This window comes from Pseudomonas sp. R9.37 (assembly GCF_963878885.1).
Classification (GTDB): Bacteria; Pseudomonadota; Gammaproteobacteria; order Pseudomonadales; family Pseudomonadaceae; genus Aquipseudomonas.
In genome coordinates this window covers 228482-283889 of record NZ_CAWNZA010000011.1, presented here as the reverse complement: position 1 = coordinate 283889, position 55408 = coordinate 228482, and the positions used below count along the sequence as shown (strand labels likewise).

General features: G+C 61.7%; 57 protein-coding genes (2 of these 57 cut by a window edge). 24 read left to right on the top strand and 33 right to left on the bottom strand.

The window, feature by feature from the left end; all coding sequences use genetic code 11:
* From AACU78_RS07970 to AACU78_RS07960, 3 genes are all read left to right on the top strand, one after another.
* Positions 1 to 332: the final stretch of a putative 2-aminoethylphosphonate ABC transporter substrate-binding protein gene (locus AACU78_RS07970; protein ID WP_106575713.1), read on the top strand. 691 nt of this gene lie to the left of the window's left edge; the window shows 332 of its 1023 coding nt (coding positions 692–1023); the start codon falls outside the window, past its left edge; its stop codon occupies positions 330 to 332.
* Between the two features lie 126 nt (positions 333 to 458).
* Positions 459 to 1592: a TIGR03364 family FAD-dependent oxidoreductase gene (locus AACU78_RS07965; protein ID WP_106575712.1), complete on the top strand. Its 1134-nt coding sequence runs from the start codon at positions 459 to 461 to the stop codon at positions 1590 to 1592.
* On the top strand, positions 1592 to 2146 hold the full coding sequence (locus AACU78_RS07960) for a phosphonate degradation HD-domain oxygenase (protein WP_106575711.1): 555 nt from the start codon (positions 1592 to 1594) through the stop codon (positions 2144 to 2146). Before AACU78_RS07965 ends, AACU78_RS07960 begins: the two co-directional genes overlap by 1 nt.
* Here the strand turns inward: AACU78_RS07960 and AACU78_RS07955 are convergent.
* Both AACU78_RS07955 and AACU78_RS07950 read right to left on the bottom strand, forming a co-directional pair.
* Positions 2143 to 3510, bottom strand: coding sequence for a DUF3482 domain-containing protein (locus AACU78_RS07955; RefSeq protein ID WP_106575710.1), 1368 nt, complete (start codon positions 3508 to 3510; stop codon positions 2143 to 2145). The genes AACU78_RS07960 and AACU78_RS07955 overlap by 4 nt on opposite strands.
* A complete protein-coding gene (locus tag AACU78_RS07950) occupies positions 3503 to 4882 on the bottom strand; it encodes a DUF2868 domain-containing protein (RefSeq protein WP_106575709.1) in 1380 nt (459 codons plus the stop codon). Before AACU78_RS07950 ends, AACU78_RS07955 begins: the two co-directional genes overlap by 8 nt.
* A gap of 69 nt (positions 4883 to 4951) precedes the next feature.
* On the opposite strand from AACU78_RS07950, the gene AACU78_RS07945 reads away from it, so the two are divergent.
* A complete protein-coding gene (locus AACU78_RS07945) occupies positions 4952 to 5464 on the top strand; it encodes a dihydrofolate reductase (RefSeq protein ID WP_106575708.1) in 513 nt (170 codons plus the stop codon).
* Positions 5465 to 5549: 85 nt separating this feature from the next.
* Here the strand turns inward: AACU78_RS07945 and AACU78_RS07940 are convergent, their stop codons facing one another.
* The gene (locus tag AACU78_RS07940) at positions 5550 to 6941 is read right to left on the bottom strand and encodes an L-cystine transporter (protein ID WP_106575707.1); all 1392 of its coding nucleotides are present in this window, start codon (positions 6939 to 6941) and stop codon (positions 5550 to 5552) included.
* 241 nt (positions 6942 to 7182) lie between these two features.
* Here AACU78_RS07940 and AACU78_RS07935 point away from each other — a divergent pair, with 241 nt between their 5' ends.
* On the top strand, positions 7183 to 8241 hold the full coding sequence (locus AACU78_RS07935; RefSeq protein ID WP_106575706.1) for a phosphorylcholine phosphatase: 1059 nt from the start codon (positions 7183 to 7185) through the stop codon (positions 8239 to 8241).
* Between the two features lie 926 nt (positions 8242 to 9167).
* Here AACU78_RS07935 and ilvD read toward each other — a convergent pair.
* The 3 genes from ilvD to AACU78_RS07920 form a co-directional block, all read right to left on the bottom strand.
* Positions 9168 to 11009 (bottom strand): dihydroxy-acid dehydratase, encoded by a 1842-nt coding sequence (gene ilvD, locus AACU78_RS07930; RefSeq protein WP_106575705.1) that lies wholly within the window; start codon positions 11007 to 11009, stop codon positions 9168 to 9170.
* Positions 11010 to 11268: 259 nt separating this feature from the next.
* Positions 11269 to 12429 carry an MFS transporter gene (locus tag AACU78_RS07925; RefSeq protein ID WP_106575704.1) on the bottom strand — a complete coding sequence of 387 codons (1161 nt, stop codon included), beginning with the start codon at positions 12427 to 12429 and terminating at the stop codon, positions 11269 to 11271.
* A gap of 248 nt (positions 12430 to 12677) precedes the next feature.
* Positions 12678 to 13874 carry a class I SAM-dependent rRNA methyltransferase gene (locus tag AACU78_RS07920; RefSeq protein ID WP_003213799.1) on the bottom strand — a complete coding sequence of 399 codons (1197 nt, stop codon included), beginning with the start codon at positions 13872 to 13874 and terminating at the stop codon, positions 12678 to 12680.
* A gap of 296 nt (positions 13875 to 14170) precedes the next feature.
* Between AACU78_RS07920 and AACU78_RS07915 the strand changes: the two genes are divergently transcribed.
* Positions 14171 to 14983 (top strand): HDOD domain-containing protein, encoded by an 813-nt coding sequence (locus tag AACU78_RS07915; RefSeq protein ID WP_177410058.1) that lies wholly within the window; start codon positions 14171 to 14173, stop codon positions 14981 to 14983.
* Between the two features lie 21 nt (positions 14984 to 15004).
* Positions 15005 to 15817 (top strand): bifunctional DNA-formamidopyrimidine glycosylase/DNA-(apurinic or apyrimidinic site) lyase, encoded by an 813-nt coding sequence (gene mutM / locus AACU78_RS07910; RefSeq protein WP_106575702.1) that lies wholly within the window; start codon positions 15005 to 15007, stop codon positions 15815 to 15817.
* A 133-nt stretch (positions 15818 to 15950) separates the two neighbouring features.
* Here mutM and AACU78_RS07905 read toward each other — a convergent pair whose 3' ends face one another.
* The 5 genes from AACU78_RS07905 to AACU78_RS07885 form a co-directional block, all read right to left on the bottom strand.
* On the bottom strand, positions 15951 to 16202 hold the full coding sequence (locus AACU78_RS07905) for a YfhL family 4Fe-4S dicluster ferredoxin (RefSeq protein ID WP_106575701.1): 252 nt from the start codon (positions 16200 to 16202) through the stop codon (positions 15951 to 15953).
* A 421-nt stretch (positions 16203 to 16623) separates the two neighbouring features.
* Positions 16624 to 17103, bottom strand: coding sequence for a pantetheine-phosphate adenylyltransferase (gene coaD, locus AACU78_RS07900; RefSeq protein WP_003176711.1), 480 nt, complete (start codon positions 17101 to 17103; stop codon positions 16624 to 16626).
* 114 nt (positions 17104 to 17217) lie between these two features.
* Positions 17218 to 18813: a GMC family oxidoreductase gene (locus tag AACU78_RS07895; RefSeq protein WP_106575700.1), complete on the bottom strand. Its 1596-nt coding sequence runs from the start codon at positions 18811 to 18813 to the stop codon at positions 17218 to 17220.
* Between the two features lie 151 nt (positions 18814 to 18964).
* Complete coding sequence (locus tag AACU78_RS07890; RefSeq protein WP_106575699.1) at positions 18965 to 19510, bottom strand: twin-arginine translocation pathway signal protein; 546 nt, start codon at positions 19508 to 19510, stop codon at positions 18965 to 18967.
* A gap of 28 nt (positions 19511 to 19538) precedes the next feature.
* On the bottom strand, positions 19539 to 20966 hold the full coding sequence (locus AACU78_RS07885) for a coniferyl aldehyde dehydrogenase (RefSeq protein ID WP_106575698.1): 1428 nt from the start codon (positions 20964 to 20966) through the stop codon (positions 19539 to 19541).
* A 146-nt stretch (positions 20967 to 21112) separates the two neighbouring features.
* On the opposite strand from AACU78_RS07885, the gene AACU78_RS07880 reads away from it, so the two are divergent.
* Together AACU78_RS07880 and AACU78_RS07875 are read left to right on the top strand one after the other, a co-directional pair.
* Positions 21113 to 21784: a TetR/AcrR family transcriptional regulator gene (locus AACU78_RS07880; RefSeq protein ID WP_106575697.1), complete on the top strand. Its 672-nt coding sequence runs from the start codon at positions 21113 to 21115 to the stop codon at positions 21782 to 21784.
* Between the two features lie 33 nt (positions 21785 to 21817).
* Positions 21818 to 22672: a sulfurtransferase gene (locus tag AACU78_RS07875; RefSeq protein WP_106575696.1), complete on the top strand. Its 855-nt coding sequence runs from the start codon at positions 21818 to 21820 to the stop codon at positions 22670 to 22672.
* A 121-nt stretch (positions 22673 to 22793) separates the two neighbouring features.
* Here AACU78_RS07875 and AACU78_RS07870 read toward each other — a convergent pair whose 3' ends face one another.
* The 4 genes from AACU78_RS07870 to AACU78_RS07855 all read right to left on the bottom strand — a co-directional run bounded on the left by AACU78_RS07870 (position 22794) and on the right by AACU78_RS07855 (position 27430).
* Positions 22794 to 23789 (bottom strand): hydrolase, encoded by a 996-nt coding sequence (locus AACU78_RS07870; RefSeq protein ID WP_106575695.1) that lies wholly within the window; start codon positions 23787 to 23789, stop codon positions 22794 to 22796.
* Between the two features lie 185 nt (positions 23790 to 23974).
* Positions 23975 to 24592 (bottom strand): 16S rRNA (guanine(966)-N(2))-methyltransferase RsmD, encoded by a 618-nt coding sequence (rsmD, locus tag AACU78_RS07865; protein ID WP_106575694.1) that lies wholly within the window; start codon positions 24590 to 24592, stop codon positions 23975 to 23977.
* Positions 24592 to 26082 (bottom strand): M16 family metallopeptidase, encoded by a 1491-nt coding sequence (locus tag AACU78_RS07860; RefSeq protein ID WP_106575693.1) that lies wholly within the window; start codon positions 26080 to 26082, stop codon positions 24592 to 24594. Before AACU78_RS07860 ends, rsmD begins: the two co-directional genes overlap by 1 nt.
* A complete protein-coding gene (locus tag AACU78_RS07855; protein ID WP_106575692.1) occupies positions 26075 to 27430 on the bottom strand; it encodes a M16 family metallopeptidase in 1356 nt (451 codons plus the stop codon). Before AACU78_RS07855 ends, AACU78_RS07860 begins: the two co-directional genes overlap by 8 nt.
* A 338-nt stretch (positions 27431 to 27768) precedes the next feature.
* On the opposite strand from AACU78_RS07855, the gene ftsY reads away from it, so the two are divergent.
* The 4 genes from ftsY (at position 27769) to rpoH (ending at position 31870) form a co-directional block, all read left to right on the top strand.
* Entirely contained in the window at positions 27769 to 29199 is a 1431-nt protein-coding gene (ftsY, locus tag AACU78_RS07850) for a signal recognition particle-docking protein FtsY (RefSeq protein ID WP_106575691.1), read from the top strand.
* Positions 29196 to 29867 (top strand): cell division ATP-binding protein FtsE, encoded by a 672-nt coding sequence (gene ftsE / locus AACU78_RS07845; protein ID WP_003213784.1) that lies wholly within the window; start codon positions 29196 to 29198, stop codon positions 29865 to 29867. The genes ftsY and ftsE overlap by 4 nt, the downstream gene beginning before the upstream one ends.
* Positions 29864 to 30886 carry a permease-like cell division protein FtsX gene (gene ftsX, locus AACU78_RS07840; protein WP_106575690.1) on the top strand — a complete coding sequence of 341 codons (1023 nt, stop codon included), beginning with the start codon at positions 29864 to 29866 and terminating at the stop codon, positions 30884 to 30886. Before ftsE ends, ftsX begins: the two co-directional genes overlap by 4 nt.
* Before the next feature lie 129 nt (positions 30887 to 31015).
* Positions 31016 to 31870: an RNA polymerase sigma factor RpoH gene (gene rpoH, locus AACU78_RS07835; RefSeq protein ID WP_003176698.1), complete on the top strand. Its 855-nt coding sequence runs from the start codon at positions 31016 to 31018 to the stop codon at positions 31868 to 31870.
* 146 nt (positions 31871 to 32016) lie between these two features.
* On the opposite strand, the gene mtgA is transcribed toward rpoH, so the two are convergent.
* Positions 32017 to 32739: a monofunctional biosynthetic peptidoglycan transglycosylase gene (mtgA, locus tag AACU78_RS07830; RefSeq protein WP_106575689.1), complete on the bottom strand. Its 723-nt coding sequence runs from the start codon at positions 32737 to 32739 to the stop codon at positions 32017 to 32019.
* Between the two features lie 74 nt (positions 32740 to 32813).
* On the opposite strand from mtgA, the gene AACU78_RS07825 reads away from it, so the two are divergent.
* The 4 genes from AACU78_RS07825 (at position 32814) to trmB (ending at position 35058) form a co-directional block, all read left to right on the top strand.
* Positions 32814 to 33191, top strand: coding sequence for a DUF423 domain-containing protein (locus tag AACU78_RS07825; RefSeq protein WP_106575688.1), 378 nt, complete (start codon positions 32814 to 32816; stop codon positions 33189 to 33191).
* Positions 33192 to 33262: 71 nt separating this feature from the next.
* Positions 33263 to 33463 carry a sulfur carrier protein ThiS gene (gene thiS, locus AACU78_RS07820; protein WP_015886354.1) on the top strand — a complete coding sequence of 67 codons (201 nt, stop codon included), beginning with the start codon at positions 33263 to 33265 and terminating at the stop codon, positions 33461 to 33463.
* A 65-nt stretch (positions 33464 to 33528) separates the two neighbouring features.
* Positions 33529 to 34323: a thiazole synthase gene (locus AACU78_RS07815; protein ID WP_015886353.1), complete on the top strand. Its 795-nt coding sequence runs from the start codon at positions 33529 to 33531 to the stop codon at positions 34321 to 34323.
* A gap of 9 nt (positions 34324 to 34332) precedes the next feature.
* Positions 34333 to 35058, top strand: coding sequence for a tRNA (guanosine(46)-N7)-methyltransferase TrmB (trmB, locus tag AACU78_RS07810; RefSeq protein WP_106575687.1), 726 nt, complete (start codon positions 34333 to 34335; stop codon positions 35056 to 35058).
* Between the two features lie 144 nt (positions 35059 to 35202).
* Here the strand turns inward: trmB and AACU78_RS07805 are convergent, their stop codons facing one another.
* The 9 genes from AACU78_RS07805 to AACU78_RS07765 form a co-directional block, all read right to left on the bottom strand.
* Entirely contained in the window at positions 35203 to 35526 is a 324-nt protein-coding gene (locus tag AACU78_RS07805; RefSeq protein ID WP_016972961.1) for a DUF3392 domain-containing protein, read from the bottom strand.
* A 17-nt stretch (positions 35527 to 35543) separates the two neighbouring features.
* On the bottom strand, positions 35544 to 36746 hold the full coding sequence (gene hemW / locus AACU78_RS07800; protein ID WP_106575686.1) for a radical SAM family heme chaperone HemW: 1203 nt from the start codon (positions 36744 to 36746) through the stop codon (positions 35544 to 35546).
* Positions 36743 to 37339, bottom strand: coding sequence for an RdgB/HAM1 family non-canonical purine NTP pyrophosphatase (gene rdgB, locus AACU78_RS07795; protein WP_049711104.1), 597 nt, complete (start codon positions 37337 to 37339; stop codon positions 36743 to 36745). Before rdgB ends, hemW begins: the two co-directional genes overlap by 4 nt.
* Complete coding sequence (locus AACU78_RS07790) at positions 37336 to 37770, bottom strand: DUF4426 domain-containing protein (RefSeq protein WP_106575685.1); 435 nt, start codon at positions 37768 to 37770, stop codon at positions 37336 to 37338. The genes rdgB and AACU78_RS07790 overlap by 4 nt, the downstream gene beginning before the upstream one ends.
* A gap of 21 nt (positions 37771 to 37791) precedes the next feature.
* Positions 37792 to 38412 (bottom strand): methionine biosynthesis protein MetW, encoded by a 621-nt coding sequence (metW, locus tag AACU78_RS07785; RefSeq protein ID WP_106575684.1) that lies wholly within the window; start codon positions 38410 to 38412, stop codon positions 37792 to 37794.
* Positions 38413 to 38419: 7 nt separating this feature from the next.
* The gene (metX, locus tag AACU78_RS07780) at positions 38420 to 39559 is read right to left on the bottom strand and encodes a homoserine O-succinyltransferase MetX (RefSeq protein ID WP_106575683.1); all 1140 of its coding nucleotides are present in this window, start codon (positions 39557 to 39559) and stop codon (positions 38420 to 38422) included.
* A 193-nt stretch (positions 39560 to 39752) separates the two neighbouring features.
* Positions 39753 to 40340, bottom strand: a complete 588-nt coding sequence (locus tag AACU78_RS07775; protein ID WP_106575682.1) for a YggT family protein — start codon at positions 40338 to 40340, stop codon at positions 39753 to 39755.
* 35 nt (positions 40341 to 40375) lie between these two features.
* Positions 40376 to 41194, bottom strand: coding sequence for a pyrroline-5-carboxylate reductase (gene proC / locus AACU78_RS07770; protein WP_106575681.1), 819 nt, complete (start codon positions 41192 to 41194; stop codon positions 40376 to 40378).
* 33 nt (positions 41195 to 41227) lie between these two features.
* Entirely contained in the window at positions 41228 to 41914 is a 687-nt protein-coding gene (locus AACU78_RS07765; RefSeq protein ID WP_106575680.1) for a YggS family pyridoxal phosphate-dependent enzyme, read from the bottom strand.
* 57 nt (positions 41915 to 41971) lie between these two features.
* On the opposite strand from AACU78_RS07765, the gene AACU78_RS07760 reads away from it, so the two are divergent.
* A complete protein-coding gene (locus tag AACU78_RS07760; RefSeq protein ID WP_106575679.1) occupies positions 41972 to 43006 on the top strand; it encodes a type IV pilus twitching motility protein PilT in 1035 nt (344 codons plus the stop codon).
* Between the two features lie 140 nt (positions 43007 to 43146).
* Here the strand turns inward: AACU78_RS07760 and AACU78_RS07755 are convergent, their stop codons facing one another.
* On the bottom strand, positions 43147 to 43785 hold the full coding sequence (locus AACU78_RS07755) for a C40 family peptidase (RefSeq protein WP_106575678.1): 639 nt from the start codon (positions 43783 to 43785) through the stop codon (positions 43147 to 43149).
* A gap of 249 nt (positions 43786 to 44034) precedes the next feature.
* On the opposite strand from AACU78_RS07755, the gene AACU78_RS07750 reads away from it, so the two are divergent.
* Positions 44035 to 44463 (top strand): TM2 domain-containing protein, encoded by a 429-nt coding sequence (locus AACU78_RS07750; RefSeq protein ID WP_106575677.1) that lies wholly within the window; start codon positions 44035 to 44037, stop codon positions 44461 to 44463.
* Between the two features lie 145 nt (positions 44464 to 44608).
* Here the strand turns inward: AACU78_RS07750 and AACU78_RS07745 are convergent, their stop codons facing one another.
* The 7 genes from AACU78_RS07745 to gshB form a co-directional block, all read right to left on the bottom strand.
* Complete coding sequence (locus tag AACU78_RS07745) at positions 44609 to 45880, bottom strand: dihydroorotase (protein ID WP_106575676.1); 1272 nt, start codon at positions 45878 to 45880, stop codon at positions 44609 to 44611.
* Positions 45877 to 46881 carry an aspartate carbamoyltransferase catalytic subunit gene (locus AACU78_RS07740; RefSeq protein WP_106575675.1) on the bottom strand — a complete coding sequence of 335 codons (1005 nt, stop codon included), beginning with the start codon at positions 46879 to 46881 and terminating at the stop codon, positions 45877 to 45879. The genes AACU78_RS07745 and AACU78_RS07740 overlap by 4 nt, the downstream gene beginning before the upstream one ends.
* Before the next feature lie 24 nt (positions 46882 to 46905).
* Complete coding sequence (gene pyrR, locus AACU78_RS07735; RefSeq protein WP_106575674.1) at positions 46906 to 47412, bottom strand: bifunctional pyr operon transcriptional regulator/uracil phosphoribosyltransferase PyrR; 507 nt, start codon at positions 47410 to 47412, stop codon at positions 46906 to 46908.
* A 72-nt stretch (positions 47413 to 47484) separates the two neighbouring features.
* Positions 47485 to 47922: a Holliday junction resolvase RuvX gene (gene ruvX / locus AACU78_RS07730; protein ID WP_106575673.1), complete on the bottom strand. Its 438-nt coding sequence runs from the start codon at positions 47920 to 47922 to the stop codon at positions 47485 to 47487.
* Positions 47922 to 48491: a YqgE/AlgH family protein gene (locus AACU78_RS07725; protein WP_106575672.1), complete on the bottom strand. Its 570-nt coding sequence runs from the start codon at positions 48489 to 48491 to the stop codon at positions 47922 to 47924. Before AACU78_RS07725 ends, ruvX begins: the two co-directional genes overlap by 1 nt.
* Positions 48492 to 48785: 294 nt before the next feature.
* Positions 48786 to 49691 (bottom strand): energy transducer TonB, encoded by a 906-nt coding sequence (locus AACU78_RS07720; RefSeq protein ID WP_106575671.1) that lies wholly within the window; start codon positions 49689 to 49691, stop codon positions 48786 to 48788.
* Between the two features lie 77 nt (positions 49692 to 49768).
* Complete coding sequence (gene gshB / locus AACU78_RS07715; protein ID WP_106575670.1) at positions 49769 to 50722, bottom strand: glutathione synthase; 954 nt, start codon at positions 50720 to 50722, stop codon at positions 49769 to 49771.
* 239 nt (positions 50723 to 50961) lie between these two features.
* Between gshB and pilG the strand changes: the two genes are divergently transcribed.
* The 5 genes from pilG to AACU78_RS07690 form a co-directional block, all read left to right on the top strand.
* Positions 50962 to 51369: a twitching motility response regulator PilG gene (gene pilG, locus AACU78_RS07710; RefSeq protein ID WP_106575669.1), complete on the top strand. Its 408-nt coding sequence runs from the start codon at positions 50962 to 50964 to the stop codon at positions 51367 to 51369.
* 46 nt (positions 51370 to 51415) lie between these two features.
* Positions 51416 to 51781, top strand: coding sequence for a twitching motility response regulator PilH (pilH, locus tag AACU78_RS07705; protein ID WP_003234583.1), 366 nt, complete (start codon positions 51416 to 51418; stop codon positions 51779 to 51781).
* 12 nt (positions 51782 to 51793) lie between these two features.
* On the top strand, positions 51794 to 52318 hold the full coding sequence (locus AACU78_RS07700; RefSeq protein ID WP_106575668.1) for a chemotaxis protein CheW: 525 nt from the start codon (positions 51794 to 51796) through the stop codon (positions 52316 to 52318).
* A complete protein-coding gene (locus AACU78_RS07695; protein ID WP_106575667.1) occupies positions 52315 to 54366 on the top strand; it encodes a methyl-accepting chemotaxis protein in 2052 nt (683 codons plus the stop codon). The genes AACU78_RS07700 and AACU78_RS07695 overlap by 4 nt, the downstream gene beginning before the upstream one ends.
* A 169-nt stretch (positions 54367 to 54535) precedes the next feature.
* A protein-coding gene (locus AACU78_RS07690) for a hybrid sensor histidine kinase/response regulator (protein WP_106575666.1) crosses the window boundary here: on the top strand, positions 54536 to 55408 show its start. 4944 nt of this gene lie beyond the right edge of the window; 873 of the gene's 5817 nt are visible here — the first part of the coding sequence; its start codon is at positions 54536 to 54538; its stop codon lies beyond the right edge, outside the window.

Here is a 55408-nt window from a genome sequence, read left to right as displayed (position 1 = left end):
GCCAGGGCGCGCCGCTGGACATCATCCTGCCCAAGGAAGGCCTGGGCTGGGACATTGAAGCGACTGCTGTGATCAAGGGCACTGCCCACGCCGATGCGGCTAAAAAGCTCGCGGACTTCTCCGCCAGCGCGGCGGCGATGGACCTGTACAAAGACAATTTTGCCGTACTTGCCCAGCCCGGTATCGCCAAGCCGCAGACCGAATTGCCCGCCGACTATGAGCAACGCCTGATCAAGAACGACTTCGCCTGGGCTTCGAAAAACCGCGACAGCATCCTGACTGAATGGCGCAAGCGCTATGACGGCAAGTCCGAGAAGGTGGCCGGTCAGTAAGATTTTCGTTAGGGCTGATGGCCTCTTCGCCGGCAAGCCAGCTCCCACATTTGACGGTGTTCATAAATCAAAAATGTGGGAGCTGGCTTGCCGGCGATAGCGGCTTCGAATTCAGGACACCCTTTAATGACACAACACAGCGACTTATTGATCATCGGCGCCGGCATCCTCGGCCTGTCCCACGCCTACGCCGCCGCCAAGCGCGGCCTCAAGGTCAAGGTCTTCGAACGCAGCGCCACGCCGCTCGGCGCCTCAGTGCGCAACTTTGGCCAGGCGCTGGTCACCGGCCAACCGCCGGGGCCGATGCTCGACCTGGCCCGGCAAAGCCGTGATATCTGGGGGCATTGGGCGCAGGTGGCCGGCCTGCAGCTCAAGCGCAACGGTTCATACCTGTTTGCGCGTACAGAGGCGGAAGAACATCTGTTGGAAGCTTTTTGCGCCGGTCGTGCGCAGGCTTACGGCTACAACGTCGAACTGCTGCAAGGCGCCGCGATGAAGGATTTATATGGCGGCCAGTTCCGCCATCACCGCGCTGCGCTGCATGGCAAAGACGATCAGCAGTTGTATTCGCGCGAAGCAATTCCGGCGCTGATCAACTACCTTCGCAGCGAATTGAAGGTGGAGTTTCATTTCTCCACGCTGGTGCGCGACGTTGAGCCCGGCCACGTGCACACCACGGCGGGGAGCTTTCGTGGCGAGCAGGTCATCGTGTGCTCCGGCCATGACTACCAAACCCTGCTGGCGGAATCGATCGCCGAACTCAACCCGAGTGTCTGTCGCCTGCAAATGCTGCGCGCCCGCCCCGTCGTTAACCTGAACCTGCAACACGCGTTGCTCACAGGCCTCAGTTGTGTGCACTACGGCGCCTTCGCCGATCTGCCGGAAGCTTCGCCCGTGCAGGCGCACATCCTGCGCGATTCACCGCATTTGCATGAACACGGCATTCACTTGCTGATCAGCCCGACGCCTTATGGCGAACTGATCATCGGTGACTCCCATGACTACGGCCGCGATGCCTCGCCGTTCAATACCGAGCAGGTCGATGACTGGATGATCGAACTGGCGCAGCAGACCCTGGGTTGCAAGGTTCAGGTGGTGGAGCGCTGGCAGGGCGTGTACGGCGCGCGTGGACCGGGGCCGTTTTCGTTCCTGCGCGTAGCACCGGGCGTGAGCGCGGCGTTGATGCACACCGGCGTGGGCATGAGCGTCGGGCCGGCGATGGCCGAACGAAACATCAGCACAGTGTGGGGTGAGGCGTGATGAACCCGGAACAGGCGATTGCCGAACTCTTCGGCCTGTACGAGCAACATGGCACGGCCGACTACATCGGCGAGCCGGTGTCGCAGATCGAACACATGTCCCAGGCCGCGCAGCTGGCGATGGCTGAGGGCTTTGACGATGAAGTGGTGCTGGCGGCATTTTTCCACGACATCGGGCACCTCTGTGGCCAGGGCGGCGAGAACATGGGCGGCTACGGCGTGGCCAGTCATGAGCGGCTGGGCGCGGATTATTTGCGCCGCGCAGGGTTCAGCGAACGCATGGCCAGGCTGGTGGAGTATCACGTGCAGGCCAAGCGTTACCTGACCTTCAGCCAGCCGGACTATCATGCCCGCTTGAGCGAAGCCAGCCGCCGCACCCTGGGTTACCAGGGCGGCGTGATGAGCGCCGAAGAAGCCCAGGCGTTCGAACAGGACCCGCTTTGTTCGGTGAGCCTGCGCATGCGCCACTGGGATGAGCAGGCCAAGGACATGCACGTGCCGGTGCTGGACCTTGAAGTATTGAAGGCCAAGGCCCGGCGATTGCTTGCGGCTTAGCGTTCATCCAGGCGCAGGGCCAGCGCCTCGACCTGTTCCTGGCGCTCGGCCTGGCTGAGTTTGGCGTGAGGGTTGAGGGACGACCATTGCGGATGCGCGCGGGCTTTATGCAGCGCGTCCGGCAGCTTGCCCTCGCGCCAGGTTTTGTCCTGGGGCGTGTCGACCTTGATGCTGTGCATCGCCGCATGGCCACGCAGGTTCAAGGCCTTGAGCAACTGGCGTTGGCGCAAGGCGAGCAGGCGCAGCACGCTGTCGTCGACGGTCAGCTCGCGATGGCCTTTGATCTTGCCCAGCAGACGGCTGCCGTAGCTGCGCGCGGTTTGCAGCGCACCGCCGGCAATCGCACCGGCAATCGCGGCGACGCCCAGGGTCAGGCCGCCAACCAGCAAGTCCACGCCGGCCCCGGCGGCCGCGCCTGCGGCGATCCCACCGCCGACGCGCACGCCAAGTTGCTTGAGGGTTTCGGGGTTGAACAGGTCATCGCCCCAACGGCCGTCGAGCAGCGGCAAATCGCTGGCGGTGGCGTCCTGCGGGCGAAAGCCGAAGAGTTTGAGCAGGGCTTCCACGCATTTTTGTTCGCGCTGGCGCACGGCCTTGCGTAAATCGCTGATGGCTTGCTGTTCATCCTCAGTGACCACGCTGCGCCGGCACGCCGCGCAGTCGATCAACAATTCGGCGATCAACCGCGCGGCGCTCAGCTGGCGGGCCTGGCGCTGGGCTTGCTGATCGAGGATCAGCCGTTCCAGCTGCGGCCGCGCATTCTCCAGCAGCAGGGCCAGGCTTTCATACAGGCGACGCTCCCCGTCTTCCGGCGGCGCGACGCTGTCGAACCGCACCAGCGCGTGCAGACCCAGGCGGGCCAGGGCTTCGCGCCAGTCGGGTTCGCGGTGGTCGCTGCTGCTGACGAAGTTGAGCACCGGCAGCAGCGGCTTGCCGCAACTGGCCAGCACTTGCAGCTCGTCGCGGTACTTGGCCAGCACCGGCTCGCGAGCGTCGATCACATACAGGCCGGCGTCGCAGGCCAGCAGTTGGCGCAACACCTTGGCCTCTTGTTCGAAACGCTGGCGCGCTTCGCTGCCTTTCAGGAAACGCGCCAGGCGTGCCGGGCCGTCCAAGCGCTCGCCGGGGCGATCCAGGCGCTCCAGGTAATCGAGCAAGGCAATCGCGTCTTCCAGCCCGGGCGTGTCGTACAGCTCCAGCAAGGCTTCGCCGTCGACCGACAACCGCGCGCCTTCCACATGCCGAGTGGTGCTGGGGCGATGGGAGACTTCGCCGAAGCCGACGTCACGGGTCAGCGTGCGCAAAAGCGACGTCTTGCCGACATTGGTGTGGCCGACCACGGCCAGTTTCAGCGGTTTAGTCATGACCGGTCTCCAGCCATGTGAGCGGCGCGCAGTCGGCGAAGGGCAGTTCGAGTTGGTGCAACGCGGCGTGCCAATCGCCAAGGCGCTCGGCGTCCAGCGCCTGGCCGGGCGGTGCCTGCAGCAGCCACACGCGGGTGGCCGTGGCGCTGCGTGCCAGTTCGGCGATCAGCGCCAGGCTGCCACGGTCAGGCGAGCGACGAGGGTCGCAGGCGATGGCCAGGCGTGCGGGTGGAAAGCGCGTGAGCTGTTCCAGCAGTTTGTTGCGCGATTCGCGGCTGTCCAGAATGCCGGCGTTTTTGATGCTGGCCGGTAGTTTGGGCGGCCACGGGTGCTGATCATCGAGTTCGATGGCCACCAGCAAGGCGCCGTCGCTCTCCAGTTCGCTGACGCCGCCGCTGACGTGGTGCAGCTGTTCAGGCGCTGCATCGTTGACACCGAGCCGTTCGCTGCTTGGCATCAGGCGTTCGCGCAACGCGCTGTAGCCGGGCAGGTTGAGGTCCAGGCGCAGGGCGGCGCGCCCACGTTTCCAGCGCCACAGGCACAGCAGCGCGAGGATCAAACGCGGCAGCAGGCCGTACACCAGCAGCACGCCCACCAGCCAGGCGGCCCAGGCCTGCCGTGCGCTTTCGATATTCAGGGCGGAGTCGCCGCTGGCGCGGATCATGTCGACGGTCGGCACGTTAAAGCCCAGCAGCGCGGGCAGGCTGCCGAGGGCTTGGGTGACGGCGACAAACGTGTCGGCGCCCAGGATGGTGGTTTCCCACACAAAACCGTAGCGTCGGGTGGCCAGCAGTGTCAGCAAAATCACCATGGCACTGAGCAATGCCAGCAGCCACAGGCTGTTGACCAGCACACCCACTGCCCAGCGATTGAGTTTGTGGCGTTGCAGCAACAGCAGTAGCGCCGGCGCCAACTGAGCCGCCTTGGCATCACGCGCGAATTTTTCGCTGAGCCACAGCCACAGGCGGCCGAGGCTGGCGCTGTGCTCGCCGGCAAACGCCAGGCCCAAGGCCCAGCTCAGCAGCAGAATCAGGTTCAAACCGAGCAGACTGCCCAGCGCCCAGAACACATTCACCGGAGTCAGGCCGTTACCCAGCGCAGCAAACGCCAGGCCGGCGCCGCTGATCACCGCGACCACGGCCAGCAGCACCAACGCCAAACGGGCGCCTTGCAGCCAGCGGGTGAGGGCGCCGGTCAGTCCGTCGCGCTCGGCCAAGTGCAGGGCGCGCGCCTGAATGCGCGTCGGCAAGTCGCCACCGGCCGTGCGGGCCAGGCGGTTGGCTTCCAGGTCTTCGAGTGGGCCGGCGTGTTCTTCACGCAGGCGCACGGTTTCTGTCAGCCACAGTGTGTGCAGGGGAGTCAGAGCAGTCACGCGCCGTCCTGTTGAGCAAGTGAGGTTGGAGCATAACCGCAGACTCGCAGCTCTGGTATTCTCGTCGCCATGAAAAAAACTCTCCCTTTAAGCCTGATCGCAGCCCTCGGTGAAAACCGCGTGATCGGCGTCGACAACAGCATGCCCTGGCATTTGCCGGGGGATTTCAAATATTTCAAGGCCACCACGCTCGGCAAGCCGATCATCATGGGGCGCAAGACCTGGGATTCACTGGGCCGACCGTTGCCGGGGCGCTTGAACATTGTGGTCAGCCGTCAGACCGATCTTAAGCTTGAAGGTGCGCAAGTTTTTCCGTCGTTGGCTGCGGCGGTGGAACGGGCTGAGGCCTGGGCACTGGAGCAGGGCGTGGATGAGCTGATGCTGATCGGCGGTGCGCAGTTGTATGCGCAAGGGTTGGAGCAGGCGGATCGCCTGTATCTGACGCGGGTTGCGTTGAGCCCGGAAGGGGATGCGTGGTTTCCCGAGTTTGATCTGAACCAGTGGAAGCTGGTGTCGAATGTCGAGAACCCGGCTGAGGGCGGTAAGCCCGCGTACAACTTCGAAGTCTGGGAAAAAGCCTAAAAGCATCGGGGGCAAGCCCCCTCCCACACTTGATCGCGTTCACTCGGTCAACTGTGGGAGGGGGCTTGCCCCCGATAGCGGTCTATCAGGCTTGCGCTAACTCTGCATGCTCATCGGCATTCAGCAACGCTTTATCCGTCTGCCCCATGATCTGGCTGGTAATCGCACCGGCCGTCATCGAACCGTTCACGTTCAGCGCCGTACGGCCCATGTCGATCAGCGGCTCCACGGAAATCAGCAGCGCCACCAGTGACACCGGCAAGCCCATCGCCGGCAGTACGATCAGCGCGGCAAAGGTCGCGCCGCCGCCAACACCGGCCACACCGGCCGAGCTCAAGGTCACAATCGCCACCAGGGTCGCGATCCACAGCGGGTCCAGTGGGTTGATGCCCACGGTCGGTGCAACCATCACCGCAAGCATGGCCGGGTAGAGACCGGCGCAACCGTTCTGGCCGATGGTGGCGCCAAACGAGGCGGCGAAACCGGCAATTGATTGCGGGATACCCAGGCGGCGGGTCTGCGCTTCAATGCTCAGCGGGATGGCGGCTGCGCTGGAGCGGCTGGTGAAGGCAAAGGTCAGCACCGGCCACACCTTGCGAAAGAAGCGCAGCGGGTTGACCCCGGCCAGCGACAGCAGCAGGCCGTGCACCACAAACATCAAGCCCAGCGCCAGGTACGACACCACTACAAAACTGCCGAGCTTGATGATGTCTTGCAGGTTGGAGCCGGCGACCACTTTGGTCATCAGCGCCAGCACGCCGTAGGGCGTCAGCTTCATTACCAGGCGCACCAGGCGCATCACCCAGGCTTGCAGGGTGTCGATGGCGTTGAGCACTTTCTGGCCTTTTTCCACGTCGTCCTTGAGCAGTTGCAGTGCGGCAACTCCGAGGAACGCAGCAAAAATCACCACGCTGATGATCGACGTCGGCTTGGCCCGGGCCAGGTCGGCAAACGGATTGGCTGGCACGAACGACAGCAGCAGCTGCGGGATATTCAGGTCGGCGACCTTGCCTGCGTAATCGCTCTGGATCACTTGCAGGCGCGCCATTTCCTGGGTGCCGGCCACCAGGCCTTCGGCGGTAAGGCCGAACAGGTTGGTCAGGCCGATACCGATCAGCGCCGCAATTGCCGTGGTAAACAGCAGCGTGCCGATGGTCAGGAAGCTGATCTTGCCCAGGGACGAGGCGTTGTGCAGACGCGCCACGGCGCTGAGGATCGAGGCGAACACCAGCGGGATCACGATCATTTGCAGCAACTGCACGTAACCATTGCCGACCAGGTCAAACCAGCTGATCGAGGCTTTGAGCACCGGGTTGCCGTCGCCATAAATCGTGTGCAACGCGGCGCCGAACAGCACGCCGAGCACCAGCGCAAACAGGACCTTTTTAGCGAGGCTCCAGTGGGTGTGACGCGTTTGTGCCAGGCCCAAAAGCAGGGCCACGAACACCAGTACGTTGAGAATCAGGGGCAGATTCATTGAAGCTCCGTTGAGAAGGCAGCCAATCGCGTGAGCCTGCGATTGCGAACCGGAAATCCTAACAGCTTGAAATATATTGATTTAATACCGATATGGAATGGTGACTGTCGTTTTTGGAATAAGCGTTTGACGCTCAGGCACACGCTCTTGGCGCAATCACGACGCAAGCGGTCGTGCTCGGGCGATAACTGTCACACAGATTTGTTAGCGTCGATGTCTTTCACTCAGGGAGAAAACGCTTATGAAGCTCGCGCCAACACTACTGGCCGCCGCCTTCTGCTTGGGCCTCGCCAGCCAGGCATTTGCCGCCACCGAGTTAAAGCACTGGCCGGCGCCTGCCGCCGAGCAACTGAACAAGATGATCGCCGCCAACGCCAACAAAGGTAACTTCGCGGTGTTCGACATGGACAACACCAGTTACCGCTACGACCTCGAAGAGTCCCTGCTGCCGTACCTTGAGAACAAAGGCCTGATCACCCGCGACACCATGGACCCGTCCCTCAAGCTGATCCCGTTCAAAGACACCGCCGACCACAAGGAAAGCCTGTTCAGCTACTACTACCGACTCTGCGAAGTGGACGACATGGTCTGCTACCCGTGGGTTGCGCAGATTTTCTCCGGCTTCACCCTCAAGGAACTCAAGGGCTACGTCGACGAGATGATGGCGTCGGGCAAGCCGGTGCCGGTCACCTATTACGACGGTGACGTGGTCAAGACCATGGACGTGCAGCCGCCGAAGGTCTTCACCGGCCAGGCTGAGCTGTTCAACAAACTGATGGAAAACGGCATCGAGGTGTATGTGATGACCGCCGCATCCGAGGAGTTGGTGCGCATGGTCGCCGCCGATCCCAAGTACGGCTACAACGTCAAACCCGAGAACGTCATCGGCGTGAGCACCTTGCTCAAGGATCGCAAGACCGGCGAGCTGACCACCGCGCGCAAACAGATCGCCGCCGGCAAATACGACGAAAAAGCCAACCTCGGCCTGGAGCTGACCCCGTACCTGTGGACCCCGGCGACCTGGATGGCCGGCAAGCACGCAGCGATCCTCACCTACATTGATGAGTGGAAAAAACCGGTGATCGTGGGCGGCGACACCCCCACCAGCGACGGCTACATGTTGTTTCACGATGTGGACGTGGCCAAGGGTGGCGTCCACCTGTGGGTCAACCGCAAGGATAAATACATGACCCAACTCAACGGCATGATGGCCAAGCACGCAGCGGCCCAGGCCAAGGAGGGGCTGCCGGTGACGGCGGACAAGAACTGGGTGATCGTCAAGCCGGACGAGATTCAGTAAGACCGAGCCGCCTGCTTCGCGAGCAAGCCCGCTCCCACATTCGACCGCATACCTAAGTTCGAACCCGGTCACCTGTGGGAGCGGGCTTGCCCGCGAAGGCGGTGTGTCAGGCAGTACATGAGTCAGCTGACCCACCGCGATCGCAGGCAAGCCAGCTCCCACATTCAACCGCATGCTCAAGCCGGAACCCGATCAACTGTGGGAGCGGGCTTGCCCGCGAAGGCGGTGTGTCAGGCCCTGCATGAGTCAGCTGACCCACCGCGATCGCAGGCAAGCCAGCTCCCACCTTCGACCGCATACGCATGTTGGAACCCGGTCAACTGTGGGAGCGGGCTTGCCCGCGAAGGCGGCGTGTCAGGCCCTACATGAGGCGACTGACCCACCGCGAAGGCGGTGTGTCAGGCAGTACATGAGTCAGCTGACCCACCGCTATCGCAGGCAAGCCAGCTCCCACATTCAACCGCATGCTCAAGCCGGAACCCGATCAACTGTGAGAGCGGGCTTGCCCGCGAAGGCGGTGTGTCAGGCAGTACATGAGTCAGCTGACCCACCGCGATCGCAGGTAAGCCAGCTCCCACATTCAACCGCATGCTCAAGCCGGAACCCGATCAACTGTGAGAGCGGGCTTGCCCGCGAAGGCGGTGTGTCAGGCAGTACATGAGTCAGCTGACCCACCGCTATCGCAGGCAAGCCCGCTCCCACATTCGACCGCATGCTCAAGCTGGAACCCGGTCACCTGTGGGAGCGGGCTTGCCCGCGAAGGCTTTGTGTCAGGCCCTACATGAGGCGACTGGCCCACCGCTATCGCAGGCAAGCCAGCTCCCACATTCGATCACACACGCATGTTGGAACTCGGTCTACTGCTGAAGGGTTTATCCAGACAAAAAAATGCCCCGCACGTGGCGGGGCATTTTCGTGCGCGAGGCTTACAGGCCGTCGAGCATCGCTTTGTTACGCACAGCGCCTTTGTCGGCGCTGGTGGCCAGCAGGGCGTAAGCCTTCAGCGCGGTGGTGACTTTGCGCGGACGCTTCTCGACCGGTTTCCAGCCTTTCTTGTCCTGCTCGACCCGGCGCGCGGCCAGTTCTTCGTCGCTGATCAACAGGTTGATCGAGCGGTTCGGAATGTCGATCAGTACTTTGTCACCGTCCTGCACCAGGCCAATCGCGCCGCCGGCAGCGGCTTCTGGCGAAGCGTGGCCGATGGACAGGCCCGAGGTGCCGCCGGAGAAACGGCCGTCAGTGAGCAACGCACAGGCTTTGCCCAGGCCCTTGGATTTCAGGTACGACGTCGGGTAGAGCATCTCTTGCATGCCCGGGCCGCCTTTCGGGCCTTCGTAGCGGATGATCACGATGTCGCCGGCTTTGACTTCGTCGGCGAGGATGCCGCGCACGGCGCTGTCCTGGCTTTCGAAGATCTTGGCGTTGCCTTCGAACACATGGATGGATTCATCCACACCGGCGGTTTTCACCACGCAGCCATCCAGCGCGATGTTGCCGTACAGCACGGCCAGGCCGCCTTCTTGCGAGTAGGCGTGCTCGACACTGCGGATGCAGCCGTTTTCACGGTCGTCATCGAGGGTGTCCCAGCGGGTGGACTGGCTGAACGCCGTTTGCGTCGGGACGCCGGCCGGGCCTGCCTTGAAGAAGTGATGCACGGCTTCGTCGGTGGTCTGGGTGATGTCCCACTTGGCGATACCTTCGGCCATGCTCGTGCTGTGCACGGTCGGCAGGTCGGTGTGCAACAGGCCGCCACGGGCCAGCGAACCGAGGATCGAGAAGATCCCGCCGGCGCGGTGCACGTCTTCCATGTGGTACTTCTGGATGTTCGGCGCGACTTTGCACAGCTGCGGCACGTGGCGGGACAGACGGTCGATGTCGCGCAGGTCGAAATCGATCTCGGCTTCCTGGGCGGCGGCCAGCAAGTGCAGGATGGTGTTGGTGGAACCGCCCATGGCGATGTCCAGGGTCATGGCGTTTTCGAACGCCTTGAAGTTGGCGATGTTGCGCGGCAGCACCGACTCATCGTTGTCGGTGTAGTAACGCTTGCACAGCTCGACGATGGTACGGCCAGCCTGCAGGAACAGCTGCTCGCGGTCGCTGTGGGTGGCCAGCGTGGAACCGTTGCCCGGCAACGCCAGGCCCAGGGCTTCCACCAGGCAGTTCATCGAGTTGGCGGTGAACATGCCGGAGCACGAACCGCAGGTAGGGCAGGCGCTGCGCTCGTATTCCGCGACTTTCTCGTCAGACGCGCTGGAATCGGCGGCGATGACCATGGCGTCAACCAGGTCGAGGCCGTGGGAGGCGAGTTTGGTCTTGCCGGCCTCCATCGGCCCGCCGGAGACGAAGATCACCGGGATGTTCAGGCGCAGGGAGGCCATCAGCATGCCGGGGGTGATCTTGTCGCAGTTGGAGATGCACACGATGGCGTCGGCGCAGTGGGCGTTGACCATGTATTCCACGGAGTCGGCGATGATCTCGCGGCTCGGCAGCGAATACAGCATGCCGTCATGGCCCATGGCGATGCCGTCATCCACGGCGATGGTGTTGAATTCTTTCGCCACGCCGCCGGCGCGTTCGATCTCGCGGGCGACCAGTTGGCCCAGGTCCTTGAGGTGGACGTGGCCGGGTACGAACTGGGTGAACGAGTTGGCAATCGCGATGATCGGCTTTTTGAAGTCGTCATCTTTCATCCCCGTGGCACGCCACAGTGCGCGCGCGCCGGCCATGTTGCGGCCGTGGGTGGATGTTTTCGAGCGGTAATCAGGCATGAAGCACTCCGGGCGGCTAATCAAGTACTAAAGGGAAGTGAGCCTCTATTGGCGTCTGGAACACTCAGAAAATGGCTGTGTGTCCAAACGTTGCCACTCGCGTCGCGGGATCGCCGCGTGCTTGGGCCTCGAGCTCATAAACCCGCCGGGGGATGACTGGCGATGAATAGGGTCGATTCTACACCGCTGGCGGCCGGAGGGAATGGCCGCCAGCGTGTAGATAGCGCTTACGAGACGTGTGGGTGTGCAAGTTTCATGGTCAGCGGCCGACTCGCGCGTTCGTCACCACGCCCCAAACGCTGAACACGATGAAGCTGATGGCGATGGTCATCAGCAGGTTGGCCCCGGCTTGGGCGAGGGCTGCGCTGCTGACGGCAGCGGTGATGAACATGATGCTGTTGCCGGCCGAGGCGGCGGTGCCGGCGCTGCTGGAGAACAGCAACATGGCGGCGGAAATCGCGGCGGGGCGAACCAGAGTTACGGCCAGGGCGCTGATCAGCATCGGGATCAGCAGGGTGATGGTGGTGATAGCTCCAAGACCGACGATCAGCATCAGAAGCACGCCTGCGATAAGCAGCAATCCAAGACCGATGTTGATTTGCCGGGACAGCGAGATGCGTTTTTGAAGATACGACGCCGCCAAGCCACCGAGCAGATAGGCCACGCCATACACCATGAGTACCAGTGCGTACTGGTATTCGGAGAGTTTCAACGAGTCCATGAAAATCAACGGTGTCACGCTGATCAAGGCGAAGTAGCAGGCGAATACCAACGCGGCGATCCACCAGTAACGCAGGAAGTCGCGATTGGTCGCGACATCTTTCAGCGTGCCGATGATCGACACCGGCGTGCGGTGCGGGCTGGCGGACTTGGAGGGCAGTATGCAGAACGCATGGATCAACATGCCCAATGCCATCAGTGCGAATCCATAGAAACTACCTTGCCAGTCGAAGGTGGTTTGCAACCAGGAGCCGATCAGCGGTGACAAAGCGACGAACGAGCCGCTCAGGGTCATGTAGTAGAGGCGCACACGGGCTCTATCCTGTTCTTCGAACAGGTCTTCCACTAACGCGTGGCCCAGTACGAAGAAGCCGCAACCCATGGCCTGGACCGAGCGAAACAGCAGGAAGCTCAGGTAGTCCGTCGATAATGCGCAACCTATCGCACCCAGGATCGACAGCGTGATGCAACCGAGCAAGACTTCCTTGCGGCCCCATTTATCCGACAGCGGGCCGGCAATCAATTGGGACACTGAAAACACCAGCGTGAACAGACTGATCGACAGTGCGATTTCTGCGGTAGGTGTGTCGAACCTGGCAGCCAGTGCGGGAAACGAGGGCAGCAGAATGTTGATAGGGAAAAAGCTGATCAGGGAAATGCAGGTGATGAGGATGAAGCGGGAGAGGTAGGGCCCAGACATTGTTTTTGTTTTCCGGAGTAATTCCAGAAACCGATACTAGTCTGCGAAATGTGGAATTCAATCAAAACCGTTGAAGGGCGGTTCCCGAATTGTTGTGGTTTGCGGTGATAGGAAAGTTGCCCTGACACACCACAAACCAAAATGTGGGAGCGGGCTTGCTCGCGAGTACGTAGTGTCAGTCAACTCATTCATCGACTGACTTGCCGCTTTCGCGAGCAAGCCCGCTCCCACATTTAGCCCGCGTTCAATCAGCTATTAGGCAACAACCGGCACGTAATGCTCTTGATGTAGCGCGTTTCGGCAATCGCTGGGTGCACTGGGTGATCCGGACCCTGGCCGCCGCGTTCCAGCATCTGGATATTGCGGTCCAGGTGACGGGCGCTGGTCAGCAGGATGTTTTGCAGGTCGTCTTCCGGCAGGTGCATTGAGCACGACGCGCTGACCAGGATGCCGTCCTTGCTGAGCAGGCGCATGGCTTGCTCGTTCAGGCGGCGGTAGGCGCCTTCGCCGTTCTTCATGTCTTTTTTGCGCTTGATGAAGGCAGGCGGGTCGGCCACGATCACGTCGAAACGCTCTTCGCTGGCTTTCAGCTCTTTGAGGGCTTCGAACACGTCGCCTTCGATGCAGGTCATCTTCTCGGCAACGCCGTTCAGTGCCGCGTTGCGCTCAACACCGTCGAGGGCGAAGGCAGATGCGTCGACGCAGAACACTTCACTGGCGCCGAAGGCTGCAGCTTGCACGCCCCAGCCGCCGATGTAGCTGTACAGGTCCAGCACGCGTTTGCCTTTGGCATACGGGGCCAGGCGGGCGCGGTTCATGCGGTGGTCGTAGAACCAGCCGGTCTTCTGGCCCTGGATTACCGGGGCTTCGAATTTCACGCCGTTCTCTTCCAGCGCGACCCATTCCGGCACCAGGCCGAACACGGTTTCAACGTAGCGGTTGAGGCCTTCGGCGTCGCGCGCGGCGGAGTCGTTCTTGAACAGGATGCCGCTTGGCTTGAGCACTTGGGTCAGGGCGGCGATCACGTCTTCTTTGTGGGCTTCCATGGTCGCCGAAGCGATCTGGACGACCAGGATGTCGCCGAAACGGTCGACCACCAGGCCTGGCAACAAGTCGGAGTCGCCATACACCAGGCGGTAGAACGGCTTGTCGAACAGGCGGTCACGCAGCGACAGCGCGACGTTGATGCGGTGCACCAGCAGCGACTTGTCCAATGGCAACTTGATGTCGCGCGACAGCAGGCGTGCGCAGATCAGGTTGTTCGGGCTCATGGCCACGATGCCCAGGGTCTTGCCGCCGGCCGCTTCCAGGATAGCCTGGTCGCCTGCCTGGAAGCCGTGAAGTGGGGTGGCGGCCACGTCGATTTCGTTGCTGTAGACCCACAGGTGGCCGTTGCGCAAACGACGATCGGCGTTGGCTTTGAGACGCAGGCTTGGCAGGGACATGACGTCGCTCCGGAAAAAAGAGCGGGAGTATACCGTGTTGTGCATGAATTCGCGGCGCCGCCGGACATGTGGGAGCGGGCTTGCTCGCGAAAGCGGTGGATCAGCCACTGTATCGGGTGACTGACACCGGGCTTTCGCGAGCAGACCCGCTCCCACATTTGATCCGGTTTCAGTTCGGCATTTGGGTGTCGGTCAAGTCTTCATAAGGGTTAGAATCCCCGCCTAGCCCAGAGTGTGTACTTATGTCCCAAGAGCTTTCCGCCGAGCAGATCCAACAGGCCCTGCAAGGCATCAGCGTGCCGCCTCAACCGCAAATCATGGTGGATTTGCAGATGGAGCAGTACATGCCCGACCCGGACCTGGAAGTGATCGCGCGGTTGATCTCCCAGGACCCTGGCCTGTCCGGCGCATTGCTGAAGATCGTCAACTCGCCGTATTACGGCCTGAGCAACAAGATTGCCTCGATCCAGCGCGCGGTGAATCTGCTGGGCAGCCGTTCGATCATCAACTTGATCAACGCGCAGTCGATCAAAGGCGAGATGAGCGACGACACCATTGTCACCCTCAACCGCTTCTGGGACACCGCCCAGGATGTGGCCATGACCTGCCTGACCCTGGCCAAGCGCACCGGCTCGCAGGCGGTGGACGAGGCTTATGCCCTGGGGCTGTTCCACGATTGCGGCGTGCCGTTGATGCTCAAGCGGTTCCCCAATTACATGACGGTGCTGGAGCAGGCCTACGCCAATGCCGGGCCCGATTGCCGCGTGGTCGACACCGAGAACAACGCGTTCAACACCAACCATGCCGTGGTCGGTTACTACACCGCCAAATCCTGGCGTCTGCCGGAGCATGTGACCGACGCGATTGCCAACCACCACAACGCGTTGGCGATTTTCAGCGATGAGTCCTCGCGCACGCCGCAACTTAAAAACCTGCTGGCCATCCTGAAAATGGCTGAGCACATCTGTTCGTCCTATCGCGTACTGGGTAACCAGGCCGTGGACCATGAATGGAATGCCATCGGCCATCTGGTGCTGGATTACGTGGGCCTGTCGGACTACGACTTCGAAAGCATGAAGTTGTCGATCCGCGAACTGGGCGCGCACTGACCCTTTTTTCACGAGGTACACATGCCCGAGTTACCAGAAGTCGAAACCACCCGGCGCGGGATTGCGCCGCACCTGGAAGGCCAACGCGTCAGCCGTGTGGTGGTGCGTGAGCGGCGCTTGCGCTGGCCGATCCCGGAAGACCTGGATGTGCGCCTGTCCGGGCAGCGCATCGTGCTGGTGGAGCGGCGGGCCAAGTACCTGTTGATCAATGCCGAAGTGGGCACCTTGATCAGCCACTTGGGCATGTCGGGCAACCTGCGGCTGGTGGAAGCCGGTTCACCCGCGCTCAAGCATGAGCATGTGGACATCGAGCTGGAGTCGGGAATGGCGCTGCGCTACACCGACCCGCGGCGCTTCGGCGCAATGCTCTGGAGCCAGGACCCGCACAACCACGAATTGCTGATTCGCCTGGGGCCGGAGCCGTTGACTGACCTGTTTGACGGCGAGCGGCTGTTCCAGCTGTCCCGCGGCAAGTCGATGGCGGTGAAGCCGTTCATCATGGACAACGCGGTGGTGGTGGGCGTGGGCAATATCTATGCGACCGAAGCGCTGTTTGCCGCCGGGATTGACCCGCGCAGGGCTGCCGGTGGCATTTCTCGCGGGCGTTATTTGAAGCTGGCGATTGAGATCAAGCGTGTGCTGGCCGCCGCCATCGAGCGTGGCGGCACCACATTGCGGGACTTCATCGGCGGTGACGGGCAGCCGGGGTATTTTCAGCAGGAACTGTTCGTCTACGGCCGGGGCGGCGAGGCGTGCAAGGTCTGCGGCAGCGAATTGCGCAATGTGGTGTTGGGGCAGCGGGCGAGTGTGTTTTGCCCTAAGTGCCAGAGCTGAGTGTTGTGTGAGGGCTGATGTCGCCATCGCAGGCAAGCCCGCTCCCACATTCGACCGCATTTTGATGTGGGTACTCGGTCAACGGTGGGAGCGGGCGTGCTCGCAAAGAGGCCCTTGATGGCACTGAAGAACCTCAGGCCTTACCGGTAATCAACCGATATTTCTTCATCAACTGCTCTTCAGTCTCAGGGTGTGCCTCGTCCAGCGGAATGCAATCCACCGGGCACACTTGCTGGCACTGAGGCTCGTCGTAGTGGCCGACGCATTGGGTGCACAGGTTGGGGTCGATCACGTAGATCTCTTCACCCTGGGAAATCGCAGCGTTCGGGCACTCAGGTTCGCAGACGTCGCAGTTGATGCAATCGTCGGTGATGATCAGGGACATGGAAACTCCTGCCAGGGCTGTCAGCCAGGGCATCTGAAAACGAATGCGCGCAATTGTGCCGCATTGGCGCCCGCAGTGCGAGCTGTGGCGATCGCTGGGCTTGTTGTGGGCAGCGCCGCGCCTATTGTGGCGAGCTCCGTGCTTGTTGTGGCGAGCGGGCTTGCCCCGCGTTGGGCTGCGAAGCGGCCCTGAAAACAGGCGGCCGTGTTTTGGCTGAAACTACGCGGTGGCTTTATTGGGGCTGCTTCGCAGCCCAACGCGGGGCAAGCCCGCTCGCCACAATAAGCCCGCTCAGCACAGACAAACCGGGCTCAGCACAGACAAACCAGGCTCAGCACAGATAAGCCAGGCTCAGCACAGATAAGCCAGGCTCAGCATGGACAAGTCAGGCTTGGCACAGGCAAGCCCGCTCATCAGAAAATTACTTCTTGAAGCGCAGTGTCAGCGCATCCGCCACAGCCGGGTGCACGAACTTGGTGATATCTCCGCCCAAAGCGGCGATTTCACGGACCAACGTCGAGGAAATGAACGAATAACGCTCCGACGGCGTGAGGAACAGGCTTTCGACGTCCGGCGCCAGTTGGCGGTTCATGTTGGCCAGCTGGAATTCGTACTCGAAGTCGGACACCGCGCGCAGGCCACGCAGGAACACATTGGCGTTCTGCTCCTTGGCGAAGTGTGCCAGCAGCGTCGAAAAACCCACCACTTCCACGTTAGGCAGGTGTTTGGTGACCTCACGCGCCAGTTCCACGCGCTGTTCCAGGGGAAACAGCGGGTTTTTCTTGGGGCTGGCAGCGACCGCGATGATCACATGGTCGAACAGGCGAGAGGCGCGTTCGACCAGATCGCCATGGCCTTTGGTAATCGGGTCGAAGGTACCTGGGTACAACACTCGGTTCATCGCGTCGTCCTGGCGGAGTCCGTTGGGGAACCGGATGGTATCGCAGCCATCCCGGTCGGCCAAGTCAACTTATGCAGAAGAAAGCACTATAGACACCGCGAATAACCTGTTTTTTCACGCTGTTTTCAGACGTTCGGCCAACGCTGTCGCCAGTTGCGCGGTTAATCCATACACCGACAATTGCGGGTTAGCCCCAATGCTGGTGGGGAATAACGAGCCATCGTGGATCGACAGGTTGCGCAACTGGTGATGGCGACCGAGGCTGTCAGCCACTGCGTTTTTCGGGTCTTCGCCCATGGCGCAACCGCCCATCACGTGGGCGCTGCCCAGGGTGGTCCGATGCGGTTCAAGGCTCAGGCCGTCGATCAGGCTGCGTGCTTCGGCCAGGGTGCTGACGTAACGCGCGTCGTGGTGCAACGGCTTGACCGACTTGGCGCCCGCCGCGAACTGGATCTCGGCCATGCTGTGGAAGGCTCGGCGCAGGCCGTCCCAGGCGTAGGGCGATACTGGGTAATCGAGAACCGGCGTACCGTCGCCGCGTAATTCCACCGTGCCGCCAGGGCTGTCGGGATGAAAACCATCACGTAAAAGGGCAAGCATGGCGTGGGTATGTGGCAACTGGCTCATATCCAGCGCGTTGCCGGTGCCGTAACCGCCGAATAGCGTGCTGGCCAACCCTGGGTGCAAGGGCGGTGCCTCCAGCTTGTAGGACATTTTGCCGGTGGTGCCGTCCACCCACTGAAAATGATCGGAATAAATTGACTGCGGCGCGCCGTAGAACGGGTTGATCACCTCGTCGAACTGCGCGGCAGAGAAATTCACCAGGTGCAGAAACGTGCGCTTGCCCACGCGCGAGTGCGGGTCGGGCGCGTCCGAGCGCATCAGCAGCGCCGGGCTGTTGATGCCGCCGCCCGACAGCACGTAATGCCTGGCCTTGACCGTTATCTTGCGACCCGTGGGCGCGACGCAGCGCGCGTCCATGGCCACGCATTCCAGGCTGCTGATGGTGTCGCCGCTGTAGTTCAAGCGTTCGGCGCGGGCCAGGTACAGCAGCTCGCCGCCATTCTCCAGCGTGGACGGGATGGTGGTGACCAGCATCGATTGCTTGGCGTTGACCGGGCAGCCCATGCCGCAATAGCCCAGGTTGAAGCAGCCGCGCACGTTGCGCGGGATCACGTGCCAGCTGTAACCGAGCTTTTCGCAGCCTTTGCGGATCACATCGTTATTGGCATTCGGTGGAATCGCCCATGGCGCGATACCCAGGCGCTGTTCCATTTTTTCGAACCACGGCGCCATCTCGGCGCTGCTGTGGCCTTTCACCGCGTACTCACTGGCCCAGTGGGAAAGCGTGGCGTCGGGCGTGCGAAAACTCGACGTCCAGTTGATCAATGTGGTGCCGCCCACGGCTCGACCTTGCAGGATGGTGATCGCGCCGTCCTTGCTCATGCGGCCAATGCCTTCCTGGTACAGGCTGGCGTAGGCCTCGTCTTCGAGCAGCTTGAAGTCGCTGCTGGTCTTGAGCGGGCCCTCTTCGATCAGCAGCACCTTGTAGCCCGCGGCGCTGAGGATTTCGGCGGTGGTGCCACCGCCGGCACCACTGCCGATGATCACCACATCGGCTTCCAGCGTCAGGTCGCTGTCGAGTGCGGCGCCATTGTGGGTTTTCCAGCCGCGGGCCAGGCCGTCGCGGAACAGATCGGGTACGGGCATAGGTGTGCACTCTTATTTTTCTGTACGAAGTTGCGACCAGTGTGGGAGCTGGCTTGCCTGCGCTAGCGGTTTGCCTGCCGATCAATTCATCGCTGATACACCGCCATCGCAGGCCAGCCAGCTCCCACATTTTCTAATCGGGTTGTCAGGTCTAGATCTTCGGCGGGCCGGGGTAGCCGCAATGGGCCCAGGATTGCGGGCGGAAGTACCACGCCATGATCACCAGCTTGAGCAGCGAGCCCTGGCCCATGCGCAGCAGGTTCAGGTAGCTGTTTTCCCAACGATGCAGGAAGTTGCGGATCTGCTCACCGCTGGCATTTTCCCAACTGCCCCAGATCCCCGTCAGCGGGCCGCGGGTGATGCCCATGCCCAGCACGTCGAACAGTTGCTGGGTAAGCTTGAACATCTCCGGCGACAGGTGCTGCAGGCTGTAGTCGAGTTTTTTCAGCGTGTCTTCAATCCCGGCGACCACGTCCTGGGCGCTGGCCGCGCCTTCGAGCAGCACCGGGATCACCGCGCGCAAGAACGGCAAGTCGCTGCTGCGCAGCATGGCAAAGCCGCTAGCCGGGGTGCTGCTGGAACACCCGCTGAGGCTGGCGCCCAGCCCGGCAGTGGCCAGGAACGCGCTGGCACACAGGCCAATTTTCAAGACGCCGCGCCGCGACAGCGCAGGTGTTTCAGTCAGGCTAGGGTTCATTGTTATTGTTGTCCCGAGAGTGGCGGAATCAGCGAATAAACAACTTCTGAATCAACTTCTGAATCGACTTGCCATAGGGCGGGTAGATCAATTTCGCCGCGTTGAGGCGCTGCTTCACCAGCACGCCCTTGGCCTTGCTGAACGTAAGGAACCCTTCGTGGCCGTGGTAGTGGCCCATGCCGGAAGGTCCGATGCCGCCGAAGGGCATGTCGTCCTGGGCCACATGCAGCAGGGTGTCGTTCAGGCACACGCCGCCGGAGTGGGTTTCATGCAGTACGCGGTTCTGCTCGCCCTTGTTGTAGCCGAAGTAATACAGGGCCAACGGGCGAGGGCGTTGGTTGATGTAGGCAAACGCCTGGTCGATGCCGCGATACGGCACGATCGGCAGCACCGGGCCGAAGATTTCGTCCTGCATCACGGTCATTTCATCGCTGACATTCAGCAACAGGCTGTGGGACATGCGCCGTGCCTGGCCTTGGTCGTACAAGGCGATCAGGGTGGCGCCTTTGTCGGTGGCGTCTTTGACGTAGGCATTCAGCCTGGCCTGTTGCCGATCATTGATGATGGCGGTGTAGTCCGGGTTGTCGGTCAGGGTTGGGTAAAACCCGCGAACTGCCTTGCTGTATGCCTCGACGAACCCCTCGACGCGATCTTCGGGCACCAGCACGTAGTCCGGCGCCACGCAGGTTTGCCCGGCATTCAGGCATTTGCCGAAGGCGATGCGCTCGGCGGCGTCCTTGAGCGGCACATCGGCGGAGACTATTGCTGGCGACTTGCCGCCCAGCTCCAGCGTCACCGGGGTCAGGTGTTCAGCCGCAGCACGCATCACGTGCTTGCCGATGCTAGTGGCGCCGGTGAACAGCAGGTGATCGAAGCGCAATTTGGAAAACGCCATGCCCACTTCGGCTTCGCCCAGCACCACGCACACCAGGTCTTCGGGGAAAATTTTCGCCAGCAGCGCCTTGAGCAGTTCACCCGTAGCGGGCGTGGATTCGCTGAGCTTGAGCATCACCCGGTTACCGGCCGCCAACGCGCCGACCAATGGGCCGATGGCCAAATACAACGGGTAGTTCCACGGCACGATCACGCCGACCACGCCCAGTGGTTGATAGATGACCTTGGCAGATGCCGGTTGGAAGGCGATGCCTACAGCGCGGCGGGAAGGTTTCATCCAGCCTTTGAGGTGTTTGCTGGCGTAGTGAATGCCATGCAGGCTCGGCATCAATTCGGCGAACAGGGTTTCGTCTGCGCTGCGGTGGCTGAAGTCCTGGCTGATCGCGTCGATCAGGGCCTGGCGTTCGTCGCTGAGTACATCGCGCAATGCCTTGAGCCATTGTTGGCGCTGCGCCGCCGGTGGCATCGGGTTGGCGGCATAGGCACGGCGCTGGGCGTCGAACAGGTCCTGGAGCTGATCCAGCGCCTGGGAATCTTGCAGGTAGGCAACGTTGGCAGACATGGCGCAGTTCCCGATTGTTATAGGTCTGCCTGGATTTTTAGAGTCATTGCTCTAAATTGTCAAATGTCATTGCAGCAACATGCGGATTTATCCAGACAAGGATAGGCCGTAAGATGCCCCATCACGTGTTCAGAAGCTGATCCCCTATGGCACCACGAGTAAAGACCAGCGAGCGCATCGTGCAAACCAGCCTGGAGCTTTTTAACCAGCAGGGCGAGCGCAGCGTCAGCACCAATCACATTGCCGCCCACATGGAAATTTCCCCGGGCAACCTGTACTACCACTTCCCCAACAAGCAGGCGATCATCGCTGTGCTGTTTCGCGAATACGAAGTCCTAGTGGACAGTTTCCTGCGCCCGCCCCAGGGCCGCGCCGTCACCGTCGAAGACAAGCGTTTTTACCTGCAGGCCGTGCTGGCTGGCATGTGGCGCTACCGCTTCCTGCACCGCGACCTGGAACACCTGCTGGAAAGCGATCCGGAACTGGCCACCGGCTACCGGCGCTTTTCCCAGCGTTGCCTGATCCAGGGCGGCGCCATCTATCAAGGGTTTGTCGATGCAGGCATCCTCAATATGGACCCGGTGCAAACCGAGGCGCTGACCCTCAATGCCTGGATCATCCTCACCTCGTGGGTACGATTTCTGTGCACCACCAATGAAAATTCCGCCCACTTGAGCGCCGAGGCGATCAAGCGTGGGGTGTACCAGGTACTGGTGCTGGAGGCGGGGTTTGTCACGCCTCAAGCCAAAGAGGCGGTAGACGCCTTGTTTAAAGAGTTTTACGTGCCGTTGAACCAGGCACTGGAAGAAGTGAAGTAGGACCTTTCCCGAATCTGTTCACAGGAGTCCGTCATGCCGCTTGCCCAACTGATCAGCCCCCAGCAACTCGCCGAGCGCCAGAAGGCGGCCGGGCTGGTGATCCTGGATTGCCGCTTCGCCCTGGAAGACCCGGACTACGGGCTTTGCAGCTACGCCGAAGGGCATATCGAAGGTGCGCAATATGCCGACCTGGAGCGCCACCTCAGCGGTGCGGTGACAAAGGGCGTGACCGGGCGTCATCCGTTGCCGGCGGCGGACACCTTGGCCGCGCAACTGCGGGCCTGGGGCATCAATGCCGACACGGACATCGTGCTGTATGACGACGGCCCCGGCGCTTATGCCGCCCGCGCGTGGTGGCTGCTGGCTTGGCTGGGCAAACGCGACGGTGTGTTTATTCTGGACGCAGGCCTCAAGGCCTGGCACTCGGCCGGCTTCCCGCTGAGCCTGGACGCGCCCGTGGTTGAGCCGGGGACGTTCGCCGGCACCCCGGACAATCACCTCGTGCTGGACGCCGAGCACCTGCAAAAACGCTTGGGCGAACCGGGCATGACCTTGATCGATGCCCGCGCCCAAGCGCGTTTTCGCGGCGACGTGGAGCCTATCGACCCGATTGCCGGGCACATTCCCGGCGCCCAATGTGCGGCGTTCAACGAAAACCTGGGCAGTGACGGTCGCTTCCTGCCAGCTGAGCAGCTCAAGCAGCGTTTCGCTGCGCAGTTGAAGGGCCGTTCGCCGGAAGAGTTGGTGGCGTATTGCGGTTCTGGCGTGACGGCGTGTCACAACCTGTTTGCGCTGAGTTTGGCGGGTTACCCGTTGGGCAAACTGTATGCGGGGTCGTGGAGCGAGTGGATTACCGACCCGGCACGGCAAATCGCAACCGGCGACTAAGCCGCCAGCCCTGCAAACCCAATCAAAATGTGGGAGCGGGCTTGCTCGCGAATGCAGAGTGTCAGTCGATAGATTTGTGACTGATACACCGCCTTCGCGAGCAAGCCCGCTCCCACATTTTTTAACCGCGTTGTGTCAGTAGCCATTGCGGGATTCGGCGTTCGAGGTAGTAGCTCGGGCGCCTGAGAGAACCATCGACAAACCCCACATGCCCACCCTTGGCCAGCAGCTCAAACTCGGTGCAGTCCGACAGTTCGCTGGCCTCGGGCAAGCTGTGGGCGAACACAAACGGGTCATCGGCGGCGTGGATGATCAGAGTGGGTGTGCGAATGTCACCCAAGTAATACCGGCTCGACGCGCGGCGGTAATAGTCCTCGGCGCTGAGAAAGCCATGCAGCGGCGCGGTCACCCGCCCGTCGAAGTCCCAGAACGTACGCATCTTCTCCAGCGAGCCGAGTGCCTCGAGGGTTTTTAGCCCGTCAGCTTGGCCATCCTGTAAAAAACGACGTTGCTTGACGCGGATATACGCCAGCATCTCGCGCATAAAGTGCTTCTGATACACCCGCGAAAACCCCAGCCCGATGCGATCCGCACACTGATCCAGGCGAAACGGCACCGACACCGCGGCCGCGCCATGCAGCCCCGAGGCTTGGCCGGTTTCACCCAAGTGCTTGAGCAGCACATTGCCGCCCAGCGAATAACCCACGGCATACAGCGGCGCCAACGGTCGCTTGGCGCGCAGATGCGCAATCGCTGCTGCCAGGTCTTCGCTGGCGCCCGAATGGTAACTGCGCGCCAGCAGGTTGGGCTCACCCGAACACCCGCGCCAGTTCAACGCGGCGCTCGCCCAGCCTTGGGCGGCGAGGACTTTTTGCAAGCCGGCCACGTAGGGCGAATTGGACGAGCCGGTCAGCCCATGCAGCACCAGCACCAATGGCGCTTGCGCGTCATGGGGGCCGTGCCAGTCAAGGTCGAGGAAGTCGCCGTCGTCCAGCCACAAGCGTTCGCGTTGGCGTTCAATATGCGTGGTAGGACGCCACAACGGCCCCCACAGCGTTTGCAGGTGCGGGTTGCCGAGGCCGAAAGCGGGTTTGAACAGGTCGACGGAAGGGGTCATGGACATCTCTGTAGCGAGCGGACTTGTTGTGGCGAGCGAGGCTTCATGTGGCGAGCAGGCCTGCCCTGCGTTGGGCTGCGCAGCGGCCCTGGCTCAGTCACAGCGGTCGGGCAGAGTGAACGCGGTGATTCTTATGGGGCTGCCTCGCGGCCCAACGCGGGGCAACAAGCCCCGCTTGCCACACATCAGGCGGCGCTTTCTACCAGGCGATGCCAAAGCGCGTAGTACACCCGGCCGGACTTCTGCTCGCGGTGCAGGCGCCAGGCGCCCGGCAGGCCGAGGGTAGACGGCGCGGTTTCACTTTCCGTGTAGATCCACGCATCTGCCGCCAGCCACTGACGCTCTTCCAGCAGCGCACACACGGTCGGCAACAGGTTCTGATTGAACGGCGGGTCGAGAAACACCACGTCGTATTCAGTCGCCGCCTGGGTTTCCAGGTAGCGCAGCGCGTCGGCGGTCTGGACCTGGCCGGTGGTGCAGCGCAAAGTGCCCAGGTGCTCCTTGAGGCTGGACACCGCCACATTGCTGGCATCCAGCGCCTGGGCCTGGGCCGCGCCACGGGACAGCGCCTCCAGGAACAGCGCGCCGCTGCCGGCGAACGGGTCCAGCACTTTGGCCCCGCCGATGTACGGCGCAAGCCAGTTGAACAGGGTTTCACGCACGCGATCCGGCGTCGGGCGCAGGCCTACGACGTCGGGGAAGCTCAGCTTGCGGCTGCCCCATTCACCGCCAATGATGCGCAGTTGGCCCACACCGTTATGTACGTTGTGGACGGGTTTTTTCGGGCGAGATGAACTGGCCATTAATGCTCCGGAACCCCGAGCGGCTGCTCGGCAGGTTTATCAGTGGGGGGCGGTAGTGGCTTTTGCGCAATCGTCGGGCCGGCGGTCACGATGACCATCTTGTCGGCGCTCAAGTGTTTATTCATTGCAGCCTTGACCTGCTCTACGGTCAGGGCCTGGGATTGTTTCATGAAATCCTCAAGATAGCTCAGCGGCAGGTTGTAGAAACCCATGGCGCCCAGCTGTCCGACGATATCGGCGTTGCTCGCGGTGGACAGCGGGAAGCTGCCGGCCAGCTCACGCTTGGCGTCGTCCAGTTCCTTTTGCGTCGGGCCGGTCTTGAGGTAGTCGGCCAGCACGTCTTCGACCAGGCGCAGGGTGCCGCCGCTCATTTCGGCGCGGGTCTGCAGGTTGATCATGAGCGGGCCACGTGCCTGCATCGGCGAGAAGCCGGAGTACACGCCGTAGGTCAGGCCGCGTTTTTCACGCACTTCACTCATCAAGCGGGTGCCGAAACCACCGCCGCCCAGGATCTGGTTGCCCAGCGACAAGGCCGCGTAGTCCGGGTCGGCGCGGTCGATGCCCAATTGCGCGAACAGCAGGTGCGTCTGCTTGGACGGGAATTCGATATGGCTCAAGCCGGGTTGCGGTTCGGTCGGTTGGGCGATCTTCGCCAGGGCCGGGCCTTTAGGCAGCGACGCGGAGACCTTGGCCGTCATGGCTTCGGCTTCGGCACGGGTCAGGTCGCCGACCACTGCAATCACCGCATTGCCCGCGGCATACGCCTTGGCGTGGAACGCCTGCAATTGCGCGAGGTTAATCTTCGCAATGCTGTCGGGCGTGCCTTCGCTCGGGTGGGCGTAAGGGTGGTCACCGTACAGGCGCTTGAACAGCTCAAGGCTGGCCAACTTGGCCGGGTTCTGCTTCTGGTATTCAAAGCCTGCAAGGATCTGGTTTTTGATCCGCGCCAGGGAATCGGCAGGGAAGGTCGGTTTGCCGATCACGTCGTCGAACAGCGCCAGGGCCGCGTCGCGCTTGTCGCTGTCGCTCAGGCTGCGCAGCGAAACCAGCGCCATGTCGCGGTAAGCACCATTGCCGAAATCGGCGCCCAAGCCTTCAAAACCGCTGGCGATCTGGCTGACATCCTTGCCCGGTACGCCTTCGTTGAGCATTGCATTGGTCAACAGTGCCAGGCCGGGCGTGTCGCCGTCCTGGCTGCTGCCGGCGGCGAACAGGATGCGCATGTCGAACATCGGCAATTCGTGGGCTTCGACGAACAGCACCTTGGCGCCGTCAGCGGTGGTCCAGGTTTGCACGTCGAGCTTGCGGTTGGTCGGCGCCTTGCCGTCCAGTTCCGCCAGCGATTGCAATTTGTTGGCCGATTCAGCTTTATCCAGGGCCTGGCTGGCGACGGATTCGCTTGGGCGCAGGAAGTACACGGCACTGGCGGCGATCAGGGTAACGACGACCAGGCCAGGAAAGATCAGGCGGCTGCTTTTACGATCACTCATGAGCGGTCTCCTCAGGCAAAACATGGGCGACGCTCAAACGCTCGCGGGTGAAATAAGTCCGTGCGGCTTTCTGGATATCTTCCGGCGTCACGCTTTGCAGGTCGGCCAGTTCGGTGTCCATCAGTTTCCAGGACAGGCCGACGGTTTCCAGGGAGCCGATAGCCGTTGCCTGGCTGGTGATGGAGTCACGTTGATAGACCACGCCGGCAATCACTTGAGCGCGGATACGCTCCAGTTCTTCGGTGGTCGGCGGCTTGGCTTTCAGCTCATCCAGCAGGCGCCACAGGCCGGCTTCGGCTTGGGCAATGGTCTTTTTCTTCTGCTGGTTCGGCGTGGCCGTCAGGGTGAACAGGCTGTCACCCCGGGTGTATGCGTCGTAGCTGGTGGAGGCGGCAGATACCAGCTCTTCACCGCGCTCCAGTTGCTCCGAAATACGCGCGCTATAGCCGCCGTCGAGCAGCGCCGAGAGCAGGCGCAGGGCTTGTACCGAGCGCTTGTCTTCGGCGGTGGCGAGGCCCGGCACGTTGAAGCCCAGGATCACGCTCGGCAGTTGGGTCTGCACGTGCATCGTCAGCAGGCGTTCGCCGGGTTCGGCGAGTTCCAGCGGGATTTTCGCGGGTGGCACGTCACGCTTGGGGATAGGGCCGAAATAACGCTGGGCAAGGTTCTTGACCTCATCCGGAGTGACATCACCGACCACCACCAGCGTGGCGTTGTTCGGCACATACCAGGACTGATACCAGTGGCGCAGCTCATCGACTTTCATGCGCTCAAGGTCCGCCATCCAGCCGATGGTCGGCGTGTGGTAGCCGCTGGCCGGGTAGGCCATGGCCTTGAAGCGCTCGTAGGCCTTGGACATCGGGTTATCGTCGGTGCGCAGGCGGCGCTCTTCCTTGATCACCTCGATCTCGCGGCTGAACTCGTCGGCCGGCAGGCGCAGGCTGGCCATGCGGTCGGCTTCCAGCTCGAACGCGACGCCCAGGCGGTCACGGGCCAGCACTTGGTAGTAGGCGGTGTAGTCGTCGCTGGTGAAGGCGTTTTCTTCGGCGCCCAGGTCGCGCAGGATCAGCGAGGCTTCGCCGGGGCCGACCTTGGCGCTGCCCTTGAACATCATGTGTTCCAGGGCGTGGGACAACCCGGTCTGGCCGGGTGTTTCATAGCTCGAACCAACCTTGTACCAAACCTGTGAAACCACTACCGGTGCGCGATGATCTTCGCGCACGACCACTTTGAGGCCGTTATCCAGGGTGAATTCGTGGGTGGGTTGTGGGTCGGCAGCCAAGGCTGAAAGGGGCAGACAAACTGTGCTGAGCAGCAGGCCTGCAGCGCGGCGGGCTAGAGCATTCATTCGTTTTTAAACCTGTTGGGCTGCCCGCTTGGTCTTAGCGTCGGCGGGCGAGGAGGTGCTAGGATACTGATCCGATTTAGGGACGGCCACTGCGGCGGCCATCTTGTCCCGGATCCAGTCGTAGAAATGTTGGAGTAGAGGGTGGTTTTCCCCGATGATCTTCCACTTTTCGCCGATTTTGTCGCTTCAGTCCTTTATTGAAACGATTTGTTGAGGCCTTTATTTACGCCTTGCAGAATGTTGCGCATGAACAAGCGAGCGTTAAAGCAGTCTGTTCTGCATCGAATTTATTTACCGAGGCGCCCTGGCGCATCGCTACTTTGAGATAGCCGTCCTCCATGTTTGGTTCCAACGACGACAAGAAGAGCCCAGCTGCGGCTGGCGAGAAAAAAGGCCTGTTCGGATGGCTGCGCAAAAAGCCGCAGGAAACCGTCGTCGAACAGCCACAGGTTCAGCCTGAGCCGATTCCCGAACCTATAGTTGACGCCGAACCGGTTGCTGAAATCCCGGCACCGGTGGTGTTGCCGATGGCCGAGCCGGTGTTGCAGCCGGTGGTTGAGGAGGTGCCGGAACCTGAGCCTGAACACAAGCCGTGGCTTGAGCTACCGGTTGCCGATGAACCTGTGGCACTGGTCGAGGATGTGCAGGCTGAGCACGTGACGCCGCCGATTCCGCTCGCGGTCGAGCCTGTTGCCGTTGTGGTCGAGTCGTCACCTGTCATCGAAACGCCTGCGCCAGCAGTTGTTGAGCCCGCGCCAACGCCTGTCGTCGTTGCCGCGCCTGCCGTGATCGAGCCGCCCGCTGCCCCGGAGCCGGTCGCCGCTGCCGCTGAAACCAGCAAAACCGGCTTCTTTGCCCGCCTCAAGCAAGGTCTGAGCAAGACCAGCGCCAGCATCGGCGAAGGCATGGCCAGTCTGTTCCTGGGCAAAAAGGTCATCGATGACGAGCTGCTGGAAGACATCGAAACTCGTCTGCTGACCGCCGACGTGGGCGTCGAAGCCACTGCGGTGATCATCCAGAGCCTGACGCAGAAGGTTGCGCGCAAACAACTGACCGACGCCGACGCGCTCTACAAATCGCTGCAGGCTGAACTGGCCGCGATGCTCAAACCCGTGGAAGCGCCGCTGGTGATCACGCCGAACAAGCCGTTCGTGATCCTGGTCGTCGGTGTCAACGGCGCCGGTAAAACCACCACCATTGGCAAGCTGGCCAAGAAGCTGCAGTCGGAAGGCAAGAAAGTCATGCTCGCCGCTGGCGACACCTTCCGCGCCGCAGCCGTGGAGCAGCTGCAGGTGTGGGGTGAGCGCAACAAGATTCCGGTCATCGCCCAGCACACCGGCGCCGACTCCGCGTCCGTCATCTTCGACGCCGTGCAAGCCGCCAAGGCCCGTAACATCGACGTATTGATTGCCGATACCGCCGGTCGTCTGCACACCAAAGACAACTTGATGGAAGAGTTGAAAAAGGTCCGCCGCGTCATCAGCAAGCTCGACGCCGACGCGCCGCACGAAGTGTTGCTGGTGCTTGACGCCGGCACCGGCCAGAACGCCATCAGCCAAGCCAAACAATTCAACCAGACGGTGCAACTCACCGGCCTGGCATTGACTAAGCTCGACGGCACGGCCAAGGGCGGCGTGATCTTCGCCCTTGCCAAACAGTTCGGGTTGCCGATTCGTTACATCGGCGTCGGTGAAGGCATCGACGACCTGCGCACCTTTGAAGCCGAACCCTTTGTACAGGCACTTTTCGCCGAGCGGGAGCGTTCATGATTCGATTCGAACAGGTCGGTAAACGCTACGCCAACGGGCATGTGGGCTTGCATGAGCTGAGCTTTCGAGTGCGTCGTGGCGAATTCTTGTTTGTAACTGGTCATTCGGGCGCGGGCAAAAGTACGCTGCTGCGGCTGCTGCTGGCCATGGAACGCCCGACCACCGGCAAGTTGCTGCTGGCGGGCCAGGATCTGGCCACCATCAGCAATGCACAGATTCCGTTCCTGCGCCGTCAGATTGGCGTGGTGTTCCAGAATCACCAGTTGCTGTTTGATCGCACCGTGTTCAACAACATTGCGCTGCCGTTGCAGATTCTCGGGCTGTCCAAGGCCGAGATCGTCAAGCGGGTGGACTCGGCCCTGGAGCGCGTAGCGCTGTCGGACAAGACCGATCTGTATCCGGGCGATTTGTCCACCGGCCAGCAACAGCGCGTCGGCATCGCCCGCGCGATTGTTCACCGCCCGGCCTTGCTGCTGGCGGACGAACCTACCGGTAACCTCGACCCGCGCCTGGCGGCCGAGATCATGGGCGTATTCGAAGATATCAATCGCCTGGGCACCAGCGTGCTGATCGCCAGTCACGACCTGGCGCTGATTGCGCGCATGCGCCACCGCATGCTGACCCTGCAACGCGGCCGCCTGATTGGTGATGGGGAGGCCGGCGTATGAGTGCAACACGCAGCCCTAAAGTATCCGAGCGTGTGGCGCCTAAAGCCGCCGACCCGCAGCCGCAGAAGAAAAAACGCGACGAGGACGACGGTCCGGACTTCGGCACGCTGCTGCGCGCCTGGATCGAAAGCCATCGCGCCAGCCTCCTCGACAGCCTGCGCCGCCTGGGCAAGCAACCGATTGGCAGCTTTTTCACCTGCCTGGTGATGGCCGTGGCACTGAGCCTGCCGATGGGTTTGTCGCTGCTCCTTAATAATGTCGAGCGCCTGGGTGGTTCCTGGCAGCGTGCGGCGCAGATTTCGCTGTACCTGAACCTCGACGCCAGCGCCAAAGATGGCGAGAACTTGCGCGATGACATCAAGAACCTGCCGGGTGTGGCGGACGCCGAGTACATCAGTCGCGACCAGGCGCTTGAGGAGTTCCAGCAGCAATCCGGCCTGGGTGAGGCGCTCAAAGAGTTGCCGCAAAACCCGCTGCCGGGCGTGGTGCTGGTAACGCCAAATGAAGTCGACAAACCGGCGCTGGAGGCCCTGCGACAAAAACTCGCAGAGATGCCGAAGGTACAACAGGCGCAACTTGATCTAGTCTGGGTAGAGCGTCTTGCCGCGATTCTCAAGCTGGGCGACCGCTTTGTGTTCGGCCTGACGGTGCTGTTGGTCTCTGCATTACTTTTGGTGATAGGTAATACCATTCGTCTTCATATTGAAAACCGTCGCACCGAGATAGAAGTGATTAAACTGGTCGGCGGCACGGACAGCTATGTGCGTCGTCCTTTTCTGTACATGGGCGCGCTTTATGGCTTTGGTGCCGGGATTTTGTCCTGGGGCGTGCTGGCTTTTGGCCTTGACTGGCTGAACGACGCGGTAGTCGGGCTTGCCGGCCTGTACGGCAGCGATTTTGCCCTGGCCGGCGTGCCGGTTGCCGATGGGCTGTCACTCTTGCTTGGCGCGGTATTGTTGGGGTATATCGGTGCGTGGATTGCGGTCGCTCGTCACTTACGTGAGCTGGCGCCAAAGTAGTTAATGTCAGATTAATGTGGTTTCGTTTGTATTGACCGTATCAGTGGTTTAGGGAACTTGTCCTACGGTTCCCGGTCAATTTTCGCAGTGCTGAACTGCACGAGTTATGTGAGTCGGAGGTTTTTTCGTATGACCACTTCTTTGCAACCTGCTTATGCTCTGGTCCCGGGTGCGAACCTGGAGGCCTATGTGCACACGGTCAACAGCATTCCATTGCTGACGCCCGAGCAGGAGCGTGAACTGGCCGAGAGTCTCTACTATGAGCAGGATTTGGGGGCGGCTCGGCAGATGGTGCTCGCCCACCTGCGTTTTGTCGTACATATCGCCCGTAGCTATAGCGGCTACGGTCTGGCCCAGGCTGACCTGATTCAGGAAGGCAACGTCGGCCTGATGAAGGCTGTAAAACGCTTCAACCCTGAAATGGGTGTGCGTCTGGTGTCGTTTGCTGTGCACTGGATCAAGGCGGAAATTCACGAATTCATCCTGCGCAACTGGCGCATTGTGAAAGTCGCGACCACCAAGGCCCAGCGCAAGCTGTTCTTCAACCTGCGCAGCCAGAAGAAACGCCTGGCGTGGCTGAACAACGAGGAAGTCCACCGTGTGGCCGAAAGCCTCGGTGTAGAGCCGCGTGAAGTGCGCGAGATGGAAAGCCGCCTGACCGGCCATGACATGGCCTTCGACCCGGCCGCCGAAGCGGACGACGACAGCGCCTTCCAGTCGCCGGCCAACTACCTGGAAGACCACCGGTACGACCCGGCGCGTCAACTGGAAGATGCGGACTGGAGCGACAACTCCAACCACAACCTGCACGAAGCGCTGGAAGTGTTGGACGACCGCAGCCGTGACATCCTCTACCAGCGCTGGCTGGCAGAAGAAAAAGCCACGCTGCACGACTTGGCGCAGAAGTACAACGTGTCGGCCGAGCGGATTCGTCAGCTTGAGAAAAGCGCGATGAACAAGCTGAAACTGTCCATCGCCGCCTAAACGCTGGTTTCGAAAACACCACGATCGAATGTGGGAGCGGGCTTGCTCGCGAATACGGAGTGTCAGTCATCGCAAATGTTGACTGAACCACCGTATTCGCGAGCAAGCCCGCTCCCACATTTGTTTTTGTGTTGCGTCAGTGGGTATCAGTCGGACCAGGGTGCCTTGCGCGAATTGTTCAGTTCGACCAGATAACCATCGCCCCCCAACTGGCTCATCTGCTGGCGAATCCAGGCAGCCCGTCGCGCCACATAGGCGGTTGGATGGCTGGCGCTCCATACCCGAGGGTTCGGCAGCACCGCCGCCAGGTAACTGGCCTGCTGACGGGAAAGCCCTTTGGCACTCACGCCAAAGTGATGCCGAGCCGCCGCTTCGGCGCCGAACACACCTTCATCCCATTCGACGCTGTTGAGGTACACCTCAAGAATCCGTTGCTTGGGCCAGAACACCTCGATCAACCCGGTAAACCAGGCCTCCAGGCCTTTGCGCAGGTAGCTGCGGCCGGTCCACAGAAACAGGTTTTTCGACACTTGCTGGCTCAGGGTGCTGGCGCCGCGAATCGAGCCGCCGCGTTCGTTGTGCAGCAGCGCCGCTTGAATCGCGTCAAAATCAAAGCCCCAATGCTGCGGGAAGCGCTGGTCTTCACCGGCCATCACCGCCACTTTGAGGTCGTCGGAGATCTCGTCCCACGCCACCCACGTGCGTTGCAGGTCAATCGGCTCGCCGTCAACCCAGGATTCGACCTTGCGCTCCACCATCAATGCGGTGAACGGTGGCGGCACGACACGAAACAGCAACACCAGCAGCACACTGCCGATGGCAAACCATTTCACGACTTTGAGAAAACGCTTGAAGAGGAGACGCAGCATAGAGATGGCTTGGCCGAACCCGTAGAGCGGGCCATTATACAGACCCGGCCCTTTGAGTCTGATTGGAGTTCCTCATGCTGCGTAGCTTTCTGATGCTGGCTGCCTTTTTCGGCTTCACCGGCGTTGCCCTCGGCGCTTTTGCTGCTCATGCCCTGAAAAACCGCTTGAGCGCCGAGTACCTTGCGATCTTTCATACCGGCGTGACGTACCAACTGGTGCACGCCCTGGCGCTGTTCGGCGTGGCGCTGCTGGCCGCGCACATTCCTGGCCGGCTGGTCAGCTGGGCGGGCATCTCGTTTACCGTCGGTATCCTGCTGTTTTCCGGCAGCTTGTATGCACTGACACTGACCGGCATCAGCAAGCTCGGCATCATTACGCCGTTTGGTGGGCTGGCATTCCTGTTGGGCTGGTTCTTTCTCGGCCTCACCGCATGGCGCCTGCAGGTCATCTGACCGAGGGGCTTGGGCCGACAACGCCAATCGGGCTAGAATGCTGGCCCCTAAAAACGATGGCGGCCCGTGGCATGCGCATTCAGTTGAACGGCGAATCCTTTGAACTGCCCGACGGTGAAACCGTTGCGGCCCTGCTGACCCGTCTGGACTTGACCGGGCGTCGCGTCGCAGTGGAGCTCAACCTGGATATCGTCCCGCGTAGCCTGCACGCCGAGACCGCGCTCACCGAAGGTGATCAGGTCGAAGTGGTCCATGCCATCGGCGGCGGTTAGTCGCCCGGCGCGCCAGCGCGCCAATCCGCATTCTGCAGAACCTCATCCCACCTCGAGGATTTCCCATGAGCATCGTTCGTAGCGACAAGCCCTTCGTTCTGGCCGGTCGTACCTACCAGTCCCGTTTGCTGGTCGGCACCGGCAAGTACCGCGACATGGAAGAAACCCGCCTGGCCATCGAAGCCTCGGGCGCCGAGATCGTCACCTTCGCCGTGCGCCGCACCAACCTTGGCCAGATCGAAGGCGAGCCGAACCTGCTCGAAGTGCTGTCGCCGGACCGCTACACCTTCTTGCCGAACACCGCCGGGTGTTACGACGCGATTGAAGCGGTGCGCACTTGCCGCCTGGCCCGCGAGCTGCTCGACGGCCACAACCTGGTGAAGCTGGAAGTGCTGGCCGACCAGAAAACCCTGTTCCCCAACGTGATCGAAACCCTGAAGGCCGCCGAAACGCTGGTCAAGGAAGGCTTCGACGTGATGGTTTACACCAGCGATGACCCGATCATTGCCCGCCAACTGGCAGAAATCGGCTGCATTGCCGTGATGCCGCTGGCCGGTCTGATCGGTTCCGGCCTGGGTATCTGCAACCCGTACAACCTGCAGATCATCCTCGAAGAAGCCAAGATTCCGGTGCTGGTGGACGCGGGCGTAGGCACTGCCTCCGACGCCACCATCGCCATGGAACTGGGCTGCGATGCGGTGCTGATGAACTCGGCCATCGCTCATGCCCAGCAGCCGATCATGATGGCTGAAGCCATGAACCACGCGATCGTCGCGGGCCGCCTGGCCTACCTCGCCGGCCGTATGCCGAAAAAACTCTATGCCAGCGCCTCTTCGCCGCTGGATGGTCTGATCAAGTAAGAGCTATTGATGACTGAATCAAACGAAACGCCGAACACCGTGGAAGAGGGCGACGAGTCCAAGCACCGCCGCATCAAGAGCTTTGTGATGCGCGCGGGCCGTATGACCGAAGGCCAGCAAAAGGGCCTGGAGCAGGGCACGCCGCTGTTCGTTTTGCCATTGGCCGACGCGCCAGTGGACTACGACCAGGTGTTTGGCCGTTCGGCCCCGCGTTCCCTGGAAATCGGTTTCGGCATGGGTCACTCCTTGCTGGAAATGGCCGCGGCCTCGCCGGAGCAGGACTTCATCGGTGTGGAAGTACACCGTCCGGGTGTCGGCGCGTTGCTCAACGGCGTGCTGACCCAAGGCCTGACTAACCTGCGGGTCTATGACTGCGACGCGATTGAAGTGCTCAACCGCTGCATCGCCGACAACAGCCTCGATCGCCTGATGCTGTTCTTCCCGGACCCGTGGCACAAAGCCCGTCACCACAAGCGTCGCATCGTCCAGGCTTCGTTCGCGGAGCTGGTGCGCAGCAAGCTTAAAGTCGGTGGCATCCTGCACATGGCGACCGACTGGGAACCGTACGCCGAGTACATGCTGGAAGTAATGAACGTCGCCCCTGGCTATCGCAACCTGGCCGAAGACGGCAAATGCGTGCCACGCCCGGCTGAGCGTCCGATCACCAAGTTCGAGCGCCGCGGCGAGCGGTTGGGGCATGGCGTTTGGGATCTGAAGTTCGAGAAGGTCGACTGACAAGCCATTAGCTTGGAATACGGTCAAAAAAGTGGGAGCGGGCTTGCTCGCGAAGGCGCTGAATCAGTCGACCTGTAAGGTGACTGACACACCGTTTTCGCGAGCAAGCCCGCTCCCACATTTGTATCCCTGTTGGATTGGCAGTCAGCGGCGGTCTGCTACTACGCCAATCAGCACCAGCACCACCACCAACACTGGCGCCAGGCTGTAGTTATTGAACTGGCTCAACCCCCGCACGATCCATGGCGTGGCGTAGATCAACGCCGCACCGCTGCCGATCATGCACACCAGCGCCATCAAGGGGACGCGCAATGCGCCCGCGATACTGCCCAGGCGGGCCTCGACCCAGCCTTTGATATCGGCGCCGAACAACACCAGCAAGCAGCCGACAAGAGCCAGAGAGATTTCCGACAGGTTACTTCGGCTCCAGCGGGATACGGTGGCGAGCAGGTCGAGTACCAAATCCATTCGAATTCCTTAGAGCGTCAGCTCAAAAACTTCTGCAACAGGTCATTGAGAAAGAGTTGCCCGCGGTCGGTCGCCGCCAGGCGTGACGGTTCGACCTGCATTAAGCCACTTTGTTCTGCCTCCTTGCGGCCTTCGTCCAGGCTCGCCAGGTCGAGGCCGGTGCGCTCGGCATAGAGCTTGGCGTCGACGCCGTCGGTGAGCCGTAACGCGTTCATGAGGAACTCGAATGGAAGTTCTTCATTGGTCAGTTCTTTCGCCCCGGCCTGAAAGCTTTTGGCCGGGTTAAGGTAATCCTTGGGTGCTCGGGTCTTCCAGGTGCGCACGATGCGCCCGTCCGGGTGGCTGAGCTTGCCGTGGGCGCCGGCGCCGATGCCGATAAAATCGCCAAAGCTCCAGTAATTCAGGTTATGCCGCGCCGGGCGGCCCGCTTGGGCATACGCCGACACTTCATATTGCGCGTAACCGTGTTCAGCCAGCAGCGCCTGGCCGGCTTCCTGAATGTCCCACAGGGTGTCATCTTCCGGCAGCGCGGGCGGCTGGTTCCAGAACACGGTGTTGGGTTCCAGGGTCAGCTGATACCAGGACAGGTGCGTCGGTTTCAGGGCGATGGCCTGGCGCAAGTCGCTCAGGGCGTCGTCCAGGGTTTGATCGGGCAAGCCATGCATCAGGTCCAGGTTGAAGTTATCAAACCCGGCCTGGCGCGCCATGCCGGCGGCGCGCACGGCTTCGTCACCGTTGTGAATGCGGCCCAGGGCTTCGAGCTTCTCCTGCTGGAAACTCTGGATGCCGATGGACAGGCGGTTGATGCCCAGCGCGCGGTAGGCCACGAACTTCTCTTGCTCGAAGGTCCCGGGGTTGGCTTCCAGGGTGATTTCGATGTCGTCGGCAAACGGGATGCGTGCTTCCACGCCCTTGAGCAAACGGCCCAGCGCAGCGGCGCTGAACAAGCTTGGCGTGCCGCCACCGAAGAAGATCGAACTGAGTTCACGGCCATAAACCGCGTGCAGGTCTTGATCAAGGTCAGCCAGCAACGCGTCCACGTACTCTTCTTCCGGCAGCACTTTGCTGGCGGTGTGGGAGTTGAAGTCGCAATACGGGCATTTGCGCACGCACCATGGAATGTGGATGTACAGCGCCAAGGGCGGCAGGTGCGGCAGGGCCGCCCGAGGCGTTTGCGCGCCGCCGTGGATCAGCGGCTGCGCGGAGGTGTTCTGGGTCATTTCAGGCTCAGGCGTTGGCGCAGCAAATCCATTGCGCGGGCGCGGTGGCTGATCTGGTTCTTGTCGGCCGGGCTCAGTTCGGCGCTGGAAACATTACGCTCCGGCACCCAGAACAGCGGATCGTAGCCAAACCCGTGCTCGCCACTGGCCGCATGCAGGATGCGCCCGTGCCACAGGCCTTCGCAGAGGATCGGCAGCGGGTCGTCGGCGTGGCGCACCAGCGCCAGCACACAGACAAACTGCGCACCGCGCATCGCGTCCGGCACGTCCTTGAGAGCGTCCAGCAACTTGGCGTTGTTGGCCGCGTCGCCCTTGCCGTCGGCATACCGCGCCGAATAAATGCCAGGAGCTCCGCCCAGGAAGTCCACCGCCAGGCCCGAATCATCCGCCAGCGCAGGCAAACCGGAGATACGCGCGGCGTTGCGGGCCTTGAGGATCGCGTTTTCGACAAACGACAGGCCGGTTTCTTCCGGCTCGACCTGGCTGAACTCGCCGATCGAGCGCAGTTGCACAGAATCACCGAGCATCGCCTGGAGCTCTTTGAGTTTGCCGGCGTTATGGCTGGCCAGTACGAGTTGTGTGAGGTTCATCAGTCGGCCGGAAACAGTTCTTGGTTGAATTGGAAACCGTGGGCTTTGCCGCCGGTTTCAACATTGATGGTGAAAATCTTGGTTTCCTGCTGTGGCACCGCGTACTGGGCGACATACAGCGTGGAGCCGTTCTGGATGATTTTCTTGAACGTGAGCATCTCGCTCTTGCCGCCCAGGTCTTTGATCGTGCCGGTGACGGTTGCGTCGATCGGTTCGACGCCCTTGTTCACGAACACATTGATCATGCCCAGCTCTTTGCTGCGTACGATCCCGGCTTCCTGAGCCATTTCCGGCGTCAGGAAACTCGTGGTCAGGGTGTTGTAATGCACCGTGATATCGCCGAATTCTTTCTGGCGATTACCATCGATGGCATCCGCCGCCATGGCGCTGACGCCCAGGCATGCGGTGAGTAGAAATACAGCCAAACGACTCATGTTCGTCCTCCTTGAAAATGGTTAGACGGCAATTTGATGGTCCGTGAGGCCAGGACTGCTGACGCGGTAGATCCCGATTTCGCCCAACAGATTGGGCCATAGCTTACTCGCCCAGCCGTGGCGATGCTGTTGATCGACGGCAAGGCGGTTGATGACTTTGGCCTCACGCTCTCCGCACAAGGCTTCGAAGTCTTCGAAGGTGCAGAAGTGGATGTTCGGGGTGTTGTACCACGTGTAAGGCAGGAAGTCCGACACCGGCATCCGGCCCTTGGTGGCCAGGTACCAGCGGCAGCGCCAGTGGCCGAAGTTGGGGAAGGTAATGATGCATTGGCGGCCCACACGCAGCATTTCGTCGAGAATACGGTCCGGGTAGTGCACGGCTTGCAGGGCCTGGGTCATCACCACGATGTCGAAGCTGTTGCTGGCAAAGTTGCCCAGGCCCTTGTCCAAGTCCTGCTCGATCACGTTGATGCCCTTGGCCACGCATTGGGCAATGTTGTCCGGGTCATTTTCCAGGCCGTAGCCGGTGACTTGCTTGTTGTCGCGCAGCCAGCTCAGCAGTTCGCCATCACCGCAACCGAGGTCGAGCACGCGGCTGTCGGCGGGGATCCAGTCTTGGATGATTTCCAGGTCGGCTCTCATGGCGTTCTCACAGAGTTATGCGGTTCATGTAATTGCTGAAAGCCTGCAGGTAGCGCGGGATCGGAATCAGGAAGGCGTCATGGCCTTGCGGAGCATCGATCTCCAGGTAGCAGACATCTTTCTTGGCGGCCATCAGCGCGTCCACCAGCTCACGGGAGCGGGCCGGCGAGAAGCGCCAGTCGGTGGTGAACGACATCACGCAGAACTTGGCGCTGGCACCCTCAAAGGTTTTCGCCAGGTCGTCGTTGAAGTTGGCGGCCGGGTCGAAGTAGTCCAGCGCCTTGGTCATCAGCAGGTAGGTGTTGGCGTCGAAACGCCCGGAAAACTCCTCGCCCTGATAGCGCAGGTAGCTTTCAACCTGGAACTCGACGCTGTGGAAGTCGTAGTTGAGCTTCTCGCTCTTGAGGCCACGGCCGAATTTTTCGCCCATGGAGTCATCGGACAGGTAAGTGATGTGCCCGACCATGCGCGCGAGCATTAAGCCACGCTTGGGGATCACGCCCGCTTCCTGGAACGAACCGCCGTGGAACTCGGGGTCGGTGAGGATGGCCTGGCGCGCCACTTCGTTGAAAGCAATGTTCTGCGCCGACAGTTTCGGCGCCGAAGCGATTGCCAGGCAATGGCGCACGCGGTCCGGGTAGGAGATGGTCCATTGCAGCGCTTGCATGCCGCCCAGGCTGCCGCCGATCACTGCAGCCCACTGGCCGATGCCCAGCAGGTCAGCCAGGCGCGCCTGGCTGTGCACCCAGTCTTCCACGGTCAGCACCGGGAAATCCGCGCCGAACGGTTTGCCGGTTTCCGGGTTGAGGCTGCTCGGGCCGGTGGAGCCGTTGCAGCCGCCGAGATTGTTCAGGCTGACCACAAAGAATTTGTTGGTGTCGATGGGCTTGCCGGGGCCGATGCAGCTGTCCCACCAGCCGGGCTTGCGCTCGTCGGCACTGTGGAAACCGGCGGCGTGATGATGGCCGGACAAGGCATGGCAGATCAGCACGGCGTTGCTCGCCGTGGCGTTCAGTTGGCCATAGGTTTCGTAGATCAGGTCATAGGCCGGCAGCGAACGGCCGCAGGCCAGGGCCAGCGGTTCGCTGAAGTGCGCCACTTGGGGCACGACCAGTCCAACAGAATCGGGGGGGAAGGCAGCTGGCATCGACCCTGCTCTCGTTTAAATGAGGCGTAAGTCTAAAGACCGCTGCACCTAGCGGCAAGCAAAGGCCTGCGCCCGTACGCAGATACAAAATGTGGGAGCGGGCTTGCTCGCGAATGCGGTGTGTCAGTCAGCGAAAATATCGACTGATCTACCGCATTCGCGAGCAAGCCCGCTCCCACAATTTATCCGCGTTTCAAATCAGGCCAAACAGCTCCTTGGGCATGAACGCGTAGTAGGCCAGGCGCGGGATCACCCAGCTTTGCAGCAGCTGGATCGCGATAAACGCGAAGATCGGCGAGATATCCAGGCCGCCCAGGTTCGGGATCAACCGACGGAACGGCGCCAGCACCGGCTCGGTGATCTGGGCCACCAGCTCCGCGCCAGGGCTACGGCTGCCGGGTGCAACCCACGAGAGGATCACGCTGATGATCATCGACCAGAAGATGATCTTCAAAAACAGCGAGAAGATACCGATCAGGCCCCATGGCAACAGCAGCGGGGTGAAGGCCTGGTAGCCGTTGAGCATCAGGATCACCACAAACAGCAAAATCTGCAGCAGCAGCGCCAGCACCAGCGATGACATGTCCAGGCCGAACAGGCTTGGGATCACGCGGCGCAGCGGTTTGAGCAGCGGTTGGGTGGCTTTCACCACGAACTGGCAGAGCGGGTTGTAGAAGTTCGCCCGCACCAATTGCAGGATAAAGCGCATCAGCACGATCAGCAGGTACAGGCTGCCCAAGGTCTGGATGATGAAAATGGCAGCGTCATTGATTCCGAGCATGTTTGTTTCCTATCGGGTCCAGTTGCAGGGGACGACTATTTGCCCAGTTGCTCGGCCATCTCGGCCGAACGATGTGCCGCAGCACCCAGGGCTTTTTCCACCAGGGCTTCAAAGCCACCGGCCTGGAACGATTCAATGGCCGCTTGCGTAGTGCCACCCGGCGACGTTACGCGGCGGCGCAGTTCGGCGGCGTCCACGTCGCTGTCGACGGCCATGTTGGCGGCGCCCAGCGCGGTTTGCTCAGCCAGTTGCTCAGCCACTTCGTGTGGCAGGCCCAGTTTCACGCCGGCGGCGGTCATGGCTTCGATCAACAGAAAGAAGTACGCCGGGCCGCTGCCGGAAACGGCGGTGACCGCGTCCAGTTGCTGTTCCTGTTCCAGCCACACGGCGATGCCGACGGCGGACAACAGTTCTTGCGCCTGATCGCGTTGCTCGGCCGTCACTTCGGCGGTGGCGTACAGGCCACTCACGCCCTTGCGCAGCAGCGCCGGGGTGTTGGGCATGCAGCGCACGATTGGCTGTTCACCGAGCCAGGTGTTCATGCTGGCGCAGGTGATGCCGGCGGCGATCGACACCACCAGTTGGTGTGGCTGCAGGCTTGGGCGCAGGCTTTCGCACACGGCCTTCATGGCTTGCGGTTTCACCGCCAGTACGATCACGTCAACGCCCTGGATCGCCTCGGCGTTGTCGGCAAAGGTTTCAATGCCGTGCTCGGTGCTGACGCGGGCGCGGGTGTCGGCGCCCGGGTCGCTGGCGCGGATCTGGGAGGCTTCGAGGCCTTTGGCCCGCAGGCCGCCGATCAGGCTGGCCGCCATGTTACCGGCGCCGATAAAGGCAATACGCGTGTTGCTCATGACAGGTCCTTATTCAGAGGAAAGTCAGCCATTTCACGGCTGGCCGTAGTCGCGGGCGCCAAACAGGGCGGTACCGATCCGCACCCAGGTGGCGCCTTGGGCGATGGCCGACTCGAGGTCGTGGCTCATGCCCATGGAAAGTGTGTCCAGCGCCAGATTCAGGCTGGCTTGCAGGTCTCTCACCGCTGCGAACGCCGCATCTTGTGCGGCGCGATCTTCAGTCGGCTCGGGGATCGCCATCAAGCCGCGCAGTTTCAGGCGCGGCAAAGCGCTGATCGCAAGGGCCAGGGCCGGCAGATCTGCGGGCGTACAGCCGGATTTGCTGGCTTCGCCACTGACGTTGACCTGGATGCAGATGTTCAGCGGCGGCAGGTCGGCCGGGCGTTGTTCGGACAGGCGTTGAGCGATTTTCAAGCGGTCCACGGAATGTACCCAAGCGAAGTTCTCGGCGATCGCACGAGTCTTGTTCGATTGAATGGGGCCAATGAAGTGCCAACTCAAGGGCAGGTCGGTTAATTGCGCCTGTTTGCCCAAGGCTTCCTGCAGGTAGTTCTCGCCAAAATCGTGCATCCCGGCGGCGTAGGCCTCGCGCACGGCTTGCGCGGGTTTGGTCTTGCTCACGGCCAGCAGGTGGATGCTGTTTTCGTCACGTTGCACGGCGTGGGCCGCGGCACGGATCCGCTCGCTAACCAGGCCAATGTTGTCTGCTATCGTCGACATTCAAGATGCACCCGTGGATATGGAGTCCGCGGCATTCTACTGGAAATGGAAAGCCCTATGGATATCACTGAATTGCTGACGGCCAGCGTGCGCCGTGGCGCCTCCGACCTGCATTTGTCGGCCGGCCTGGCACCGATGCTGCGTGTCGATGGCGAGGTCTGGCCGCTGGAAGGCCCGGTGCTCACGCCCCCGCAAGTTGCGGATTTATTGAGCCCTTTGCTCAACAGCTACCAACAAAAGGATTTCAAAACATCTCTTGAAACCGATTTTGCCTTCGAACTGCCGAGCGTGGCGCGGTTCCGGGTGAACGTATTTCAGCAGGACCGCGGCATGGGGGCGGTGTTTCGCACCATTCCCGCCGAGGTGCAGAGCCTTGAAAGCCTCGGGCTGGGGGCGGTGTTCCAGCGGATCGCGCAACTGCCGCGCGGCCTGGTGCTGGTCACCGGGCCGACCGGGTCGGGCAAGTCCACCACGCTGGCAGCAATGATTGACTACCTCAACGGGCATCGACGCCAGCACATCCTCACCCTCGAAGACCCCATCGAATTTATCCACAGGCCGAAAATGGCCTTGATCAACCAGCGCCAGGTGCACCGCGATACCCACAGCTTTTCGGCGGCGCTGCGTTCGGCTCTGCGTGAAGACCCGGATGTGATTCTGGTGGGCGAATTGCGCGACCTTGAGACCATCCACCTGGCGCTGACCGCCGCTGAGACCGGGCACCTGGTATTTGGCACCCTGCACACCACGTCGGCCGCAAAGAGCGTGGACCGGCTGGTGGACGTGTTCCCGGCAGCGGAAAAGGCCATGGTGCGCTCGATGCTCTCGGAATCGTTGCAGGCAGTGGTGTCGCAAGTGCTGGTCAAGAAAATCGGCGGCGGGCGGGTGGCGGCTCACGAGATCATGCTGGGGACACCGGCTATTCGTAACTTGATCCGTGAAGACAAAGTGGCGCAGATGGTCTCGGCGATCCAGACCGGTGGGGCGCTGGGGATGAAAACGTTGGACATGAGCTTGAAGGCGTTGGTCAGCGAGGGGCTGATCAGCCGGGAAGATGCGCGGGGGCAGGCGAGGGTGCCTGGGGACATCTGAGGTCTTGCGGGCAATGAAAATCAAATGTGGGAGCGGGCTTGCCCGCGAATGCGCAGTGTCAGTCACCAGCTTGGTTGACCGATCTAACGCATTCGCGAGCAAGCCCGCTCCCACATTGGTTACCGCATATCAGACTGAAATCAGCGCTGCACAACCCGCAGGTTGTTGTTCTGCTCTTTCGGCAGAACCCGTTTGGCAATCACGTAGTTCTTGTCCCAGAACGGCTTTTTCAGCGTGTCGATGCTTACCGACTTGCCACGACGCGGTGCGTGGATGAAGCGGTCGTTGCCCAGGTAGATGGCAACGTGATTGACCTGGCGGCTCTTGAGCTTGAAGAACAACAGGTCGCCCGGTTTCAGGTCTTTACGATCAACCTTCAGCCCGTGACCGGCGGCCATGGCGTTGGACGTGCGTGGCAAATCCACCGCTTTGACGTCATTAAACGCATATTTCACCAAACCACTGCAGTCGAACCCTTTACTTGGGCTGCTGCCGCCCCAACGATAAGGTGTACCGAGCACATTAACCGCGCGGCTGAGGACGTTGCTGCTTTGTTTGGTGTTGACTGCCATCAGGCCGGCGGTTGCTTTACCGTGGGCCTTGCTCACTTGAGTCGGGCGGTTGACGGTCAGCTTTACCGACTTGGCGGTGCCTGGTGTGCTGTGAACTTTAGGGGTGAAACCGTTAACGTTAGGAAGACGTTGCTCACGATTGGTGGCGTGGGCGGCCAGTGGCATTAATAGGCAGATGGTTAGCCATGTCTTGAAAAATGGTCGCATTAGGCGTGGCTCTTTTTGGTTTGCGCGCAACTTTATAACAGCTTTTTGTGTCGTTCTAAGGCCGTTTGTCGACTGAACCCTGGGGTCAAATTCAGGAAAAACGCGACGAATTGCCGCTATTGTCCTGCAGAGGTCAGGTGGCATAAGGCTTTGCGGGAAGGAAGATACCATTTGCCGTGCGTCGGGCGCCCGTAAAAAAGTCACAAAGAAAATGAAAAAATTTATCTATCGAGGCAAAAGAGGTACTCCATGAACACCTATCGACAGGATGTGATGCAGCAGGACACCCACAGCAAGGTGATCGGTTACCTGCTGTGGATTTTCGGTTTTACCGGGGCGCACCGCTTCTATTACGGCAAGCCGGTGACCGGGACGATCTGGTTTTTCACCTTTGGACTTTTCGGGATCGGCTGGCTGATCGACTTGTTCCTGATCCCCGCCATGGACCGTGAAGCAGACCTGCGTTTTACCGCCGGGCCGATCGAATACAACGTGGCCTGGGTACTGTTGGCGTTCCTGGGCGTGTTCGGGCTGCACCGCATGTATCAGGGGAAATGGATCACCGGCCTGATCTACCTGCTGACCGGCGGTTTGTTCCTGTTGGGCGTGCTGTATGACTTCTGGACGCTGAATACGCAGGTTTCGATCCGCAATGCCGAGCGCAACAACGGCCGATAAGCGCGCATACATTCAATGCGAGCACGGGCAATGTGGGAGCAGGGCTTGCCCGCGATAGCATCACCTCGGTCTGGCTGAAAGACCGAGGTGCCTGCATCGCAGGCAAGCCAGCTCCCACGGTGGCCACTTTAGATTTTGCGATCTATCAGGCCTGGTAGCTGATCCGCCCATCCACCAAGGTGTACCGCACCGTCGCCGGCAGGCTATGGCCGATGAACGGGCAGTTTTCGCCCTTGGACAGCCAGTGTTCCCCGGCAACCGTGGAGCTGGTCGGATCAAACAGCACCAAGTCCGCCGCCGAACCCACCGCCACCTTGCCCGCCGGCAGCCGCAAGGCCTCAGCCGGGCCGGCACTCAGGCGCGCCAACAGCGTTGGCAGGTCGAGCAGACCGTCTTGCACCAGGGTCATCGCCAGCGGCAGCAACAGTTCGACACTGCTGATGCCCGGCTCGGTCGCGCCAAACGGCGCCAGCTTGGCATCACGCTCATGGGGTTGGTGGTGGCTGGAGATTGCCGACACCACACCCGACTTCACGGCCGCGCGCAAACCGTCGCGGTCGGCCAGCGTGCGCAGCGGCGGCTGCACGTGATAGAGGCTGGAGAAATCGATCAGCGCTTCATCGGTCAAAATCAGCTGGTACAACGCCACGTCCGCCGTCACCGGCAGGCCGCGCGCTTGTGCCTGGGCGATCAGGGCCACGCCGCGCGCGCTGGTCAACTGGCTGAAGTGCGCACGCACGCCACTTTGCTCCACCAGCAGCAGATCACGGGCCAGGGCCACGGTTTCAGCGGTTTCCGGGATGCCCGGCAGGCCGAGGAAACTGGCGACGGCGCCTTCATGGGCCAGGCCGCCTTCGGCCAGGTCGCGGTCCTGGGAGTGGAAGATCACCGTCAGGTCGAAGGTGGCCGCGTATTCCAGGGCGCGGCACAGCGTGCGCGTGCTGCGAAAACTTTCCAGCCCGTTGCCGAATGCCACGCAACCGGCGTCGCGCAGGGCGATCAGCTCGGCGAGTTGTTCGCCTTCCAGGCCTTTGCTCAGCGCGCCAATGGGGAACACTTTGCAATTGCCGGCTTCGCGGGCGCGGTCCAGGATCAGCTCGGTCACCGCCGAGGTGTCCAGGATTGGCTTGGTGTGCGGCGGGCAGCACAGGCTGGTGACGCCACCGGCAGCGGCAGCGCGGGTTTCACTGGCGATGGTGCCTTTGCGGCTGTAACCCGGTTCGCGCAGGGCGACGTTCAGGTCGACCAAACCAGGCGCGGCCACCAGGCCTTTGGCGTCGATCGTCTCGCTGGCGTTGAAGCCCGCAGGCGCAGCGCCAATGGCGAGGATCTTGCCGGCTTCCAGGTGAAGATCGGTAACTTGATCCAGGCCGCTGGCCGGATCGATGACTCGGGCGCCGAGAATGCTGAGCTTCACTGGGCGTTCTCCTGCTCGAATTGACGTTGCGCGGTTTGCCCGCTCATGGCCATGGACAACACCGCCATGCGCACGGCGATGCCGTAGGTCACTTGATTGAGGATCACCGATTGGCTGCCGTCGGCCACCGCCGACTCAATTTCAACCCCACGGTTGATCGGCCCTGGGTGCATCACGATGGCATCCGGCTTGGCGCCGGCCAGCCGCGCGGTGGTCAGGCCGAACAGGCGGTAGAACTCACCTTCGCTCGGCAGCAGGCCGCCGGCCATGCGCTCGCGTTGCAGGCGCAGCATGATCACCACGTCAACGTCCTTGAGGCCTGCGGTCATGTCGGTGTAGACCTTGACGCCGTACTGCTCGATACCGATCGGCAGCAGGGTTTTCGGCGCGATCACGCGGATGTCCGGGCAACCCAGGGCTTTGAGGGCCAGCATGTTCGAGCGCGCGACCCGCGAGTGCAGGATGTCGCCGACGATGGCCACCGAGAGGTTTTCAAAACCGCCCTTGTGCCGACGGATCGTCAGCATGTCGAGCATGCCTTGGGTCGGGTGCGCGTGACGGCCGTCGCCGCCGTTGATGATTGCCACGTTCGGGCACACATGCTCGGCGATGAAGTGTGCGGCGCCGGAGTCGCCGTGGCGCACCACGAACATGTCGGCGGCCATGGCTTCGAGGTTGCGCAGGGTGTCGAGCAGGGTCTCGCCCTTGCTCGCCGACGAGGTCGACACGTTCAGTGTGATCACGTCGGCCGAGAGTCGCTGGGCCGCCAGTTCAAAGGTGGTGCGGGTGCGGGTGGAGTTCTCGAAGAACACATTGCAGATGGTCTTGCCGCGCAGCAGCGGGACCTTCTTCACCGCGCGGCCACCGACTTCGAGGAACGAGTCGGCGGTGTCGAGGATTTCAGTCAGCAGTTCGCGGGGCAAACCGTCGAGGGACAAGAAGTGTTGCAACTGGCCCTGAGCATTGAGCTGCAGCGGGCGCTTGGCATCTAGAGGCGTCATCGCGGGGACTCTGTACAAGGCGGTTTAAAGGGCAAGGTCTTGCAGTTCGAGTTCGAGCGGCGTGGGACCGGACAATTTTACCCGCTGGTGGGCCTCCAGGGACAGGGTGGCACCGACCACATCCGGGCTGATCGGCAATTCGCCAGCGTCCAGGTCGAGCAGGCACACCAGCGTCACGCTGGCCGGGCGGCCGTAATCGAACAACTCGTTCATGGCGGCGCGAATGGTGCGGCCGCTCATCAGTACGTCGTCGATCAGCACCAGGTGCTGGCCTTCGATCTCGAACGGCAGGGCCGAAGGGCGCACCTGCGGGTGCAGGCCGTTCTGGCTGAAGTCGTCGCGGTAGAAAGACACGTCCAGCGTGCCCAGCGGCGAATCGCTGCCCAGCTCCTCCAGCAACGCTTGGGCCACCCACACACCACCGGTGCGAATGCCGATGAAGCGCGGTTCGCTGATGGCACGGTGTTGCAGGTGCGCCTTGAGGCGAATCGCCATCTGGCTGATCAGGTCGGCGGGATTGGGCAGGCTCATGGTGGCTCCTTCAAGGCCTCGCGCAGGCAAGGTCCGGGCTCAAACGTAAAAAGACGCGGCAAGCCGCGTCAGTCAGGATTCAAATAAAGCGGTGTTTTCATCCAGCCAACCCTGCAACAGCAGGGCGGCCGCGATGGCGTCCACCGGGTTGTCGCGGTAGCTGCCTTTCTGCCCGCCACGGTCACGGCGCTCACCCTTGGCTTCAAAGGTGGTCAGGCGCTCGTCGTGGGTATAGAAGGGCAGGTTGTAGCGGCCATTGAGGCGGCGGGCGAACTTTTCGGCGCGCAGGCACATGTCGCTGGGGGTGCCGTCCATGTTCAAGGGCAGGCCGACCACGACGGCGTCGGGTTTCCACTCCTTGATCAGGGCCTCGACCTGGTTCCAGTCCGGCACGCCGTTCTGGGCCTTCAAGGTGCACAACTCGCGGGCCTGGCCGGTAATCACCTGGCCGACCGCTACGCCGATCTGTTTGGTGCCGTAGTCAAAACCGAGGAGCAAGCGCAAGGCCATCAGGCGTGCCCCGCCTGGCTGGTCAGCAGGTTGAGGTTGACCCGCAACTTGGCTGCCGCCGCTTCCAGGCGCAGCTCGCTGGCGGTGTTGAATAGAATGTCGGCGTCGAACGGGCAAGTCAGCCAGGCATTGCTGGCCAGTTCGGCTTCCAGTTGCCCGGCTTCCCAGCCGGCGTAGCCGAGGGTGATCACACTTTGCTCAGGCCCCACGCCGTCGGCGATGGCGAACAACACGTCCTGGGACGTGGACAACGACACACCTTCCAGGTCGACCGTGGCCTGGAACTTCGGCCCGGTGGGGTGCAGCACAAAACCGCGGTCGGTCTGCACCGGCCCGCCGATGTAGATCGGTACGTTTTGGCAGCGCGCCGGCGGGTCGATCTCGGGGCGCAGTTGCTCAAGAATGTCGGCCAGGTTCAACTCTTGCGGGCGGTTCACCACCAACCCCATGGCACCATTGGCCGTGTGCTCGACGATGTAGGTCAAGGTTTGCGCAAAGTTCGGGTCGGCCATATGGGGCATGGCGATCAGGAATTGGTGCTTGAGGTAGGTCGGGCTGACATTTTTCATGTCCGCTAGTGTGGCGTCGGAGGGGCGAACTGACAAGCTGCGGCGGACGCTAATTGTGGTAAGCGGGCTTGCCGTGGCGGGTAGGCTTGTTGTGGCGAGCGAGCTGTTGTGGCGAGCGGGCTTGCCTCGCGTTGGGGCGCGAAGCGGCCTTGAAATCTGGCGCTGTGGTCTTTCAGGCAGCGCGCGGTGGCCCTGTTGGGGGCCGCTTCGCAGCCCAGCGCGGGGCAAGCCCGCTCGCCACGAAAAGCCCGCTCGCCACACGGGCACGCAGCCTTTGGCAGGGTGTAGGAACGATCAGTTACTGGAAAGCCGATCACCCCGGGCAAACTTCCATGTGCGGATGATTTCCAGGCGGTCTATGTCGTTCAAGTCGCCGGTAAACGGTGCGAAAGGCGCGGCCAGGCGCACGATGCGCTGAGCCGCCTGGTCCAGCAACGGTTGGCCGGACGACTCCAGCACCTGCACTTCATATAACGAACCGTCGCGGTTGATCGACACCAGTAAGCGCAAATTGCCATAGATCTGCTGGCGCCGGGCTTCGTCCGGGTAGTTGAGGTTGCCGATGCGTTCGACCTTCTTGCGCCATTCGTCCTTATACCAGGCGCCTTTGTCGCGCATGGTCGAGGCGGCGTTCAGGCGATAGATGCGCGGGCGCTTGGCGTACAACTGTTGTTCGTTGGCCAGTTCGGCTTCGAGGCTGGAGATCTGGTCGGAGAGCTGTGAGCTGTCGAAGGTCGGCGCCGGCTTGACCGGCTCGGGCTGTGGCTCGGTCTTGGTTTTCTCGCGCTGGGTCGGGGCTTTTTGCGGTTTCGGCGCAACAGTGGTCACGGCGGCCTTGGGCGCGGCCTGCTTGACCTCAGGCTTGGGCGTCGGCGGCGGGGTGACTTTATTCACCTTGTTGTCCTGGAACGGTGCCACTTCGGTGGTCTTGGGCACGGCCTTTTTGTCGAGCGTGCCGCTGCCTTGCTGATTGTCCTGGGCGAGAAAGTCAGCCTTTTCGGGCTTTTTTTCGCTCTTGAACGTGGCGAGGGTGATTTCCAGGGTTTTGGTGATCTGCTTGGGCTCGGCAAAGGTGAAACCCAGGCCGAGTAACAAGGCGAGGTGGATCAGCGCTGCCAGAAACAGGGTAAATCCGAGCCGATCAGCCGGGCGCACGCCGCTGTGGGAGAGTTCGGGGGGCAGATCGGGCGGGAGCGTCATGACAAAAAAACCAACATCGCGCGTTTCACAGGTGCCGCATGATAACGCAATGTTGGTGTGTGTCCGGCTGTTCTATGTCACTTGGCTTGCAGCTTGCGCTCGATGGCTGCCATCAACATTTCGCCGATGTTCGTGCCAAATGCGTTGTCGATCTCGCGAATGCAGGTCGGGCTGGTGACGTTGATTTCGGTGAGATTCTCACCAATTACGTCCAGTCCTACGAACAGCAGGCCTTTTTCGCGCAGCGTTGGGCCGACTTGAGAAGCGATCCAACGGTCTTTGTCCGACAGCGGTCGCGCTTCACCGCGACCGCCGGCTGCCAGGTTGCCACGGGTTTCGCCTGCGGCCGGGATGCGCGCCAAGCAATAATCCACCGGCTCGCCGTCGATCATCAGGATGCGTTTGTCGCCGTCCTTGATCGCCGGAATGTAAGCCTGGCCCATGATCTGCTGGGTGCCCAGCGCGGTCAGGGTTTCCAGGATCACCGACAGGTTAGGGTCGCCGGCACGGTGGCGGAAGATCGACGTGCCGCCCATGCCGTCCAGCGGCTTGAGGATCACGTCGCCGTGCTTGGCGGCGAATTCACGCAACACGTCGGCGCGGCGGCTCACTACGGTAGGCGGCGTGCACTGTGGGAACAGGGTGGCGAACAGCTTTTCATTGCAGTCGCGCAGGCTTTGCGGCTTGTTGACGATCAGCACACCAGCCCGCTCGGCCTGTTCCAGCAAGTAAGTGGAGTAGACGAATTCCATGTCGAACGGCGGGTCCTTGCGCATCAAGATCACGTCCAGATCGCTCAAGGGGCTATCGATTTCATCCGCAAGCTCGAACCACTTTTCAGGGTTGGCAAACACCTGCAGCGGGCGCATGCGTGCGCGGGCCTCGCCGTCGCCCTGGTAAAGGTCCGGCTGCTCCATATAGAACAGCGTCCAGCCGCGGGCCTGGGCGGCCAGGAGCATGGCCAGCGAACTGTCCTTTTTATAGGAAATGCTGGCAATAGGGTCCATGACAATGCCGACGCGAACGCTCATGGGGGATTTCCTCTAGCAAATTAGGGCGCATAAAAGTGGCGTCAGAGTGGCGCTGCGGCTGTTGTGGGTCAAGGAAAAACCACCTGGCCGGTTGCTCGATAGATTGCGCCCGGAGACTGTGCTAAAAAGACTCCCACGGTGCAGCAGCCCTTGAATTCCAAGGCTTGCAGCGCTCATCCTGTGCAACATCAGGCAGTACACACCGAAAACCGATTCGCTGTGGCGATGGTAGAGCAGATATGGAACAGCATTCCAACGCCTTGAGAGTGATGGTGATCGACGATTCGAAAACGATCCGCCGCACCGCCGAGACCCTGTTGAAGAACGTGGGGTGCGAAGTCATCACGGCCATCGACGGTTTCGATGCACTGGCCCGGATTGTTGATCATCACCCGCACATTATCTTTGTCGACATCATGATGCCGCGCCTGGATGGCTATCAAACCTGCGCGCTGGTGAAGAACAACCCGGCGTTCAAGTCGATTCCGGTGATCATGTTGTCCTCCAAGGACGGCCTGTTCGACAAGGCCAAGGGGCGCATCGTGGGTGTCGATCAGTTTTTGACCAAGCCTTTCAGCAAGGAAGAACTGCTGAGCGCGATCAAGGCCTACGTGCCCGGCTTCGCCGCAGTAGAACAAGCACACTGACACCGCCTCACAAGGGCCGGCGTCCACCAATGTAGTGGGGAAAACCATGGCACGTGTTCTGATCGTCGACGATTCGCCGACCGAAATGTACAAACTGACCGGCATGCTGGAAAAGCACGGCCACCAGGTCCTCAAAGCCGAAAACGGCGCAGACGGCGTGGCCCTGGCCCGTCAGGAAAAGCCCGACGCCGTGCTGATGGACATCGTGATGCCGGGCCTCAATGGCTTCCAGGCCACCCGCCAGCTGTCCAAGGAGCCGGAAACCAACGGCATCCCGATCATCATCATCACCACCAAGGATCAGGAAACCGACAAGATCTGGGGCGCACGCCAGGGCGCCAAGGATTACCTGACCAAACCCGTGGACGAAGACACCCTGATCGCCACCCTGAACAAGGTGTTGGCCGGCTGACGGCACGCCATCATGACCGAGTCACAAACCGCCTTCGAGCTGCTGCTGGACATCGACCGCCGCTGCCGCCTGCTGGCCGCCGACCTGCCGTCCCAGGAAACCCGCCTGCAACGTTGGAGCGGGATCGGTTTTCGCCTGGGGCCGTATTGGTACGTGGCGCCGATGGGCGAAGTCGCCGAGGTGTTGCATGAACCGCGCTGCACCTTGATGCCCGGCGTCAAGCCCTGGGTCAAAGGCGTGGCCAACCTGCGTGGGCGTTTGCTGCCGGTGATGGACCTGGGCGGGTTCCTTGAGCTCGGGCTGTCCAGGGCCCGCAAGCAACGGCGAGTGCTGGTGGTGGAATTCAACGACTTGTTTGTCGGGCTGCTGGTGGACGAGGTGGTGGGCATGCAGCATTTCGCACAGGACGCACTGTTGGCGAGCACCGCGCCCACCGCGCCGTTTATCCAGGGCCAGTTCGACAGTGACCAGCTGTGGCAGGTCTTCAGCCCCTTCGCTTTGGCCCAGGCCCCAGGCTTCATGGATGTCGCCGCATGACCACCGCTACCACGCCCAAACCGCAAGCCGCATCGCGCAGCCGTTCGCAGATCATCGTGCTGTTTATCGCGCTGATCGTGTTCATCATGCTGTTGTTCGCCAACTTCGCGTACCTCAATACCCAGTCCACGTACGACAAACAGTACATCGGCCACGCCGGTGAGCTGCGCGTGCTGTCCCAGCGCATCGCCAAGAACGCCACCGAAGCCGCCGCCGGCAAGGCGGCCGCGTTCAAGCTGCTGGGCGATGCACGCAACGACTTCGCCCAGCGCTGGGGCTATCTGAAAAAAGGCGATACCGAGACTGGCCTGCCGGCTGCACCCAACGCGGTACGCGCCGAAATGCGCGCGGTGCAGACCGACTGGGAAGCGCTGCTGAAAAACACCGACGCGATCCTCGCCAGCGAACAGACCGTGTTGTCGTTGCACCAAGTGGCCGCGACCCTTGCCGAAACCGTGCCGCAATTACAGATGGAATCGGAAAAGGTCGTCGACATTCTGCTGCAGCGCGGCGCCCCGGCCAGCCAGGTGGTGTTGGCCCAGCGCCAATCATTGCTGGCCGAACGCATCCTTGGCGCGGTCAACACCGTGTTGGCCGGCGACGAAACTTCGGTGCAGGCCGCCGATGCCTTTGGCCGCGACGCCAACCGTTTTGGCCAAGTGCTTAACGGCATGCTCCAGGGCAACGCCGGCCTGCGCATTGCTCAGGTTGAAGACCACGACGCCCGTGCGCGGCTGGCGGAAATCGCCGAGCTGTTTGAATTTGTCTCCGGCTCCGTGGATGAAATTCTCGAAACCTCGCCGCAGCTGTTCCAGGTACGCGCCTCGGCGAGCAATATTTTCAACCTGTCGCAAACCCTGCTCGATGAAGCCTCGCACCTGGCCACCGGGTTTGAAAACCTCGCCAGCGGGCGCAGCTTCGACACCATCGGCGGCTACGTATTGGGCTTGCTGGCGCTGACCTCGATCATTCTGATCGGCCTGGTGATGGTGCGCGAGACCAACCGCCAGCTGCATGAAACCGCCGAGAAAAACGAGCGCAACCAGAACGCGATCATGCGCCTGCTCGATGAAATCGAGGACCTGGCCGATGGGGACCTGACGGTGACCGCCTCGGTCACCGAAGACTTCACCGGCACCATCGCCGACTCCATCAATTATTCCGTGGACCAGCTGCGCGATCTGGTGGCGACCATCAACCTCACAGCCGGGCAAGTGGCCGGCGCGGTGCAGGAAACCCAGGCCACCGCCATGCACCTGGCCCAGGCCTCGGAGCATCAGGCCCAGCAAATCGCCGAGGCTTCTACCGCGATCAACCAGATGGCCCAATCCATCGACCAGGTGTCGGCCAACGCCGCCGAGTCCTCGGCGGTGGCGGAGCGCTCGGTGGAAATCGCCAACAAGGGCAATGAGGTGGTGCACAACACCATCCACGGCATGGACAACATTCGCGAGCAGATTCAGGACACCGCCAAGCGCATCAAACGCCTGGGCGAGTCGTCCCAGGAGATTGGCGACATCGTCAGCCTGATCGACGACATTGCCGATCAGACCAACATCCTTGCCCTTAACGCCGCGATTCAGGCGAGCATGGCCGGTGATGCCGGGCGCGGGTTTGCCGTGGTGGCCGACGAAGTGCAGCGGTTGGCCGAGCGCTCATCCGCCGCCACACGCCAAATTGAAACCCTGGTGCGGGCGATCCAGACCGACACCAATGAAGCGGTTATTTCCATGGAACAGACCACCACCGAAGTGGTGCGTGGCGCGCGGCTGGCGCAAGACGCCGGGGTGGCGCTGGAAGAGATCGAAGGCGTGTCGAAAACCCTGGCAGCGTTGATCCAGAGTATTTCCAACGCGGCGCAGCAACAGACCTCGTCGGCCGGGCAGATTTCCCTGACGATGAACGTGATCCAGCAGATCACCACGCAGACGTCATCGGGCTCGACCGCCACGGCGGAGAGCATCGGCAACCTGGCAAAAATGGCCAGCCAGTTGCGCCGATCGGTGTCAGGTTTCACCCTGCCACCGGCACGATCGGCGGATGATTGAAATGCAATCAAAATGTGGGAGCGGGCTTGCTCGCGAATGCGGCGCATCAGTCACCTGATCTATTAGCTGACCCTCCGCATTCGCGAGCAAGCCCGCTCCCACACTAGATCTTCATTGGTCTTCAGATCTTGGCAACACACGCAATTCACGAATTCTAAGCGGAGCAGTTATGGTTGATCGGCACGACTACGTGGCCCTCGAATGGGTCAAGGGCGACATTGCCGAAACCCTGAAACAGGCCCGTTCGGCGCTGGACACGTTTGTCGAAACCCGCGACAGCGACGCCATTGCCGAGTGCCTGGCCGGCATCCACCAAGTGCATGGCGCGCTGCAAATGGTCGAGTTCTACGGCGCGGCGCTGCTGGCCGAAGAGATCGAAGCACTGGCCCTGGCCCTGCAAGCCGAGCGCGTCAGCCAGCGCGATGAAAGCATCCGCCTGCTGCAACAGGCCCTCGGCCAACTGCCGCTGTACCTCGACCGCGTGCACAGCGCCCGCCGCGACCTGCCATTGGTGGTGTTGCCGCTGCTCAACGACCTGCGCAGTGCGCGTGGTGAAAGCCTGCTGTCGGAGACCAGCCTGTTCAGCCCGCAACTGTTGTCGATTGCGCCGTTGCCCGACGAGGCCTTGGCCCAGCGCATGCTGCCGGACCTTAACGAGCAACTGCGCCAGTGGCATCAATTGCTGCAACAGGCCCTGGCCGGGCTGTTGCGTGAAGACCACGGCCCCAGCAACCTGGAAGACATGGCGCGGGTGTTCGCGCGCCTCGAAGCGCTGTGCCAGGGCGCGCCATTGCTGCCATTGTGGCAAGTCACCTCGGCGCTGGTCGAAGGCATGCTCACCGGCGTGATCGCCAACAGCCCGGCGCTGCGTAGCCTGCTCAAGGCCAGCGACAAGCAACTCAAGCGCCTGCTGGCCCAGGGCATCGGCGGCATCAACCAGCCAGCGCCGGATGAGCTGCTTAAAAGCCTGTTGTTCTACGTGGCCAAGGTCACCCGGCCGACGCCGCGCATGCAAAGCCTCAAGGAACGTTACGGGCTGGAT

Coding starts and splice junctions, on each gene's coding strand:
- ftsY (WP_106575691.1), top strand. CDS start 27,769: ATGTTTGGTTCCAACGACGACAAGAAGAGCCCAGCTGCGGCTGGCGAG.
- AACU78_RS07880 (WP_106575697.1), top strand. CDS start 21,113: ATGGCACCACGAGTAAAGACCAGCGAGCGCATCGTGCAAACCAGCCTG.
- AACU78_RS07720 (WP_106575671.1), bottom strand. CDS start 49,691: ATGACGCTCCCGCCCGATCTGCCCCCCGAACTCTCCCACAGCGGCGTG.
- AACU78_RS07925 (WP_106575704.1), bottom strand. CDS start 12,429: ATGTCTGGGCCCTACCTCTCCCGCTTCATCCTCATCACCTGCATTTCC.
- AACU78_RS07760 (WP_106575679.1), top strand. CDS start 41,972: ATGGATATCACTGAATTGCTGACGGCCAGCGTGCGCCGTGGCGCCTCC.
- AACU78_RS07825 (WP_106575688.1), top strand. CDS start 32,814: ATGCTGCGTAGCTTTCTGATGCTGGCTGCCTTTTTCGGCTTCACCGGC.
- AACU78_RS07935 (WP_106575706.1), top strand. CDS start 7,183: ATGAAGCTCGCGCCAACACTACTGGCCGCCGCCTTCTGCTTGGGCCTC.
- mutM (WP_106575702.1), top strand. CDS start 15,005: ATGCCCGAGTTACCAGAAGTCGAAACCACCCGGCGCGGGATTGCGCCG.
- trmB (WP_106575687.1), top strand. CDS start 34,333: ATGACTGAATCAAACGAAACGCCGAACACCGTGGAAGAGGGCGACGAG.
- AACU78_RS07700 (WP_106575668.1), top strand. CDS start 51,794: ATGACCGAGTCACAAACCGCCTTCGAGCTGCTGCTGGACATCGACCGC.
- hemW (WP_106575686.1), bottom strand. CDS start 36,746: ATGACCCAGAACACCTCCGCGCAGCCGCTGATCCACGGCGGCGCGCAA.
- ftsX (WP_106575690.1), top strand. CDS start 29,864: ATGAGTGCAACACGCAGCCCTAAAGTATCCGAGCGTGTGGCGCCTAAA.
- AACU78_RS07815 (WP_015886353.1), top strand. CDS start 33,529: ATGAGCATCGTTCGTAGCGACAAGCCCTTCGTTCTGGCCGGTCGTACC.
- metW (WP_106575684.1), bottom strand. CDS start 38,412: ATGAGAGCCGACCTGGAAATCATCCAAGACTGGATCCCCGCCGACAGC.
- AACU78_RS07855 (WP_106575692.1), bottom strand. CDS start 27,430: ATGAATGCTCTAGCCCGCCGCGCTGCAGGCCTGCTGCTCAGCACAGTT.
- rsmD (WP_106575694.1), bottom strand. CDS start 24,592: ATGGCCAGTTCATCTCGCCCGAAAAAACCCGTCCACAACGTACATAAC.
- AACU78_RS07775 (WP_106575682.1), bottom strand. CDS start 40,340: ATGCTCGGAATCAATGACGCTGCCATTTTCATCATCCAGACCTTGGGC.
- AACU78_RS07805 (WP_016972961.1), bottom strand. CDS start 35,526: ATGGATTTGGTACTCGACCTGCTCGCCACCGTATCCCGCTGGAGCCGA.
- pyrR (WP_106575674.1), bottom strand. CDS start 47,412: ATGAGCCTGCCCAATCCCGCCGACCTGATCAGCCAGATGGCGATTCGC.
- AACU78_RS07920 (WP_003213799.1), bottom strand. CDS start 13,874: ATGTCCCTGCCAAGCCTGCGTCTCAAAGCCAACGCCGATCGTCGTTTG.
- AACU78_RS07875 (WP_106575696.1), top strand. CDS start 21,818: ATGCCGCTTGCCCAACTGATCAGCCCCCAGCAACTCGCCGAGCGCCAG.
- metX (WP_106575683.1), bottom strand. CDS start 39,559: ATGCCAGCTGCCTTCCCCCCCGATTCTGTTGGACTGGTCGTGCCCCAA.
- AACU78_RS07765 (WP_106575680.1), bottom strand. CDS start 41,914: ATGTCGACGATAGCAGACAACATTGGCCTGGTTAGCGAGCGGATCCGT.
- AACU78_RS07945 (WP_106575708.1), top strand. CDS start 4,952: ATGAAAAAAACTCTCCCTTTAAGCCTGATCGCAGCCCTCGGTGAAAAC.
- AACU78_RS07895 (WP_106575700.1), bottom strand. CDS start 18,813: ATGCCCGTACCCGATCTGTTCCGCGACGGCCTGGCCCGCGGCTGGAAA.
- mtgA (WP_106575689.1), bottom strand. CDS start 32,739: ATGCTGCGTCTCCTCTTCAAGCGTTTTCTCAAAGTCGTGAAATGGTTT.
- AACU78_RS07955 (WP_106575710.1), bottom strand. CDS start 3,510: ATGACTAAACCGCTGAAACTGGCCGTGGTCGGCCACACCAATGTCGGC.
- AACU78_RS07965 (WP_106575712.1), top strand. CDS start 459: ATGACACAACACAGCGACTTATTGATCATCGGCGCCGGCATCCTCGGC.
- AACU78_RS07960 (WP_106575711.1), top strand. CDS start 1,592: ATGAACCCGGAACAGGCGATTGCCGAACTCTTCGGCCTGTACGAGCAA.
- AACU78_RS07755 (WP_106575678.1), bottom strand. CDS start 43,785: ATGCGACCATTTTTCAAGACATGGCTAACCATCTGCCTATTAATGCCA.
- AACU78_RS07860 (WP_106575693.1), bottom strand. CDS start 26,082: ATGAGTGATCGTAAAAGCAGCCGCCTGATCTTTCCTGGCCTGGTCGTC.
- gshB (WP_106575670.1), bottom strand. CDS start 50,722: ATGAGCGTTCGCGTCGGCATTGTCATGGACCCTATTGCCAGCATTTCC.
- AACU78_RS07905 (WP_106575701.1), bottom strand. CDS start 16,202: ATGTCCCTGATCATCACCGACGATTGCATCAACTGCGACGTCTGCGAA.
- AACU78_RS07940 (WP_106575707.1), bottom strand. CDS start 6,941: ATGAATCTGCCCCTGATTCTCAACGTACTGGTGTTCGTGGCCCTGCTT.
- ilvD (WP_106575705.1), bottom strand. CDS start 11,009: ATGCCTGATTACCGCTCGAAAACATCCACCCACGGCCGCAACATGGCC.
- AACU78_RS07750 (WP_106575677.1), top strand. CDS start 44,035: ATGAACACCTATCGACAGGATGTGATGCAGCAGGACACCCACAGCAAG.
- AACU78_RS07725 (WP_106575672.1), bottom strand. CDS start 48,491: ATGAAAAATGTCAGCCCGACCTACCTCAAGCACCAATTCCTGATCGCC.
- pilH (WP_003234583.1), top strand. CDS start 51,416: ATGGCACGTGTTCTGATCGTCGACGATTCGCCGACCGAAATGTACAAA.
- proC (WP_106575681.1), bottom strand. CDS start 41,194: ATGAGCAACACGCGTATTGCCTTTATCGGCGCCGGTAACATGGCGGCC.
- ftsE (WP_003213784.1), top strand. CDS start 29,196: ATGATTCGATTCGAACAGGTCGGTAAACGCTACGCCAACGGGCATGTG.
- AACU78_RS07695 (WP_106575667.1), top strand. CDS start 52,315: ATGACCACCGCTACCACGCCCAAACCGCAAGCCGCATCGCGCAGCCGT.
- rpoH (WP_003176698.1), top strand. CDS start 31,016: ATGACCACTTCTTTGCAACCTGCTTATGCTCTGGTCCCGGGTGCGAAC.
- AACU78_RS07890 (WP_106575699.1), bottom strand. CDS start 19,510: ATGAACCCTAGCCTGACTGAAACACCTGCGCTGTCGCGGCGCGGCGTC.
- pilG (WP_106575669.1), top strand. CDS start 50,962: ATGGAACAGCATTCCAACGCCTTGAGAGTGATGGTGATCGACGATTCG.
- coaD (WP_003176711.1), bottom strand. CDS start 17,103: ATGAACCGAGTGTTGTACCCAGGTACCTTCGACCCGATTACCAAAGGC.
- AACU78_RS07790 (WP_106575685.1), bottom strand. CDS start 37,770: ATGAGTCGTTTGGCTGTATTTCTACTCACCGCATGCCTGGGCGTCAGC.
- ruvX (WP_106575673.1), bottom strand. CDS start 47,922: ATGGCCTTGCGCTTGCTCCTCGGTTTTGACTACGGCACCAAACAGATC.
- AACU78_RS07885 (WP_106575698.1), bottom strand. CDS start 20,966: ATGTCTGCCAACGTTGCCTACCTGCAAGATTCCCAGGCGCTGGATCAG.
- AACU78_RS07740 (WP_106575675.1), bottom strand. CDS start 46,881: ATGACGCCTCTAGATGCCAAGCGCCCGCTGCAGCTCAATGCTCAGGGC.
- AACU78_RS07870 (WP_106575695.1), bottom strand. CDS start 23,789: ATGACCCCTTCCGTCGACCTGTTCAAACCCGCTTTCGGCCTCGGCAAC.
- thiS (WP_015886354.1), top strand. CDS start 33,263: ATGCGCATTCAGTTGAACGGCGAATCCTTTGAACTGCCCGACGGTGAA.